This is a genomic window from Priestia sp. TRN 1309 (genome assembly GCF_050846875.1).
Taxonomy (GTDB): domain Bacteria; phylum Bacillota; class Bacilli; order Bacillales; family Bacillaceae_H; genus Priestia; species Priestia zanthoxyli.
In genome coordinates, this window is the sequence record NZ_JBOZGM010000003.1 from 346,029 (window position 1) to 403,699 (window position 57,671).

Annotated in this window: 56 protein-coding genes (1 of these 56 only partly in view); 7 read left to right on the forward strand and 49 right to left on the reverse strand. The window is 38.1% G+C overall.

Annotation, left to right across the window (positions count from 1 at the left end):
* The 9 genes from ACRPLQ_RS13960 to ACRPLQ_RS14000 all read right to left on the reverse strand — a co-directional run.
* Positions 1-1,884: the 5' portion of an EAL domain-containing protein gene (locus ACRPLQ_RS13960; RefSeq protein WP_432236110.1), read on the reverse strand. The gene continues 648 nt to the left of window position 1, outside the view; only the first 1,884 of its 2,532 coding nucleotides appear in the window; it begins with the start codon at positions 1,882-1,884; the stop codon falls past the left edge of the window.
* Between the two features lie 330 nt (positions 1,885-2,214).
* Positions 2,215-2,574, reverse strand: a complete 360-nt coding sequence (locus ACRPLQ_RS13965; RefSeq protein WP_432236111.1) for a helix-turn-helix domain-containing protein — start codon at positions 2,572-2,574, stop codon at positions 2,215-2,217.
* A gap of 139 nt (positions 2,575-2,713) precedes the next feature.
* The gene (locus ACRPLQ_RS13970) at positions 2,714-4,501 is read right to left on the reverse strand and encodes an ABC transporter ATP-binding protein (RefSeq protein ID WP_432236112.1); all 1,788 of its coding nucleotides are present in this window, start codon (positions 4,499-4,501) and stop codon (positions 2,714-2,716) included.
* Between the two features lie 94 nt (positions 4,502-4,595).
* The gene (locus tag ACRPLQ_RS13975) at positions 4,596-5,768 is read right to left on the reverse strand and encodes a nucleotidyltransferase domain-containing protein (protein ID WP_432236113.1); all 1,173 of its coding nucleotides are present in this window, start codon (positions 5,766-5,768) and stop codon (positions 4,596-4,598) included.
* Positions 5,765-6,244, reverse strand: a complete 480-nt coding sequence (locus ACRPLQ_RS13980) for a lasso peptide biosynthesis B2 protein (RefSeq protein WP_432236114.1) — start codon at positions 6,242-6,244, stop codon at positions 5,765-5,767. Before ACRPLQ_RS13980 ends, ACRPLQ_RS13975 begins: the two co-directional genes overlap by 4 nt.
* A gap of 43 nt (positions 6,245-6,287) precedes the next feature.
* Positions 6,288-6,587, reverse strand: a complete 300-nt coding sequence (locus ACRPLQ_RS13985) for a lasso peptide biosynthesis PqqD family chaperone (protein ID WP_432236115.1) — start codon at positions 6,585-6,587, stop codon at positions 6,288-6,290.
* The gene (locus ACRPLQ_RS13990; RefSeq protein ID WP_432236116.1) at positions 6,580-7,503 is read right to left on the reverse strand and encodes an aldolase; all 924 of its coding nucleotides are present in this window, start codon (positions 7,501-7,503) and stop codon (positions 6,580-6,582) included. Before ACRPLQ_RS13990 ends, ACRPLQ_RS13985 begins: the two co-directional genes overlap by 8 nt.
* 90 nt (positions 7,504-7,593) lie before the next feature.
* Positions 7,594-7,719, reverse strand: coding sequence for a paeninodin family lasso peptide (locus ACRPLQ_RS13995; protein ID WP_141559328.1), 126 nt, complete (start codon positions 7,717-7,719; stop codon positions 7,594-7,596).
* Between the two features lie 14 nt (positions 7,720-7,733).
* A complete protein-coding gene (locus ACRPLQ_RS14000; protein ID WP_432236117.1) occupies positions 7,734-9,671 on the reverse strand; it encodes an asparagine synthase-related protein in 1,938 nt (645 codons plus the stop codon).
* Between the two features lie 435 nt (positions 9,672-10,106).
* Between ACRPLQ_RS14000 and ACRPLQ_RS14005 the strand changes: the two genes are divergently transcribed.
* A complete protein-coding gene (locus ACRPLQ_RS14005; RefSeq protein WP_335708486.1) occupies positions 10,107-11,099 on the forward strand; it encodes a DUF3231 family protein in 993 nt (330 codons plus the stop codon).
* Between the two features lie 149 nt (positions 11,100-11,248).
* Here the strand turns inward: ACRPLQ_RS14005 and ACRPLQ_RS14010 are convergent, their stop codons facing one another.
* The 9 genes from ACRPLQ_RS14010 to ACRPLQ_RS14050 all read right to left on the reverse strand — a co-directional run bounded on the left by ACRPLQ_RS14010 (position 11,249) and on the right by ACRPLQ_RS14050 (position 21,910).
* Positions 11,249-11,887 (reverse strand): SdpI family protein, encoded by a 639-nt coding sequence (locus ACRPLQ_RS14010; protein WP_432236118.1) that lies wholly within the window; start codon positions 11,885-11,887, stop codon positions 11,249-11,251.
* Positions 11,888-12,151 (reverse strand): autorepressor SdpR family transcription factor, encoded by a 264-nt coding sequence (locus ACRPLQ_RS14015; protein ID WP_013082079.1) that lies wholly within the window; start codon positions 12,149-12,151, stop codon positions 11,888-11,890.
* 105 nt (positions 12,152-12,256) lie between these two features.
* Complete coding sequence (locus ACRPLQ_RS14020) at positions 12,257-12,430, reverse strand: Fe3+ hydroxamate ABC transporter substrate-binding protein (RefSeq protein ID WP_406901782.1); 174 nt, start codon at positions 12,428-12,430, stop codon at positions 12,257-12,259.
* A 92-nt stretch (positions 12,431-12,522) separates the two neighbouring features.
* Entirely contained in the window at positions 12,523-12,696 is a 174-nt protein-coding gene (locus tag ACRPLQ_RS14025; RefSeq protein WP_182028386.1) for a hypothetical protein, read from the reverse strand.
* Between the two features lie 166 nt (positions 12,697-12,862).
* On the reverse strand, positions 12,863-15,892 hold the full coding sequence (locus ACRPLQ_RS14030; protein ID WP_432236119.1) for an efflux RND transporter permease subunit: 3,030 nt from the start codon (positions 15,890-15,892) through the stop codon (positions 12,863-12,865).
* Positions 15,893-16,211: 319 nt separating this feature from the next.
* Positions 16,212-17,549, reverse strand: coding sequence for an MFS transporter (locus ACRPLQ_RS14035; RefSeq protein ID WP_432236120.1), 1,338 nt, complete (start codon positions 17,547-17,549; stop codon positions 16,212-16,214).
* Positions 17,550-17,679: 130 nt separating this feature from the next.
* Positions 17,680-19,086 (reverse strand): sodium:solute symporter, encoded by a 1,407-nt coding sequence (locus ACRPLQ_RS14040; RefSeq protein WP_034269962.1) that lies wholly within the window; start codon positions 19,084-19,086, stop codon positions 17,680-17,682.
* A 63-nt stretch (positions 19,087-19,149) separates the two neighbouring features.
* Positions 19,150-20,466, reverse strand: coding sequence for an aspartate aminotransferase family protein (locus tag ACRPLQ_RS14045; RefSeq protein ID WP_432236121.1), 1,317 nt, complete (start codon positions 20,464-20,466; stop codon positions 19,150-19,152).
* Positions 20,467-20,539: 73 nt separating this feature from the next.
* Positions 20,540-21,910 carry a sigma-54 interaction domain-containing protein gene (locus ACRPLQ_RS14050; RefSeq protein ID WP_028407737.1) on the reverse strand — a complete coding sequence of 457 codons (1,371 nt, stop codon included), beginning with the start codon at positions 21,908-21,910 and terminating at the stop codon, positions 20,540-20,542.
* A 190-nt stretch (positions 21,911-22,100) separates the two neighbouring features.
* Between ACRPLQ_RS14050 and ACRPLQ_RS14055 the strand changes: the two genes are divergently transcribed.
* The 4 genes from ACRPLQ_RS14055 to ACRPLQ_RS14070 all read left to right on the forward strand — a co-directional run bounded on the left by ACRPLQ_RS14055 (position 22,101) and on the right by ACRPLQ_RS14070 (position 26,661).
* Positions 22,101-22,907, forward strand: a complete 807-nt coding sequence (locus ACRPLQ_RS14055) for a MurR/RpiR family transcriptional regulator (RefSeq protein ID WP_099330665.1) — start codon at positions 22,101-22,103, stop codon at positions 22,905-22,907.
* 26 nt (positions 22,908-22,933) lie between these two features.
* Positions 22,934-23,761 (forward strand): GNAT family N-acetyltransferase, encoded by an 828-nt coding sequence (locus ACRPLQ_RS14060; protein WP_432236122.1) that lies wholly within the window; start codon positions 22,934-22,936, stop codon positions 23,759-23,761.
* Positions 23,758-24,867 (forward strand): o-succinylbenzoate synthase, encoded by a 1,110-nt coding sequence (gene menC, locus ACRPLQ_RS14065; RefSeq protein WP_432236123.1) that lies wholly within the window; start codon positions 23,758-23,760, stop codon positions 24,865-24,867. The genes ACRPLQ_RS14060 and menC overlap by 4 nt, the downstream gene beginning before the upstream one ends.
* A gap of 438 nt (positions 24,868-25,305) precedes the next feature.
* A complete protein-coding gene (locus tag ACRPLQ_RS14070; protein ID WP_033578244.1) occupies positions 25,306-26,661 on the forward strand; it encodes an arsenic transporter in 1,356 nt (451 codons plus the stop codon).
* 528 nt (positions 26,662-27,189) lie between these two features.
* On the opposite strand, the gene ACRPLQ_RS14075 is transcribed toward ACRPLQ_RS14070, so the two are convergent.
* From ACRPLQ_RS14075 to ACRPLQ_RS14145, 15 genes are all read right to left on the reverse strand, one after another.
* The gene (locus ACRPLQ_RS14075; protein WP_432236124.1) at positions 27,190-27,393 is read right to left on the reverse strand and encodes an IDEAL domain-containing protein; all 204 of its coding nucleotides are present in this window, start codon (positions 27,391-27,393) and stop codon (positions 27,190-27,192) included.
* Positions 27,394-27,442: 49 nt separating this feature from the next.
* On the reverse strand, positions 27,443-27,610 hold the full coding sequence (locus tag ACRPLQ_RS14080; protein WP_016766442.1) for a Fur-regulated basic protein FbpA: 168 nt from the start codon (positions 27,608-27,610) through the stop codon (positions 27,443-27,445).
* Between the two features lie 160 nt (positions 27,611-27,770).
* Positions 27,771-27,983, reverse strand: a complete 213-nt coding sequence (locus ACRPLQ_RS14085) for a hypothetical protein (RefSeq protein WP_432236125.1) — start codon at positions 27,981-27,983, stop codon at positions 27,771-27,773.
* A 93-nt stretch (positions 27,984-28,076) separates the two neighbouring features.
* Complete coding sequence (locus tag ACRPLQ_RS14090) at positions 28,077-28,919, reverse strand: aldo/keto reductase (RefSeq protein WP_432236126.1); 843 nt, start codon at positions 28,917-28,919, stop codon at positions 28,077-28,079.
* Between the two features lie 182 nt (positions 28,920-29,101).
* Positions 29,102-32,914: an Ig-like domain-containing protein gene (locus ACRPLQ_RS14095; protein WP_432236127.1), complete on the reverse strand. Its 3,813-nt coding sequence runs from the start codon at positions 32,912-32,914 to the stop codon at positions 29,102-29,104.
* Positions 32,915-33,131: 217 nt separating this feature from the next.
* Positions 33,132-34,007, reverse strand: a complete 876-nt coding sequence (locus ACRPLQ_RS14100; RefSeq protein WP_432236128.1) for an N-acetylmuramoyl-L-alanine amidase family protein — start codon at positions 34,005-34,007, stop codon at positions 33,132-33,134.
* A gap of 195 nt (positions 34,008-34,202) precedes the next feature.
* Positions 34,203-34,667, reverse strand: a complete 465-nt coding sequence (locus ACRPLQ_RS14105; RefSeq protein WP_013055770.1) for a C40 family peptidase — start codon at positions 34,665-34,667, stop codon at positions 34,203-34,205.
* A gap of 280 nt (positions 34,668-34,947) precedes the next feature.
* Entirely contained in the window at positions 34,948-35,115 is a 168-nt protein-coding gene (locus tag ACRPLQ_RS14110) for a hypothetical protein (protein ID WP_275211536.1), read from the reverse strand.
* Positions 35,116-35,166: 51 nt separating this feature from the next.
* Complete coding sequence (locus tag ACRPLQ_RS14115; RefSeq protein WP_013055768.1) at positions 35,167-35,346, reverse strand: YfhD family protein; 180 nt, start codon at positions 35,344-35,346, stop codon at positions 35,167-35,169.
* Between the two features lie 133 nt (positions 35,347-35,479).
* On the reverse strand, positions 35,480-36,751 hold the full coding sequence (locus ACRPLQ_RS14120) for a cation:dicarboxylate symporter family transporter (RefSeq protein ID WP_028407730.1): 1,272 nt from the start codon (positions 36,749-36,751) through the stop codon (positions 35,480-35,482).
* 217 nt (positions 36,752-36,968) lie between these two features.
* Positions 36,969-37,892: a response regulator gene (locus ACRPLQ_RS14125; RefSeq protein WP_088567766.1), complete on the reverse strand. Its 924-nt coding sequence runs from the start codon at positions 37,890-37,892 to the stop codon at positions 36,969-36,971.
* Between the two features lies 1 nt (position 37,893).
* Positions 37,894-39,201, reverse strand: a complete 1,308-nt coding sequence (locus tag ACRPLQ_RS14130) for a sensor histidine kinase (protein WP_033578240.1) — start codon at positions 39,199-39,201, stop codon at positions 37,894-37,896.
* Positions 39,202-39,795: 594 nt separating this feature from the next.
* Positions 39,796-39,975 (reverse strand): hypothetical protein, encoded by a 180-nt coding sequence (locus ACRPLQ_RS14135; protein ID WP_080754383.1) that lies wholly within the window; start codon positions 39,973-39,975, stop codon positions 39,796-39,798.
* Positions 39,976-40,060: 85 nt separating this feature from the next.
* Positions 40,061-41,524, reverse strand: a complete 1,464-nt coding sequence (locus ACRPLQ_RS14140; protein ID WP_432236129.1) for a sodium:solute symporter family protein — start codon at positions 41,522-41,524, stop codon at positions 40,061-40,063.
* On the reverse strand, positions 41,521-41,721 hold the full coding sequence (locus tag ACRPLQ_RS14145; protein WP_013055761.1) for a DUF3311 domain-containing protein: 201 nt from the start codon (positions 41,719-41,721) through the stop codon (positions 41,521-41,523). Before ACRPLQ_RS14145 ends, ACRPLQ_RS14140 begins: the two co-directional genes overlap by 4 nt.
* A 201-nt stretch (positions 41,722-41,922) precedes the next feature.
* On the opposite strand from ACRPLQ_RS14145, the gene ACRPLQ_RS14150 reads away from it, so the two are divergent.
* Complete coding sequence (locus ACRPLQ_RS14150; protein ID WP_013055760.1) at positions 41,923-42,885, forward strand: bile acid:sodium symporter family protein; 963 nt, start codon at positions 41,923-41,925, stop codon at positions 42,883-42,885.
* Between the two features lie 195 nt (positions 42,886-43,080).
* Here the strand turns inward: ACRPLQ_RS14150 and gdh are convergent, their stop codons facing one another.
* Positions 43,081-43,866 carry a glucose 1-dehydrogenase gene (gdh, locus tag ACRPLQ_RS14155; RefSeq protein ID WP_014461262.1) on the reverse strand — a complete coding sequence of 262 codons (786 nt, stop codon included), beginning with the start codon at positions 43,864-43,866 and terminating at the stop codon, positions 43,081-43,083.
* Between the two features lie 62 nt (positions 43,867-43,928).
* Positions 43,929-44,780 (reverse strand): RhaT/GlcU family sugar-proton symporter, encoded by an 852-nt coding sequence (locus tag ACRPLQ_RS14160; protein ID WP_034269910.1) that lies wholly within the window; start codon positions 44,778-44,780, stop codon positions 43,929-43,931.
* A 289-nt stretch (positions 44,781-45,069) separates the two neighbouring features.
* Between ACRPLQ_RS14160 and ACRPLQ_RS14165 the strand changes: the two genes are divergently transcribed.
* Positions 45,070-45,384: a winged helix-turn-helix transcriptional regulator gene (locus tag ACRPLQ_RS14165; protein WP_013055757.1), complete on the forward strand. Its 315-nt coding sequence runs from the start codon at positions 45,070-45,072 to the stop codon at positions 45,382-45,384.
* A gap of 23 nt (positions 45,385-45,407) precedes the next feature.
* Here the strand turns inward: ACRPLQ_RS14165 and ACRPLQ_RS14170 are convergent, their stop codons facing one another.
* The 14 genes from ACRPLQ_RS14170 to ACRPLQ_RS14235 form a co-directional block, all read right to left on the reverse strand.
* Positions 45,408-47,381 (reverse strand): sensor domain-containing diguanylate cyclase, encoded by a 1,974-nt coding sequence (locus tag ACRPLQ_RS14170; protein ID WP_028412282.1) that lies wholly within the window; start codon positions 47,379-47,381, stop codon positions 45,408-45,410.
* Between the two features lie 224 nt (positions 47,382-47,605).
* The gene (locus ACRPLQ_RS14175) at positions 47,606-48,379 is read right to left on the reverse strand and encodes an EAL domain-containing protein (protein WP_028412281.1); all 774 of its coding nucleotides are present in this window, start codon (positions 48,377-48,379) and stop codon (positions 47,606-47,608) included.
* A gap of 266 nt (positions 48,380-48,645) precedes the next feature.
* Positions 48,646-48,810, reverse strand: a complete 165-nt coding sequence (locus ACRPLQ_RS14180) for a hypothetical protein (RefSeq protein ID WP_223546335.1) — start codon at positions 48,808-48,810, stop codon at positions 48,646-48,648.
* A 236-nt stretch (positions 48,811-49,046) separates the two neighbouring features.
* A complete protein-coding gene (locus ACRPLQ_RS14185; protein WP_098999731.1) occupies positions 49,047-49,724 on the reverse strand; it encodes a hypothetical protein in 678 nt (225 codons plus the stop codon).
* A gap of 110 nt (positions 49,725-49,834) precedes the next feature.
* Positions 49,835-50,512, reverse strand: a complete 678-nt coding sequence (locus ACRPLQ_RS14190; protein WP_367077506.1) for a hypothetical protein — start codon at positions 50,510-50,512, stop codon at positions 49,835-49,837.
* 256 nt (positions 50,513-50,768) lie between these two features.
* A complete protein-coding gene (locus ACRPLQ_RS14195) occupies positions 50,769-51,455 on the reverse strand; it encodes a hypothetical protein (protein ID WP_367077507.1) in 687 nt (228 codons plus the stop codon).
* Positions 51,452-52,150, reverse strand: a complete 699-nt coding sequence (locus ACRPLQ_RS14200) for a hypothetical protein (protein ID WP_367077508.1) — start codon at positions 52,148-52,150, stop codon at positions 51,452-51,454. The genes ACRPLQ_RS14195 and ACRPLQ_RS14200 overlap by 4 nt, the downstream gene beginning before the upstream one ends.
* A gap of 92 nt (positions 52,151-52,242) precedes the next feature.
* Positions 52,243-52,929, reverse strand: coding sequence for a hypothetical protein (locus ACRPLQ_RS14205; protein WP_367077509.1), 687 nt, complete (start codon positions 52,927-52,929; stop codon positions 52,243-52,245).
* Positions 52,930-53,035: 106 nt separating this feature from the next.
* Positions 53,036-53,695, reverse strand: a complete 660-nt coding sequence (locus ACRPLQ_RS14210; protein ID WP_099330654.1) for a hypothetical protein — start codon at positions 53,693-53,695, stop codon at positions 53,036-53,038.
* Positions 53,696-53,801: 106 nt separating this feature from the next.
* Complete coding sequence (locus tag ACRPLQ_RS14215) at positions 53,802-54,164, reverse strand: hypothetical protein (protein ID WP_098999737.1); 363 nt, start codon at positions 54,162-54,164, stop codon at positions 53,802-53,804.
* Complete coding sequence (locus ACRPLQ_RS14220) at positions 54,165-55,766, reverse strand: DUF6792 domain-containing protein (protein WP_432236130.1); 1,602 nt, start codon at positions 55,764-55,766, stop codon at positions 54,165-54,167. It abuts the gene before it with no gap.
* Entirely contained in the window at positions 55,759-56,448 is a 690-nt protein-coding gene (locus ACRPLQ_RS14225; RefSeq protein ID WP_432236131.1) for a hypothetical protein, read from the reverse strand. The genes ACRPLQ_RS14220 and ACRPLQ_RS14225 overlap by 8 nt, the downstream gene beginning before the upstream one ends.
* Before the next feature lie 258 nt (positions 56,449-56,706).
* A complete protein-coding gene (locus ACRPLQ_RS14230; protein ID WP_432236132.1) occupies positions 56,707-57,096 on the reverse strand; it encodes a PepSY domain-containing protein in 390 nt (129 codons plus the stop codon).
* Positions 57,097-57,301: 205 nt separating this feature from the next.
* Positions 57,302-57,484: a DUF3973 domain-containing protein gene (locus ACRPLQ_RS14235; RefSeq protein WP_013055747.1), complete on the reverse strand. Its 183-nt coding sequence runs from the start codon at positions 57,482-57,484 to the stop codon at positions 57,302-57,304.
* Positions 57,485-57,671: the final 187 nt, after the last annotated feature.

Below are 57,671 nucleotides of genomic sequence, written 5' to 3' on the forward strand. Positions count from 1 at the left end.
GCGAACTAATGCTTCTACGCCCGTGATTACATTGCGCTTTGCTTCTATTTTCGGCTGATAGTAAACGTCAATGTCACCTTTTTGAATTGCTTTTCGCAAGCGCGTTTCGATGTGAACTTTTTCAGCTTGTTTTTGATTTAACGAATCATGATAAATACTTACTTTACTGCCGCCCTGTCTTTTTGAAGCATACATGGCGACATCTGCATACGTAATAAGCGTGTCCAAATTCGTAGAGTGCTCCGGATAAAAGCTTAACCCGCTGCTGATACTGACGAAAACTTCATCATTGTCAATGTAGCAGGGCTGTTGAACATATGCAATGATCTTCTCGGTGATACCTTTAACTTCTTCCGGTGTAAAATCACTGAATAAAATGACAAACTCGTCTCCTCCTTGCCTTGTAAGAAAGCTGTTAGCAGGAGGCAGACATTCTTTAATACGGTTGGCTATCAGCTGTATAAGCTGATCTCCTTTTGAATGCCCTAGCGTATCATTAATATCTTTAAACCGGTCTATATCCATAAATAACACGGCTACGTGACGAATGGATTTTTCCTTCGACTCAACTAAGCGCCTGTTTAATTCTTCTTTAAAATATCTTCTGTTCGGCAATCCTGTCAAAAAGTCGTGGTACGCATGGTACTCACTTTCTTCCTGACTTTTCTTTAAATCGGCCACATATGTTTTTAAAAAATGAGAAAGGTGGTTGATATTTGCTACAAGTCCTCCCAGCTCATCTTTTCTTCTTACATTCAGCACCTTGCCAAAATTGCCTTTGGCGATTTGATTTACGTGCTCCATAATATGTTTAATCGGCCGCGTAATGGATGTAGAGAAAACAAAGCTGATAATAAGGACAATAAAGATAAACGGAAGAGACAGCAGTAAATGTTTGATTAATTCTTGCTGCAGCTCTTTTTCAATAACTCCGTAGTCATACACTACGCCTATTACGTAAGCCGGAGTGTTTTTTTCTTTAATCGGTACCAATGTCTTTAATACTGTTTTATGGCTAATTTCAGCAGTATAGCTTTGTGATTTCCCCGTTTTTAATGCCTTTTGAATAGATTTTTTATCACGTTCGGTATTTCGATACGTGTACGTTCCGTACCAAATCGGCTGATCTTTTATTTTAATATATTTATTGCCGTTTAAATATACGTTTTGATTTCTTTTCCCGAAATTCTTTGGATTAAAAACGGTTAGTTCAAGAACGCCTTCAAGATTTTCCGTAAAACGGTCCATCACGTTCGTAGGACCAAACCTTTTTTCAAAATCGAGGACGTGCTGATCTCGAAAATAAGGATCAATAATGTAATTAGTAGACCCGTCGTAATAATAACCCCATTTGTCAATGTGATTAGGGTTGCTAGAAGCTACTTCAATCGGCCCGCTCCAATAGTGAGGTAAAGTCAATCCTTTTGTTGTGGTGACCGGCTGCTGAGAAAGCAGCTGCTGAAAAGATGTATACCAATAGCCCCACTCTTTTGTGGACATATTGATTTCCTTAGGATCAGAAGATTTCACGCCTATAATATCACCTTCTACAGGTGCTAATAGTGTAATATGAGATACCATCAGTTTTTTAGCCAATTGTTTTAACTGGTCATTGGTAACGTCTCGGTAATCAGCAGGCAAAGACTGTTGGATTGCAATTGAAGCCGTTCGTAATTCTTGTGCCATTCGATCTTCCATATAGGAAGCACTATTTTTAGAATTTTCGACTTCGTACGCAATTTCTTCTGTGACCAGCGTGATTTCTCTTTGGTTAAACTCTGTTAATCTATTTTTCGATCGAATGTAGTGCAAGGTGTTATTCGCTAGTAGAATACACAATACCAGCAAAGTAAAGAATACGGACAACTTTTTCTTTATCGACACTAGTGATGGCCTCCTGTTTAAAGAACTGATCCGACAGTTTTAAAACCTGCCTGCATGCTCTAGCTTTACATCGGATACTATTCTTCAATTTCCACAAAAAAAATGAACTCATACAAAAAACCAACCGCTTTGGTTGGTTAATTTTTAAATTTTTATATGTAAAATAATTGAATATAAAAACTTTTATTTACACAGATAGAATAATTTTATATCCCTCTAATATTCTATCTGTTTTTAAAAAAATATCAACATCTAAAATATGTCTTTTTCTTAAAATAGATCTTCTCTGAAAGGGCGAAAATGCCTTGAAACCATCCTTTTCTAACACATTTATATTAAATTACCTAAGTCGCTTAAAGGAATTTTTTCTCTTTTCCAGACGATAACATCAATTGAATCTCTTAGTTCTTTAAGCTGTATGCTGTCTAAAGTATTAATCCGGTTTTTTATACAGCTGAAAGAATCCTCCACGCTCTCAGAACCCAGCTCTTTTATTTCCCAGTTTAAAAGAACAGCCGGGTGCACTTTAAGGCTCTTAGCCAATTTTTCAACTACATCAATTGTTGGATTAATACAAATATCACGTTCTATATTGCTTAAGTAAGACTTAGCAATTTCAGCACGTTCTGCAAGCTGTGAAAGCGACAGTTTTTTCTTCACTCTTATTTCTTTCACACGACGACCAATCATTATTGTTAAGCACTCTCCTTATTAAAATGTAAACCTGCCTTAAAGAACAACGCTACTAGCTATAAATAATACTGCACCTTTATTTTGTTATGAGTAAAAAACCAAATAGACTATGCTGATAAATTGATAACGCTTACCTTTATTGAACAGTTTGAAATTGACCTTCTAATAATTTATGAAAAGCTCCTTCTTTTTCATAAGCCAGATGATTAAAGCTCCCTTTTTGAATTACTTTTCCTTCTTCTAACACAAGAACCTGATCTGCTGATTGTATAGTAGACAACCTGTGAGCCACAACAACAATCGTTACTTTTCCTTTTAATCGGTCAATTGACTCTTTAATCTTATTCTCATTATTAGTATCTAAGGCACTTGTAGCCTCATCTAAAATCAAGAGCGCTGGTTTTTTTAAAATGGCTCTTGCCAAAACAAGCCTCTGACGTTCTCCGCCGGATATTTTCATCCCTCTATCTCCAATAACAGTATCTAGACCCTGAGGCAAATTCTCTACAAATTGATCTGCCATTGCAAATTCTAATGCTTCCCATAATTCTCTTTCACTAGCCTGTGCATTCACCGTCAGCAGATTCTCTCTTACGCTAGTATTAAATAAAAACGCGTCTTGAGGTACATAGCTGATGGATTGTCTTAAAGACAGTAGAAATTCATCTTTAAGCGGCTGACTATTTACAAATACCTCTCCTCGTTCAGGAGAGTTCAGTCCCATTAATAAGTCAATAAGCGTACTTTTCCCAGCTCCAGAAGGACCTACAATAGCTGTCATTTGATTATGAGGAATAGTCAAGTTAATATCTTTTAAAACATAATTACAACTGTCTTTTTTGTAGCGGAAATAAACGTCTTTGCACTCTATTTGAGGCTTTACAATTAAGGGAAGTTCATCTACTTGTTTAAATTCTTGTTCCTTAGAACATTCTTCTATGAGCTTCGTAACAGCCTGACAAGCAGGAAGAGTCGCTGCTATTTGTTCGAAGTTAGATTGAATAGTAATAAATCTCGGCCATAACCTAGAAAAAATAAGAATAATTAATAAAAGCTGCTCACCTTCAGCATGAAAAACTTTTACGGATATAAATATAAACACTGTAACTAAAATAGCCGCACTCACTTTATATACTAGCTGAGAGCTTGACTTAAGTCTTACATATTCAATTTGTTCTGCATTCATTCCAGAAGTTAAGGAACGCAGCCAATCAATATAGCTGTTTTCTAACTTATTACTTTTGATATCTTTAATACCATTGAGCTGGTCTGTTATTCCAGCCATGTAGTCTTCTCCTAATTGTGATGTTCTGCGTCCTAAGCTTCTAGATTTTTTTACGAACTTTTTTGAAAGATATCCTAGTATCAAACCGAACAGCACGATAAAAAGAGTCATTTTAACAGACAGCCAAAGTGCAATAGCCAGTTGTATGACCATAAAAATAGTATTAGACAGTAGCTGAAGGAAAAAATTAATACCTCCTATAACACGCGCTAACTCTGCAGTTAATAGATTGATAAGAGTTGATTTTCTCTTTCTTAAAAACAACTCCCATTTCGAATGAAGAAGTAAGCTGTAAATTTCAATTCTTAAATCTCTGCTGAATTTTTCTCTAGCTTTAACATCTCGAATAGCTAAGCTTCTCTGAAGAAGATTTTGCCCAACAATAATTAATAGATAGACACATAAAATTAAGGGTAAATACAGGGACGGTGGGAGTAAGGCAAGAAAGCCAAACAGCTGCCCGAGTTTGCTAGATGCAGCATTTGTCTCTACCACCCCTCCGATGCTTAACAACGGAATAATTAGTAAAATTCCAACTCCCTCCATTAAACTCACCATTGCCATCCCAAAAATATTAAAATATATAACCTTCCCTGTGAAGTGATGTAATTTCTTTATATAATATAATAATGGTTTCAATATACGTTCTTCTGCCTCCTATCAATTTGACCTATGATTTATTCACCTTGCTCCACACTTAGTTCTTATATGCTAACTGTTTAGAAAGAAAAGTCTAAAATAACACTGATTTCTTTAGTTTTCTCCATGACCATAAAAATGGCCGCAGTAAGAAATATAAAAAATATAAGCTTTTCGGTAGCCTAAAGGTACGTTCATCTGCAGAACTTGGGTAAAATGAAATAATTAAAAATTTACATTTTTGCCGTTTAGTTTTCATCGAGAATAAGTAGTTTTTATAGGATTTTTCTAAGCTTTTCGTTTGAGAATGCACATGTAATTGAACCATTTCTTTTATAAAAGGAATTGCTTTTTCCGCTAATTGATTAGCTGCCTTTGTATTTATAATACCCTGAAGCTCTTCATGTACTGGTGTTTGAAAAAACAGATGTGCTAATTGAAACGCTTGCCCTACTAAGTTCTTCTGCTGATGTTTAATTGCCAATTTCTTAAAATGTACATAGTTGATATCTTTGTTTCTTACCATTTGATCAATATCTTTTAACCATCGCAGACGAAACCATCCATGACGAGCGCCATGAGAAATTAAATACAGAAGCAAGTCCTCTTTTCCCATAAAAGATATTGGATGCTTGGTTACTTGACTTTCTCTTTTTCTGCTCCAAAGTTCTTCGAAACTAGCTCTTTTTATCGGACGCGGATGCAGTCGCCAATGAACTTCAACTTGAACCTTCTTGTTCGGATGATAATAGACAATATGGTGACTGCGCCATTTTTTCTCATTTAACACAGTTGATATTTCTTCTTTTTCATAACCTAGACTGAAAAGAGTACTTTCTGTTCTTTCTAACTCTTCCTCTCTCACCAGAATGTCGAGATCTTTAGACATTCTAAGAGAAATATCCCCAAAGAGATCATAAGCAACCGGCGGCCCTTTTAAACACAGAGTTTCAATATCATTTTCCTGAAACACCTTATCTAGTGATTCCATTTCTCCAGTTAGCTGAAGCATCTTAAACGTATTTTTTTTATATTCTTGAAACAGCGCTTCTATAACATTTGATGGAACAGCATCAGGTGTATCTTTTAACCTTAAATAAACTAATGGACAAACTCGATGGTGTTTTACTAGCTCAAGAAAATAACTCCAGTTAATTTCTTTTGATGGTATTATTTCTTCAGATTTGTTCTCTTCTCTTAACAGCGTTAATAAAAAATCAAGCTCTTTAGACTGACTTATATCAATGATTGGTTGTTTGTCTATCATCGCTTTTCCTTTCGCTTTCCTTTATTATGTAAGGATTTAGAGAAGTTCCCTACAACAGTAAACCTTTCCATTCCTTCTGATCCCGTTACGTATGTTGAACCGCTTCGCAGCCAGGCATGTGCAATGAAATTTCCGCTTTCATCTTTTCCTGTACCTAAATACAGCGTACTTTCAATACAGCGTCTTTCTAGCATCTTCATACCTGCAAAAGCTTTTACGAGACATTGACTTTCCCAAAAAGTATATTTGCTCATTGTATAGATAGCTTTTGAAATATGCGCTAATGTTTTAGTTTCATATCTATCTTCATCCATACTGCTTTCTTTCATATGCTCGCCTAACATAGGTGTAACCTTAGAAAATGGCAAAGCTTTAAGGATTCTTCCGTAAGCAAGATAATAAAATGCTTCTATTAACAAAAGCTTTTGATTCGTATCTAACCATAAAAAATGTTTAGCTTTTTTTATTAATTTCATCACAGCTACTCCGGTATTATTAATATAAGATACAAATAAAAAGTTACTCTTCCACAACCAGCTTAATTAAACTTTCTTGATACAGGTTCTCTAAAAATGAGATAACTTCTTCTTCGCATTTATCCGTTTGAACATCGTACTTTTTTACAATATGATTAACTAAATTGTTTACTTCTGTTGGTTTACTAATGCTTTCCCAGATCTCTCCTCCGATTTCACCTAGGTTGTAATACTTACCGTTTTTAATATTTAGCATAACTTTTTCATTTCCCATATCACTTACGATATTTCCCTCACTCTGTATAACAACATGCTTAGGTAGGATTTGGCCTGATTTAATCAATTGCATTCCCTTCTTTCACTGTATTTAGTATTTTGGATACGGACTCATATGGCGTAAAGTTCGAAGAAGATCGAGTTACTTGAAAGGTATTTACGCTTTTAAGAATCTCTGAAGAATAAATAAAGTGCCATTCCTTTAACCCCAGCCTTTGTAAGAGTGAACCTCGAAACGTATGGTGAAGTAAAATACGAAAGCCCTCTAAGCCATTGGTTTGACGGATTTCTACAGATTCCCCGCTTCCTTTTACGAGCTCAAAGATTCCCCCTAAAGGAATGGGCTGAGTATGAAAGCTGTTTTTTACCGGTACTGAATATTTTGTTTCTCTTTCAAATAAAGGATTATATTTTCTGGAATCAATCCCGAACTCGTTTAAGCTTTCTTCCCATAGCTTTTGCTGCGGGTACGTTGGTTGAACCATTGGAGTACGGTCATTCGAAAAGGTGACAGGAATGACGTCATCGCTTATAAGCTTATATCCTTTCTGAATAAAAGCTGACGCTAGGGTAGACTTTCCAGCTCCAGAGTTCCCAACAATAGCATATGCCTTTTCATCTATAGCTATCGCACTGCCGTGCAAAGGCAAGGTTTTTTGCTGCATTAAAATTACTCCCATGCAAGTTCCCAGTATGTATAGCCTCGCCTTAGCTTCATCAAAGTCTTTAAGGGGTGCTACTGCAATTTCTTTTCCATTCTTTATAGAAAAAATGGCTAGATTGGGAACTTCAAACGCTACGTAATTGCTGAGAACCGTAAAACCCTTTTTCTGTTCTAGTTCTATTTTGTCTTTTGATAATTTAATAGAAACGTCTATATAATCACCTGGAGAAATTAGAGAATTTAATTCTGGTAAAGGCAGCTCACTCAAAATATGCAGCCCGAAAGCATCGTAAATATATTTTTTTTTGATACTAATCATTGATTTCACTCCAGATGTTATTAATTTTTTGAAAAACCCTCATACAACTTAATCTGTATAAGGGCAATCTTCTATAGTGATTTATTTAAATTAGCTGTAGTGAACTGTTTCGTCTGGATCTGACTGTACGGCATCAGGAATACTAAGTCCAGGGCCCGCCATAGTCATATTTACGTCAAGTACTTCTAGTACTGGCTTCTTCCACTCTTTTTTCATAGGTACACCCCCTTTCAAAGAAACTTGTTTACAAATCTATATACTATTAAGCTGCGCATCAAAACTTTGAAGTCCGTACTAAATATAGATTCTGGCTTTGGATTATCTTTTAAATTTTCCACAGCAGCTTTTATTAAGTTAATATCAAAATGTTCAGCTATAAAGTCAGATTTTTTTACTTTTTCCATTTCGTTCATAAACAGATTCCAATCCGATATCATACGCTGAATACCGTCTGCTCCTTGCAAGCCTCTTATCTTTTGGTTAAGCCTTATGTCATCTGGAAGGTGATTCTTAGTTGCCCTTCTAATCAGAGATCTATCTTGACCATTTTGTACAAACTGCGTTTCAGGAACTGATAAACAAAAACGAATAACTCTTAAATCGTTTGTCGGATCACGATCCCATAAAGAATGATATAAAGACAGCTTTGTTGTATATGTACCGTTAATACTCCAATAATATGGCTGTAAAAATTGAGTTTTCCTTATTTCATAAGCGCTTTTAGTAAGTAAACCGTTCGTATTTATGTCGTGTTCTTTTAATCTCGCATATACATCAAATCTCTGGGCAAAATCAGGATTAATAATAGGGGGATAGGGCGTTTCTTGCCTTGATGAGATGAGTGAATGCAATCTCGGAAAAGCTTTTTTGGCTACTACGGGAAGAACACGAGATCTTCCAACTCCCAAATTCCTGCTATACAAGCGCAGCTCTCGCAAGAATTTAGCTAGATTTCCTTTTTTTAAAAGCTGTGCCTGATAATCTAGCGCCGGCCCCCAAGAGATTGTCCAATTTCCCCTCTGCCCATTTAATAAAACTCCTATCCCTTTTTTAGAGGCTTGTTCATAAATACCTCTAAGCCAAAAGCTGTTTTCAAAAAATTTATAAGGTGTTTCTAGTATTTCCAGCCATTCATCAATTTCGGAAAAAGGGCTTCTTTCTTCAAAATCAAAGTAATTATCTTCTATATTGCCTATGTAATTAGCAGTTGATTTGATAAAGGGCTTTTCATTTGCCACTCTGCTTTTAGGGGACCAATCTTCAAACTCATTTATTGGTATATAGCTAAATGTATGTAATTTTTTACTTTCTTTATAAAGAGATTTAGATGCAAAACTAGCTACTGATCCTGAATCTAATCCTCCGCTTAAATGAGCGCCGACCTGCAATCTCGTTCTTAGCTTAGAATCTACGGCTTGCTGAAACACTTCGCGAAACGCTTCTTCGTACTCTTCGTTTGACTTTAGCTTCAGCTTTTTCTCTTTTTGCACTATACAATACCTTTTCACTTCAAGCCGATTATGACAAACGGTTATTGAATGAGAAGGCGGTATTTGTTGAATTTCTTTATAAACAGTTGAAGCGGCATCCGTTGACTCAAATGTTATTGGAATGGCTAAAAATTCTGCAAGCCACTCTTCATTTAAAGATTTTTTTATATAAGGTAACGAAAATAACGGATTAATAGCGGTGCAAAAAGCCATGCTCGCTGCATTTTTGAAAAAATATAGAGTTCGGTTTCCCGAAAAATCCCTTGCTCCAAATAACTTTTGCTTTTTCTCATCCCAAATGACAAAAGCAAAGTCTCCCACTAAAAATTTCGGGGCTTCCTCTCCCCATTTATGATACGCAAGCAAGATCAGTTCACTATCTGTAATTTGCGCTTTATAGATATCCTTGATCTGCAACCGATCTACCAATTCTTCACGGTTATCAATAATCGCATCTGCCGTAATAGCTAACTGCTTCTCATAGTCATAATAAGGTAATTTTTCTCCAACAGATTCTGAAGTGATCCATTGTGTATGACTTAAAAGTGCAACATTTCCTTTTTTCCATACCTGTATGTCATCGGCTGGATATTTGGATAAAGCTTGAAGAACGTTAGCTACCTCTTCGTGAGATACGGGATTGTTATTAAAATGATAAATTCCAGCTATTGCACTCATATTTTCTCCTCTCACGATTCTAATGTTCTTTATTAAGAACGAAAATAACCACTATGACCTGTTATTTGTCATACATGTTTAATTGATTTTAGTTTTTAATTCTTTTTTCCCAACAAACTACCAATTAACGACTATTATAAAGAACATTAACTAAAAAGTAAACCTCAATAAAGAACAATTTTCGATAAATATCCACTAAATAGTACAAATGTCGTGTTCAGTCAGTTATTGATCTTAATTGAGAACAATCTCTTTTTTTATGTTCTTGCATTGCCTGGAAAAATAATTTGCCTATTTAGCAATCAGTGAGCACCTTTGTTAATTCTTCATTAATGAGCGTTTTCCCCATGGAATAATTTAACACACCCTTGTCCACACTATACTTATCTGTTTTTTATAAATACATACCATTTTTATAGATAGGAGGAAAGCTCATTGAACGCAGAAAGCAAGCGTTTGACTTCGCCTGAAATAACGAGTCTATGCGCGCAGTATCAGCAGGATACGCTGGCGGTTTGTGTAGCAAAACACGTTCTTGCAACGGTCACGGATGCAGAGATTCGGTCGCTGTTTGCCTTTTCGCTAGAGCTATCGAAAAAGCATATTGAGCTGCTGACTGCCATTTTTCATGCTGAACATTTTCCGCTGCCAAAAGGTTTTACAGATGAAGATGTGGACTTGCACGCACCTCCGCTTTTTACAGACTCGTTTTGGCTCAAGTATCTTCACGACATGACGATTCACGGCTTGGCAGGATACGGCATTTCATTTAGCGTGTCCGTTCGCCGAGATCTTCGAGATTATTATCATCAGTGTAATTTGGACGTGATGGAAGTATATAATCGGTCTCTCGACCTACTTTTAGCAAAAAATCTTTATGTGCCGGCTCCTTATTTTTTAAATCCCAAACAACAAGAGCACATCACAGATTTGACTTACGCTCTTGATTTTGTAGGAAAGCAGCGCCTTTTAAACGCAACGGAAGCCGGAAATATTTATTTTAATTTGCGCAAAAGCATGGCAACCAAAGCGCTTTTAATTGCCTTTAAACAAGTAAGTAAACGAAAAGACGTGCGGAAAGTCATGGAGACGGGGCTTGATGTGGCGCATAAGCATATCGAGCTTTATTCTTCCATTATGCACGAAGAAAACCTTCATACGCCTCCGCTTTTGGATAATGAAATCACAACGTCTACGCACGCGCCTTTTTCAGAAAAGCTGATGACGTTTCACGCAGGCGCAATGTTTAAAGTAGCCATTACTTATTACGCAACGGCAATGACTACCAGCATGAGACTTGATATTGTCGGTCACTGTGAAGCGTGTATTTTACGGGACTTAAAAGTAGCGGGGCGCTGCAGCGAAGTGATGATTAAAAACGGGTGGATTGAAAAGCCCCCTGAAGCAAGCGATCGTAAAGAAATGTAAGTTTTTTTATAGCAGCTCTTGACCTGAAACGCGTTTCATACTTTATGCTTTGTTTATTCCCATCAGCCGGCGTGACACGAACGGTGGCGTTACGGCTGATATGTTATCCATAAAAAAATCCGGTGTGTTCACCGGATTTTTTGGTATGACTACATATTCATTTCTTTTTTATACGCCAAGTACGAATACAGATAAGGAATCGCCACGCACAGAACGATACTCCCCCACATGATAACGGACTTGTATCCATCAGGTAAAAAAGCGCTAATAAGAATTAGCAGTCCGCCAATAAAAAAGAGCTTTCCAGATAAACGATGCGTCTTTTTCCATACGTTTTCATTGCTTAATGTCCACGGTGTACGAATCCCCATAAAATAGTTAGAGCGCACGCGCTGCAAGTAGTTTCCGATAATGATAAAAACGAGTCCAGCCATAATCGGAGCAATGTACGACATCGGCACGTTATAGCCAAGCCCCTGTAAAATAGTGCTCATATTTACAAAAAAGAATAATAGCAGTACGGCGTTTAACAGGATATTGTACGTTTTTGAAAAGTACTTATAATTTTCTTTCCGAGGGTCAATTCGCGGAACAAATGCAATGATAAAATAAATAAGTACCATGATGCCTACTGTTAAGATCATTGCGTTTATCTTCGTTGCAAATCCGTCTGCTTCTCCATTTGCTCCCCAGTGGATGGGCATCGTAGCTGGAAGGTGCGGCAGTGCAATCAGCCATGCAACCAGTGTTAAAAGAGTAATGCCTAAAGGAAATACGTGTTTTTTCATTTAACTCTCTCCTTTCTGAAAGCTGAAAAACCAGCCAATTAAATCTTGAAAAACGGTTGTATTTAATGAATAAATCACAAACTGCCCTCTTTTTTCATCTTGAACGAGGTCCGCTTGCTTCAAGATTTTTAAATGATTTGAGATGCTTGGTTTGGTCATATTAAAATACTCGGAAATTTCTCCTGCGGTTAAATCCCGCTCTTTTAGTAGCTCTAAAATCTTCCTGCGAGTGGGATCCGCTAAGGCTTTAAACGTTTCATTCAATTGAAGTTCATCTCCATCATATTTAAGTATTTAGATAATTATCTAAATATTAAACTATAAAATATACTATGTCAATATTTTGAAAAGAGAACACTTGCATTTGACTCATTTTTTTGTTTTTTCAAAGCAGTCCATGCATACAAACTGCGCTTCTTGATGTAAAAAAGCTTTGATTTCGGTCATTCCTCTTTTACTTGGATACTTCATTCTCATCCATACTTCTTCATTCGGCTGAATTTCTTTTTGACAAACAGAACACTGCTCTTTTATTCGAAACATATTATCCCCTCCATCTCTTTGTCTAACTATACGTTTTACTAGCCAAAAGGTTTCATAAAAAAGAGGCTGGAACGTAACCAAATCAATTCCAGCTAAAGACAAACAAATGAGAGAATGAGCTGAGCCGCTTGTGACACCGCAGTTGATTTCCGTGCAAGGCTTCGCTTTCCGCGGGCGGCCGCTGAGCCTCCTCGTCGCATATGCTCCTGCGGGGTCTCACCTGTTCCGCTTTTCCCGCAGGAGTCTTCGCCTTGCCCTCCAATCAACTGCTAGAAAGACTTACACACATGAAACCTATGTTTACCCTAACAAAAAAACCGAACCACGAATCAAACATCTTGATTAATGGTTCGGTTTTCACTTTGTCTAAAATCCTTTTGTCCCAGCCTCTTCCTTCAACTAAATTACTTATGTCCTAACCTCTTTTAAACATTATAGCGGCGTTACGTCTTCCTGCTGTTTTTGCTGTATTCTTTGCTTTTTCGATTTTCTAAAATGAAGCAGTTCATATACAACTGGAATGACTACAAGCGTAAGAAGAGTTGCAACCGCCAATCCTCCGATTACAACGACTGCTAAACTTTGAGAAACGAGGCTGCCGCTTTCGCTTTGTTTAAATAAAAGCGGCAGCATTGCACAAATCGTAGCAGCAGACGTCATAACAATTGGACGCATACGCGTAGCGGCTGCTTCAACAATGGCATCGCGCATAATCATTTTCTTTTCATTTTGCTTCACGCGGTCTAATAGTACAATGGCGTTGGTTACAACAATACCAATCAGCATTAATGCTCCAAGTAAAGCCGTTACGTCTACTGGGATACGGCTGATTAATAATCCTAAAACGGCACCGATGGCAGCAAGCGGAAGCGAAAATAAAATCGCAAACGGCGTGCGGATCGTTTTAAACGTAATCACCATAATTAAGAACACAATACCGATCGACACGAGCATCGTAATAAACAAGTCAGAGAAATCTTCTCCTTGCTGAGTGCTTGCTCCGCCGATTACAACGTCAACATCTTTTGAAATGGAGAGTCCTTTATTCTTACCGTCTCCAAAAATTGTTGTTTGGATGTTTTTATTAATCTCTGAAAGCTTTTCTGGATTGACATCTGCTGTTACTTGAATATACGGGTCTCCATTTTTATGAAACTGATTTGTTGGCTTTTCAGCTTGCGTTAGTGAAGCCACTTTTGAAACAGGTGACGGTCCTGTCTCTGTCATAATAGAAATATCTTTTAACTCTTTTGGTGATGTTGGATTTAAGACAGATTCAAGAAGCACGTTTGCTTGCTTGCCTTCTAAATCTATCGCTCCAATCGGTGTTTTGTTCAGCATAACGCCAAGCTGCTGCGCTACTTGCTGCGTGTTTGCTTTTGTTGGATCTACATCTAAAGAGTAAATCGTTTTCTTTTCGTCTTGGTTCGTAGAAACTTTGTCTACTCCTTTTATATCGCTGATTTCTTTCTTAATGCTGCTTGCCGTTTTTTCTAACTTGTTCATATCGTTTCCAATTACATCAACGGTAATGGAAGTAGTGGAAGCTCCCATGAGTGAAGCAGCACTGACGCTAAGATCTCCTCCGTCATAGAGTTTCTTTTGATTTTGGATTCGTTTCATTAGCGAATCCGTATTCCCACCGTCTTTTACGATAATCGTATACGTAGCTTCAGTAGGCGAACCAACGTCTCCCCACTTGGCTCCTTCGTCCGTATTACCAAGCTGCATGTATACTTCTTTTACTTCTTTTTGAGCTAAAATATAGCGTTCAAGCTGCAGTGATTTTTCTTCTACGGTTTTAATTGGCGTATTATTTGGATAGCTTAACGTTGTGCCTACAAAGTCGGATGAAGAGTTATCCACCGCTCCTTTAGGCATCATCGTGTACGCGCCAATAGATCCGACAAATAAAAGCAGCGAAAGCAGCAGCACAACCCATTTATGATTAAGCGACCACGTAATAAACTTTGTAAAACGAACCGGCTGCTTGTGCTTGCGAATTTTTTCATTTTTTAATAATCCTGCACTCATTAACGGTACAACCGTAAGTGCCACAATTAATGAAGATAGCAGCGAATACGTCAGCGTTAGAGCAAAAGGAAGCATAAAGTCTTGAAGCCCTCCGTTTACAAGGCCGATTGGTAAAAAGACGGCTACTGTCGTTAACGTAGAAGCGGTAATAGCAGAGCCTACTTCTTTTGTGGCATCAATAATCAGTCCAAGCGAAAACTTTTCTTTTTGCATTTTGCGGAAGATGTTTTCAATGACAACGATGCTATCATCTACCAATCTCCCAATCGCTACGGCTACTCCTCCAAGCGTTAAAATATTGAGCGTTACGCCTGATTTGGATAATAAAAAAAGCGTAAAGCAAAGCGATAGCGGAATGGATACAATTGTGATAAACGTAGAGCGAACGCTGCGTAAAAACAGCATGATGACAACGGTCGCAAAAAGTGCGCCAAGCAACACTTCTTTCATCATGGAATGAACAGAGTTTTGTACGCTGTCCCCTGTTGCAAAAAATACAGAAGCATTCACATTGTTATAGTCTTTGTTAATTTGCTGAGACAGTTTTTTTACTTCTTTTGTAATGCTAACGGCGTTTGAGTGACTGTCTTTTGTAACAATAAGTAAAAGTGCATCTTTTCCGTTAATATGCGTCACGACGCCTTCAGGCTTTTTCACCTCTACTTTTGCAAGGTCGCCTAGCGTTACATCCTGTGCAACCGGCAGCTTTTTCACTTTGTCCAAGCTATCAATTTTACCAGTTACGTTGATATTGCTCGACTTGTTATTAATGACTTTTTCTCCAACTGCAAGGGACGTGTTTTTTCCTTCTAACACGCTGATGACTTTATCAATCGTCACGTTCTTTTGTGACAATTTTTTATTGTCAACTTTAATAGACACGTAGGAATCCGCTGTTCCATACGTTTGAACACTCGCAATGCCTTTAATGTCTTTATATTTAGGGATCAGTTTTTTCTCTGCAAGATCCAGATTATCTCTTGTCAATCCTTCTTTAAATGTGAGTGAAATATCTGCGATGGGAATCATAGAGGTGTTTAATTGAATAACATTAGGCTTTGATACGCTGGCTGGAAGCTGCACCGAAGACAGCGCTTCTTGGACGTTTGTTTTTGCTTCTTTCATATCCGTTTTGGATTCAAATGAAATATCGATTTTGGAATAGCCGTCTCCCGTTGTCGAATACACGTTGCTTTTTCCTTTAACACCGGCTACTGCTTCTTCAATTGGTGACGTAACTTGTTTTTCCATCGAGTCTGCATCCGTTCCTTGCCCCATAACTACTACTGACACTTGAGGCTGATCAGCGGTCGGCAGGAACTCCATCGGAAGTGTAAAATAACTAATGACTCCTAAAGCTAAAATTAAAATAGACATAATGGTAATAGCCGCTTTATTTTTGAACGACCATTTGGTGAGCCATGACATGAAATATCCCCTTTCACTTTTTCGTACAAACTCAGTCAAACATTTCTAAAATATGCTAAATAACCACTAAATTATACCTAATGTTTCTTACCATTTAAAGACTTATTTTTGTAGAAAGTCCCATTATTTGAACGAGATTACTTATGGATAATATAAGCAGCTTCTTTACAGCACAAAAAAAGACGCCGATACCCGGCGTCCCACATGTAGTAAGTGAAAGAAGAAGAAGAATATGCCTACGATTTCTCAGGCAATTCTATGACCTTATTGTGTCTCTTCCCGTTTTTTTACGAAATAAACATATTTAGCATAAATTCCCTCAACTAGCAGCTCGATTGTGCTTTGTTTCCGTATCGTTTTGAATCTTTAACGACGTTAATAACGCCACGATGCTTCCGGCAAAGCCAAATAAAAACAAGTGATGAATGCCTGCCATAAAGCTTCCGCCTGAAGTCAGCAACGCACCCATAATCGTAACGCCGATTGCTGTTCCCATGTTTCGGCAAAACATAAAAAATGACGTTGAAATACCTCTTTCATGTCCTCCTACTAATTGCTGTACACCAATGACTCCAACCGTAGACAGCAGACCAAACGACAGTCCTTGTACAATCATGACGCAAAACACATAAAAGAAGCCGTGACTTTCATTTAACATCATTAGAAGTGTTCCCGAACCAACCAGCAGCACATTCCCGATTAACAACAGCTTTCTGTAGCCGTGTTTTAAAATCCATTTACCTGCAGGCACGGACACAGACATCCATCCAACCGCTGTTCCTAACAGCGCAACTCCGCTCATAAACAGTGACAGATGCGCTACTCGCTGTAAAAATAACGGAATGTAGCTTGACGTTCCGAATAAAGCCACCGTTCCAATAAACGCATTGATATTAATCCATGACAGCGTTTTGTTTTGGAACATTGACAACGGTACAATCGGAGAAACATGTTTTCGTTCATGGAGATAAAAAATGACCAATAAAATAAGTCCAGCGACTGCATACACAATTCGGTTCTGTTCCACTACCGTCACAAGCAGCAGTGACGTAACGCCCGCTCCAAACAAAATAGCGCCGATGTAATCGACTTTTGCTCGTTTCGGCTCATAGCTTTCTTGATACGGCATTAACGTCAGAAACGAGACGATACATACCGGTAAATTAATAAAGAAAATCCATCTCCACGTTAAATAATCCACAAAAAAAGCGCCTAAAAGCGGTGCTAACACAGCTGATAATCCCCACATCGTTGTAAAGAGCGCCTGAATTTTCCCTCGTTTCTCCACTGGAAATAAGTCTCCGGCAATAATAGCGGGAAAGGCCACCATAAACCCAGCTCCTATTCCTTGAACCGCACGGAAAAGAACAAGCTGAATCATCGTATTTGCCACGCCGCAAAGCATTGAACCAATTAAAAAAGCAATAATTCCAAACCCAAATACTTTTTTGCGGCCAAATAAATCCGATAATCTTCCCGCTACCGGAGATAAAATCGTACTTGCAATCATGTACGAAGCAAACGACCACGCGTACAAATCAAATCTTCCAAGCTCTTTTGCAATAACGGGCATCGTCGTATTCATAATCGTTGAATCAAGCGAAGCCACTAGCATTGCCAGCACAATACTAACCATTACGGACGTTCTGCTTTTCATGTACCAATCTCCTTATCTCTATAATCTGAGCGTCTAGTGTACTCCTCCTTGCCGTTTGTTGTCTATACTTATGCATACAAAATGCTAAAAAGCTTCTCACTTTACTATGAGAAGCTTTTTACCCCCTTATTCACATATCTTCTTGAACCTTTTCTTGATCAGACAGTTCTTTGTTTCGAGCCATAACCGCAAATCCAGCCATTACAATGATACTGCTTGAAATGCCGTATAGAATTGGCGTAGTAGAAGAAAGTCCTTCAATCAATAGACCTCCAAGTACTACTAGCGTACTAACAACAATCGCTGAAACTCCGGCTTTTGGATGAATGTCTTTCCAAAACAGCGAGACAACAAACGGAACAAAGATCGCTCCTGATAAAATGGCATACGCAACGTCTAAAGCAACAAGCACGTCTTGAATCCAAAGAGCAAAAATAATAGCAAGCACGCCGACAATAAGTGTATTCACACGGGTTAAAATTAAATAATTTTTCTCTGAAATATTTTTAAGCCACACTTTTTTAATGATATCGTTGCTAATGAGCGTAGAAGACGCAAGCAGTGTTCCTGAAGCAGTTGACATCAGCGCCGAACAAACGCCTGCCAGCACGAGACCTAATAACCCTTGAGGCAGAATTTGAATCGCAAGCGTCGCAAAAATGCTTTGACTGCTTTCTGCGTTTGGCAGCAGCAAATATGCACACATTCCAATTACACTTCCCGCAATTGCGTAGGCAATGCTGTACACCCCTGCAAAAATAGAGCCGTTTCGCGCAATTTTTTCTGTTCGCGCCGTAAATACCCGCTGCCAAATATCTTGAGAAACTGCCATACCAAGCGTATACAAGAGGAAATACTGAAAAATTTGACCGTATCCAATCGATGAAAAATCAAAATACGATGATGGTAAATCTCCGGTAAGAGCTTTGAAACCTCCTGCTTCTGATACACTCATCGGAAGCATAAATCCAAAAATCGCCACCGTCATCACAACAAATTGAATAATATCAGTAACCGTTACGCTCCACATTCCGCCTAAAATCGTATAGAACAAAACAATCGAACCGCCAATTAGCATCGAGGCCGTCATGTTCCATCCAAGCAACGCATGAATGATCGTTCCCATTCCAATCACTTGAGTGACCGATACCATGAGTGTATAAATAGCGGCAACAACGGCGCTGATAATTTGCGCTTGAGCGTTATATCTTTTTCCTAGCAGCTCACTAATAGTAGTCACTTTCAACGACGAAATCCGCTTAATAAAAATCGTGCCAAGCGTAATGATTCCAAGTCCAATCATCGTCACAAACCAAATGCCAGACAGCCCGTGCTCGTAGCCAAGCTGAGCGGTTCCAATCGTTGACGCCCCGCCTAAAATAACGGCAGACAAACATCCTAAATACATAAACATCCCCAAGTTTCGCCCGGCTAAAATAAAATCTTCTGATGACTTTGCTTTTAATGAGCCAATGATACCCGCTACAACCAATACGCCAAAATAGACAAACATAACCGTCATATCCAGTCCGTTCATAACAGATTCCTCCTTATTATGGGTCAATCTATCTTTCGTTGAAACAAAGAGCTTCTTAAAGCTTTAGATCACGTGAAGACTTGTGATTTCTGTCAATGCTTCGTCTAACACGCGAAGCCCGGCGTCAATTTCTTCTTTTGTAATCGTTAAAGGAGGAATCATTCGAATCACTTCTCCGCTATTTCCGCAAAGGTAAAACAGCACCCCTTTTTCCAAACATTTGTCTAAAATCTCAAGAAGAAGATTTCCGTCACCTTGCTTTGTTTTTGGATTAATAATTTCAATTCCAATCATTAGTCCTACTGAACGAATGCTTCCGATCACTTCATGCTTCGCTTTCAAATGCTGAAGCTGAGCCGCTGCATATTTCCCCATTGCTTTTGAGTTTTCAATTAGCTTTTCTTCTTTTAGTACGTCTAGCGTCGCAAGTGCTGCTGAACAAGCAATGGGATTACCTCCAAAAGTTGTTCCATGTGTACCAATCGGCCACTTTTCCATGAGCTGTTTAGAAGCTACAGTAGCACTTAACGGAAGTCCTGATGCTATGCCTTTTGCGATTGCCATAATGTCAGGCGTCACGTCAAACGTTTGAGCTGCAAACCACTCGCCGGTGCGTCCAAAGCCGGTTTGCACTTCGTCAAAAATAAGCAGAATGCCGTGTCTGTCACATACTTCTCTTATTTTTTGCAGCCACGCTTTCGGCGGGATCACGTAGCCGCCTTCTCCAAGAACCGGCTCTACAATCATGCACGCCACTTCTTCCGGCGTTACTTGATGCTTAAACAACGTGTCAAAATCTTTTTCCAGCTTTTCCACGCAGTAGATTTCCGGATCTTCTCCTTTTGGACACTGAGTCACGTCTGCATAAGGCACTTGATACGTTAAGCCCGATGGCTGAAGAAATTTCCGGTATTTGCTTTTTGATGTTGTCACGCTAAGCGCTCCGAGAGAACGGCCGTGAAAGCAGCCCATAAACGAAACCGTATAAGGTCTTTGCGTCACGTATTTTGCTAGCTTTAACGCTCCTTCTATTGCTTCAGTTCCGCTATTGGCAAAGAAAAAGCAGTCCAGGCCTCTTGGCAATACTGTTTTTAATTCTTCCGCCAGCTGTAAAATAGATTTGTACATAATCACACCTGACGGGCCGTGCATAAGATGATCAACGCTTTCTTTAATCGCTTGTACAACTTTAGGGTGACGATGACCTGTATTCGCTGTTGCAATACCTGATGTAAAATCTAAATACGTTTTTCCGTCCGCTCCGTAGTAGTAGCAGCCCTCTGCTTTTACCACCGGTAAATTAGGATGATCTTTCGCCATGCTTGGTGCTAGTAAATCCGGTAAACTGTTCATTAACTGTGTAAGTGATGCCTGTGTCATCTGACTTCCTCCTCGCAATCTATCAAGTAATGTGTTTGTACTTGTTTTACATGCAAAGAGCGTGCCAAAGACGTTAAAAAACGGAATGTTTTTTTAATTTTCTAACAACTGAAGGCTGACTGATTCCGAGTGCTTCGCCTATTTCTGTTGTCGTTTTATACTGTTTTTTTGCTCTTACTAATATCTCTTTTTCCAGCTCGTTTAACGCGTCATTAAGCTTCATTTCCCCATGTTCTTCAACGTGTTGAATCCGTTTTTTCCTATGCAGAGAATGCGGCAAATGCTCCATTGTAATCAGCGTTTGTGAAGACACAACCACCGCGTGTTCAATCACATTGATTAACTCTCGTACGTTTCCTTTCCACTCATGTGCAAGCAGTGCGTGAATAACCGCATTATCAAACGTTCTTTTTCGGTTGTATTTCTTTTCAAACTGCTCGGCAAAATGTGTGAGCAGCGGAAAAATATCTTCAGGACGCTCGTTCAAAGATGGAATGGTAATCGGTACAACGCTTAAACGAAAATACAAATCTTCTCGAAATTCTTTTTCAGCAACGGCTTTTTCTAAATCTTTGTTCGTCGCTGCAATTAAGCGAAAGTCCACGGTTTTGGGCTTTCTTCCTCCAACGGAATAAAACTGTTTTTCTTGAATGAGCTTTAAAATTTTCACTTGATGCGCCGGTGACAGCTCTCCCACTTCATCTAAAAAAAGCGTGCCCCCGTCTGCTAATTCGACCAGTCCTACCTTTCCATTTTTAGATGCACCGGTAAAAGCCCCTGCTTCATATCCAAACAGTTCAGCCTCAAATAAATGGTCTGGAATCGCCCCGCAGTTCACTTCAATAAACGGCCCTTTGCTTCTTGTACTTTTGTTATGTATCAGCTTGGCTAAATGCGTTTTTCCTACTCCGGACTGCCCTAAAAGCAAAATATTTACGTCTACGTTCGAAACGTGAACGGCCGTACGAAGAACGTGCTGCATCTTATCGCTGTTGCATACAATTCCTTCTGTTGATAGATTTTGGTTCCGCAGCAGCATAAGCTCGCTCTTTACGCGCTGCATTTCGCCTTCCATCGCATCAAGATATGTTTTCATTTCCATCAGCTCCGTCACATCGTGGGAATAGCTGACGATTCTTTTAATCTCACCTTTTTCATCTTTGACCGGAATGCCCGTAACGAGCACTTGCTTGCCTTGTTTAGTTGTTTGTACAAGCGTAATTTTCTTCTTTGTTTCAAGCACAATTGGGGTAACGATTGGGGTAAACAACCCTTGTTTTTCAAGTTCATACACAGACTTTCCGAGCAGTTTTTCAGCTTTTACATCGTAAATGTTTCCCGTTCCTTCATGTATTCGGACAATGATGCCTTTTTCATCCGTCACAAGCAAATCATCTTTTAATGAATGAAGGATCCACTGATTTTCATTCCATTCTGAATTCATGTATGCTCCCCGCTTTCTATTCACTTTTGAATAAAATACAATTCGTTTTTGAATAACGGCATTTATTTTTGAATAATCAATTTATTATATCACGAAGGCTTCTTTTTATTTTGAAACAGTAATTGAAATGAAGTTAAAAATGCATTAATATATTTTTATGAAGTTATAACTTCTTTTTTTAGGAGGCTATATGAATCCATCATTTCAAGAATTAATTAAACATAAATTCCCTGACCTTTCTCGCGGTCAAAAAAAAGTGGCGGAGTTTCTCGTCAATTTTATGGAAAAAGGCTCGCTGTACACGGCTGGACAAATTGGAAAAGAAGCAGGTGTCAGTGAAACAACCGTTATTCGTCTAGCTTACGCACTTGGGTTAAATGGCTTTTCAGATCTGCAGGAGCTAATGCGAAAAGAATGGCTTTCTTCTGCCGAATCAAAAGAATCGGCTAGCAAGCCTGCAGCTGATTCTGCAGCGGAAGAAAAGAAACCTTTTAGTGAATGGCTTTCCCCTGTTGACGAAAAGGAATTATCTCAAGCTGTAGATGCGCTTATCAAAAGTGATCAAGTGTATATTGCGGGTTTCCGTGAATCTCATACGGCAGCGTACTGGCTGTATTATAAAATGAATCAACTTCGCAATCATGTTCTTTTATCTTTTCCAACTGGATTTTTGCTTGAAACGCTATGCAATCTCACAAGCGCATCAACGGTTGTTGTATTTTCACTGCCGCGCTATACAAAAGAAGCGCTCGAAGTAGCTCAGCAGGCTAAAAAACAAGGAGCGAAAGTCATTGCCATTACAGACCGCCGTCTATCTCCGGTAGGTCAAATCGCTGATATCACGCTTTTAGCCGGAACAACCGAACATATTTTATCGCTTCTTGCCCTGTCTCAAATTGTCATTAGCAGCATGCAAAAAAGAGATGAAAAAACGGCTGGAAAAAGACAAGAACACTTGGAAAAGCTCTATACCGAGCAAGGCATCTTTTTAGAATAAATGATTAAAAGAAAGGAAGTAAACATATGACTGAAGCTTTAACGATTCGTTCACTTACAACAACCAATGAACTAGAAGACGTACGCGCATTAGAAAGCCGCGTCTGGGGAGAAGAAGAAGCAACGCCCGTTCATCAAACTTTGACCGCTGTTAAAAACGGAGGTCTTGTTCTCGGTGCGTTTTTAGATGAAAAACTGATTGGCTTTCAATATAGTTTCCCCGGGTTTGACGGAACGTGCGTCTACTTATGTTCTCATATATTAGCAGTTGACCCTGCCTATCGCAGCATGGGTATCGGTGCCAAACTTAAGCATGCGCAGAGACAGGAAAGTAAAAAAAAGGGCTATTCATATATCAGCTGGACGTATGATCCGTTAGAAAGCGCCAACGGGTATTTAAATATTGGAAAGCTTGGAGCCGTTTGTTCTACATATATTGAAAACTGCTACGGAGATATGAATGATCCGTTAAATGCTGACTTGCCTTCTGATCGATTCGTTGTAGAATGGGCATCCGCAGAAGATACAACACGAGCTCAGCCTCCCTATACGCCAGATCAAATAATGGAGGCATCGCTTACTCAATGGACGTTAACGGATGAAGGGTTTCCTTCTGTTACAGATATTGATGAAAAATGGTTGGATCGTGACGTCGTGTCTGTAGCTATTCCGTCTGCGTTTCAGCAAATGAAAGAAGTCTCTCCTTCTCTCGCATTGGACTGGCGGATGCGTACAAGATACGTATTTCAAACGTGTTTTGCAAAAGGATTCCAAGTAACAGATTTTATGAAGCATCCAGAAAGCAGCGCGCCCGTTCATTTTTACATTTTAACGAAAAAAGAGGTGCAAAAATGAAGATCAAACGCGTCATTTTACGCCATTTAAAAATGGATTTACTTCATCCGTTTACGACAAGTCTTGGAAAAGAAGTGGATCGAGATTTTATTTTAGTAGAAATTCAAGACGAAGACGGACGATCCGGCTGGGCTGAATCCGTAGCGTGCGCAGATCCTTTTTATAAAGAAGAAACGCTCAAAACAAACTGGCACATTATGGAGGATTTTTTAATTCCTTTGCTTCAACAGAAAGAAATTCAGCATCCTGATGAAGTATCCCAACGCTTTGCTCATATTCGAGGCAATTACATGGCAAAAGCGGCGTTAGAAGGCTCAGTTTGGGATTTGTATGCGCGCAGGCAAAACCTCGCTCTATCTAAAGCGCTAGGAGGCAGTAAAAATCAAATTGAAGTTGGGCTTAGCGTTGGCATTCAGCCTACGATTGACGAAACGCTTCGCAAAATTGAAGCCGGCTTGAATGAAGGATATAAGCGGATCAAAATTAAGATTAAGCCGAGCTGGGATCTTAACTTGACGCGCGCGGTTCGAAACGCGTTCCCTTCTATTCCGCTGATGGTTGATGCGAACTCTGCTTATACGCTTGCAGATGCTGATCACCTTGCTCAGCTTGACGAGTTTGATTTAATGATGATTGAACAGCCGTTAGCTCATGATGATTTAATTGATCACGCTGAACTGCAGGCCCGCATGAGCACCCCTATTTGCTTAGATGAAAGCATTCATTCAGCTGAAGACGTTCGAAAAGCTATTAAACTTGGAAGCACGCAAATTATTAATATTAAAATTGGACGCGTAGGCGGACTAACCGAAGCAAAAAAAATTCATGACCTTTGTCAAACTCACGGTGTGCCCGTATGGTGCGGCGGTATGCTCGAATCAGGTGTAGGGCGAGCACATAATATTGCCATTACCACACTTGCTAATTTTACACTTCCCGGAGATACGGCCGCATCCTCTAAATACTGGCCGCGTGATATTGTTCATCCGGAAATCACGGTCGACAACGGCATTATTTCCGTTCCCGATACACCAGGCATTGGCTATGAACCTGATCACGATCAGATAAAAGCGCTAACTTTACACGAAAAAACCTATACTTGCTAATCTTAAACAGGCTGGAACAAAAGTATGTTAGTTGAAGGACAATCCGAACGGTACACCGTTCGGATCTTTTCATTGTGATGATAAACGTGAACGTAGGTTTCATGTATGTAGTGGCTTCTAGCTGTGGATTGGAGGACCAGGCTCTACCGCCCGCGGAAAGCGAGGTCTTGCACGCAAATCAACAGCGGTGTAAAAAGCAACGCATACTAGCTGCTTTATTCAATTGATTTCTTTTTAGATTGGATGGATTTAGTTATGTCCCAGCCTCTTTTTTATAGGCTCCTCTCCCGAGATGATACGTGCCTTGGCAAGATAAACAAACATATTAGCAAAAATGGTCTTATGCACAATCCTTCTAGTAATAAATGAATATAAATAGAGTGTAAGGGACATGCAAGGGTATATTCATTACAAATTTTAGAAGAAAGGAGCATACTGATGAATATTGAAATTGGAATTGCCATTTTCGTGTTTACAATGACAATGCTCGTCATTTTTTGGAGGCCAAACGGCATCAACGAAGCATGGCCGGCAGCCATAGGAGCAGCCATTATCCTGCTTACAGGGATTGTATCCAAATCAGACATTGTTGATATTTTTGCAAAGATAAGCGGCGCTTCTATCACCATTATTGCCACCATTGTCATGGCCGTCATATTAGAAAGTTTTGGATTCTTCCACTGGGCAGCTGCACGACTAGTGAGTTTATCCAAAGGCTCAGGGTACCGATTATATTGGTACATTCAACTGCTTTGCTTTTTAATGACTTTACTATTTAATAATGACGGCAGTATTTTAATTACCACTCCAATTTTAATTCTACTTTTGAAAAACCTTCAGCTAAAACCCCACCAGCAGATCCCCTACCTTTTAAGTGGAGCGCTTATTGCTACCGCTTCCAGCGCGCCTATAGGTGTAAGTAATATTGTCAATTTGATTGCCTTAAAAATTGTTCATATGTCGCTTTATATGCACACGGCGATGATGTTTGTACCGGCGACACTTGGTTTATTATTTATGTCTTGGCTCATGTATACGGTCGTAAAACGCCATTTGCCAAAAAAACTGCCGCATGCTTCAAAAGATATAGAAGAAAGTTTCTTTACGAAACAGTTTCACCCCTTAAAAGGAAGCATTTCTGTTGAAACAAAACGTAAACGCACACAATTTATGCTGAAAGTTTTATTATTTGTGTTTGTTATGCGCTGTCTCCTATTTGTCGCCTCTTATTTCGGCATACCAATCGAATTGGTTGCTGTACTAGGCTCACTGATCTTGCTTGTTTGGAGATGGTATCACTTACGTACAAACCCGATTGATATTTTAAAGAAAACGCCGTGGCACATTTTCGTTTTTGCCTTTTCGATGTACGTTATTATTTACGGACTGCATAACGTAGGGTTAACGGAGCTGCTTGTAAAAGTTTGCGAACCAATCGTAAATCGAGGACTTTTTGAAGCAAGCTTTATCATGGGAGGACTTGTTTCTATTCTCTCTAACTTGTTTAACAATCACCCTGCCCTGATGGTTGGAACCATCACCCTGACTGAAATGGGGCTCGATCCTATTACTCTTAAAACCATTTATCTTGCTAATATTATTGGAAGTGATATGGGCTCGCTTTTATTGCCGATTGGAACACTGGCTTCTCTTATTTGGATGCATATTTTAAAAGAAAATCATATCAAGGTAAAATGGAAAGATTATTTAAAAGTATCACTTATTGTTATCCCGCTTACCACGATCGTTACTCTTTTCCTCCTATTCTACTGGGTTCAGCTCATTTTTTCTTAATACTGATTTACAGGACGGATTGTACTCTTTTGAAGCTTACAGTCCGTCAGAAATAAACAAATGTCTCCCATAAAAACTCACTAGATTTTTCTATTGTTTTTTCATAGATACACATTCACCCAATAAAAACAATTTTTTACATTCACTAATTATTTAGAACAATTTAAAAAGAAAATCAATAAATATATTGAATCGAATTTCCTTCATGTGATAAGATATGGTTATATTGTTACTTTAACAATACATAGAGCGAATGAAGTAGAAAATATGCAGATGCATAGAACTTTCTAAACCCCACACGCAACATTTAGAGAGTGACATTCATTTTCTCAGTAACACCCATACCTTTCTGAAAAGAGTGAGTACATTAGACTTGCTCTTTTTGTCTGTTTACTAGCAAGGTGCACTTCTTATATCAGGCCTTGTTTTACAATAAAACGACAAAAAAACAGGTAACTAAGCATGCCGCTTCTTACCTGTTTTTATATGCTAAAATGATAAAATCAAATTCTATCGCGCGAACGCTCTTTACGAAATTGATTTTAATTCTTCAATTAATTGAAAAAATTTCTCTTTGTTTCTTTCTTCTAATGTTTGATCGACTTCACGTAAAATTTGATCTCTTCTAAAATCTCGGATAGCCTTATTTAATACCATTTTAGCAAATATAGAATCGAGGATATCCATACGGATGGGCTGCGAGTCTGTCCGGTGCTTTTCGATATAAATCAACTCCTATCCTTTCCTCTATTATAACAAATTCTAGCAATGTATCAAAATTTCATTGAGATATGCGCTGCTGTGCAACAGCTTCGTATTCTGATTCTAGTTCTTGAAGCGTAAGCTCGTATAGCTGCTTATTTCCTTTTTTATAAACCCCTGCATCCAGCAATAAATCAATCATTGATGTTTTTTTACATTGTATGTGAGAGTAAGCTTGTTTTGTCATCGTTACACCGCCTATTTTACACTTAAAAATGAAATGATTTCTCTATCTTTCACGACCTTTCTTTATGATACTGCCCGTCCTTTAGCTCACTGTGAAGAAAATGTTAAATTTATGTAATAATGCATAAAAAGAGGCCGAGACATAACTAACTGAATCCAACCTAAAGACGAACAAATGAGATATATGAGCTGAACCGCTTATGACACCGCCGTTGATTTCCATGCAAGGCTTCGCTTTCCGCGGGCGGGCGCTGAGCCTCCTCGTCGCTTGACTCCTGCGGGGTCTCATCTGTCCCGCTTTTCCCGCAGGAGTCTTTGCCTTTCCCTTCAATCAACTGCTGGAAAGACGAAACAGATGAAGCTGTATTCACCATAAAAAAAAACGAACCACTAATCAAACTTGTTGATCAATGGTTCGTTTTTCACTTGGGCTAAAATACGTTTCTCCCAGCCTCTTAGTTCTTCTATTAAAAATCAAAGTTGTCCGGATCTGGACCTACTCGGTGATTTTGGTTTAATTCATTAATTTTACTTACGTCTTCAGCATCCAATTCAAAATCAAATACCGATGAATTTTCAACAATACGATGTTCTTTTGTCGATTTTGGAATCGTTATAACTCCGTTTTGCAGATCCCATCGCAGAATAATTTGAGCAACTGATTTGCCGTGTTTTTCAGCAATTTCTTTTAACACATCGTTATCTAGCAATTCTCCTTGCATAAGCGGAGACCATGCTTCTAGCTGAATATCGTGCTTTTGACAAAAAGCATGCAGCTCTTTTTGCGCCAAACGAGGATGATACTCAACTTGGTTAATAACAGGCTTAACGTCTGTATCTTTCATTAAGTCTTCTAAATGATGAATTTGAAAATTACTTACGCCCACAGCTCTTACTTTTTCTTCTTTATAAAGCGTTTCTAATGCTTTCCACGCTGCTTTATATTTACCTTCTACAGGCCAGTGAATTAAGTATAGATCTAAATATTCTAAGCCAAGCTTTTGTAAGCTTGTTTCGTAAGCAGCCAGCGTCTCTTCATAGCCTAAATCTGCGTTCCAAACTTTTGATGTAACAAAAATGTCTTCGCGTGAAAGACCTGCTTCTTTCAGACCTTGGCGAATTCCTTCTCCTACACCTTCTTCATTTTCATAAATAGCTGCCGTATCGATGCTGCGATAGCCTTTGACGATAGCTGTTTTCACGGCGTTCACTAATTCAGGCCCTTCTTCTACTTTAAATACACCTAATCCAAGCCAAGGCATTTTGACTCCGTTGTGAAGTGTTACTGTATCTTGCAAATGATTACTCATTATAAAAAACCCCCTGCTAATTTCTTTACATTTGTTATTATGAAACAGAAAAAAAGAAAAAGATAGAACCCACTTTAAAGTAAGTTAGGCACTTCAAAGTTCTAAGGTAACCTTTTAGTAACCTTCTATCCCTCTTAAAAATCACTAAAAAAGAATCCTCCGCAGAGAATTCTTTTTTGTTTTTATTTAACATTTATATTGACTGCTGAACTTGTATTTCCAGCGGCATCTTTTGCCGTCACAGCCAGTTTTACGCCTGCTTTTTGTTTTGGGATCGTTACTTTAAACTGTCCTTTGCTATCTGCTTTGCCTGATCCGATTACTTTTGTACCGCTTTTAATCGTAATCACAGCATTTGCTTCCGTTTTTCCAGAGAGAAACGTGGACAAAGACGTAACGGCATTCACTGCCGGAGGTGCCGGCGGGGTTGTGTCTTGTACTTTTACAATTTTATACGGACTGTATCCTACTTTATTTTGCAGAACTGCCGTCACTTCCGTTCCTGCTTTTTGAGCAGGAATTTTTACGCTGAACTTGCCGTTTCCATCAATTTTCCCACTCGCAATAATCTTTCCGCCTACTTTAATATAAATAGACGCATTTTTTTCTCCTGTTCCCGTTACTGCTGTACTTTTTTCAGTAAGCGTAGCAACGGTTGGAAGCGCTGGTTTTGTCTGTACGGCACTAACCGTTACAAACGTATTGGAGCTGTAGTTATTGGCTGCATCTTTTGCTGTAACAGCCAGCTTTACGCCTGCTGTTTGTTTTGGAATCGTTACTTTAAATTGCCCTTTAGTATCTGCTTTGCCTGACGCGATTAGCTTTGTACCGCTTTTAATCGTAATCACGGCATTTGCTTCTGTTTTTCCCGAGATAAATGTGGACAAAGACGTAACGGCATCAACTGCCGGAGGTGCCGGCGGCGTTGTATCTTGCACTTTTACAATTTTATACGGACTGTATCCTACTTTATTTTGCAGTACCGCCGTCACTTCTGTTCCTGCTTTTTGAGCAGGAATTTTCACGCTGAACTTGCCGTTTCCATCAATTTTCCCACTTGCAATAATTTTTCCGCCTACTTTAATATAAATGGACGCATTTTTTTCTCCTGTTCCCGTTACTGCTGTACTTTTTTCAGTAAGCGTATTAACGGTTGGAAGCGCTGGTTTTGTCTGTACGGCACTAACCGTTACAAACGCATTGGAGCTATAGTTATTAGCTGCATCTTTTGCAATAACAGCTAATTTTGTAGCAGCAGGCTGCTTTGGAATGGTGATGCTGAACGTTCCATCCGATTTCGCATTTCCTTTGCCAATTACTTTTTTATCAATTTTCACATGCACTTCCGCGCCCGCTTCTGTGCTTCCCGTTACGACTATATCTTGATTGCTTACAGCGTTCACTTTTGGTGTAACGGGTGCTGTTTTATCCTGCACGGTTACAGTTACAGCTGGACTCACGCCCGCTGTGTTTCCAGCCGTTACAGACAGGGTGCTTCCTGCTTTTTGTTTCGCAATCGAGATGCTGTAATTTCCTTTAGCATCTGCTTTACCAGCTGCAAGCTGAAGACTTCCGTTTTTAATGACAACCGTTGCATTTGCTTCTGCGGTACCCGTAACGGCTGTGCTTCGATCACTCACTTCATTCACTGTCGGTTTGAGCGGAGCTTTTTGCTTTGCCGTAACAGTTACAGTCGATACAGTACTGCTATTTCCTGCTGCATCTTTTGCTTGTACGCTTAGCTTTGTATTCGCTTTTTGATGAGAAATGGAAACAGAAAACGCTCCATTTGCACCTGCTTTAGCCGTTCCTACAGTTGTAGTTCCTACTTTTACCGTAACTGTAGAATTTGCTTCTGCTGCACCTGTAACTTTTGTATCTTGATCATTTACTGCGTTTACTTTTGGCGTAGCTGGTGCCGTTTTATCCTGTACGGTCACCGCAGCGGCTGAACTTGTTCCACCTGCATTTTGAACCGTCACGTACAGCGTGCTTCCTGCTTTTTGTTTCGCAATCGAGATGCTGTAATTTCCTCTGGCATCTGCGTTGCCTGCTGCAAGCTGAAGACTTCCGTTTTTAACGATGACCGTCGCATTTGCTTCAGCCGTTCCTTTGATCATTGTGTCTTGATCACTTACTTCATTTACTTTGGGTGCAAGCGGTGCTTTTAACGTAGATTTAACCGCAAAAGAAGGCGCTTGGCTTTCGTTTCCTGCTTTATCTTTTGCACTTACCGCTATTGTTGTTCCGCCTATTTGTACTGGAATTGAAACAGTAAATGTACCGTTACCATCCGCTACTGCAGAGAACGTTGCATCGCCTGCTTTTACCGTCACGACGGCGTTTGCTTCTGTTACGCCTGTTACGGTCGTATCTTGGTCACTTACTTCATTTACAATTGGAACAGAAGGCGGCGTTTGATCCGTTACGCTCACTACTGTAGCCGTGCTTTCATTTTCAGCTGCATCTTTAGACGTTACAGACACTTTTGTATCTGCTGGCTGCTTGGCAATCGTAATTGCAAATTTTCCAGCTTCGTCAGCAAGACCCGTTCCAATTACTTCATTTTCCACTTTTGCAATAACAGAAGCATTTGGTTCTGTCACGCCCGTAAGCGATGTTTGGTTATCTCCTAATGCATTAACTGAAGGTGCATCAGGTGCAACCGTATCTTTCGGTGCTTCTTGCTCCTCCTCTTTTCGCGGATATTTTGTTGTATAAAAACTTAAAAGAGTAGTCGTTGGATAATAAAAATCTAAAATTTCACGATAGTCTTTGCCTAGGCTTGCCATTTTTTGAGCACCGTATTGACTCATTCCAACACCGTGTCCATTTCCTTTACCATTAAAAGTTGTTGATGTGCTTGTTTCATTTGTTTCCGTTACAAGCAGACTAAGCATCGCACGGCTGTTTAACATTGATTTTAGCTTCGTCGATGTTAAATCTTTTAATTCCAAATGATGAACCACTAGTTTTTGCGAACTGTCTACATCTCCTTTAACGAGGTAGTCCACTGTAATTGCACCTTTAGTCACACGACCTCCTGATGAAGGAGCATAAAAACTCACCTTTGGAATAGACGTAATTTTAATCGTTTTACCAGGATGCTTATTGGCTACTAACCATGACTTCAAATTATCTGTAACGGTTTTATCTTTTTCAGAAACCGTATTCCACCAAGCGCTATAGTTAGCTAAATCTTTTCCTGTTAAATCAATTTGCGTTTTTTGAATAGCTAACGTCCACGGCGTCTGCTTATCGTATGGATCTTCTTTCACCGGGAAATAAGAGAGCTGAGTACCTCCCCAAGCGTTGCTGTTTGATTCGGTTCTTCCCCCGTTGCTTGATGAGAAAACGGCGTTGATTAATTTATTGTTGTAGGTAACTACTTGTCCGAATGTCTGATCTACTGCTTGGTTTGTACTGTCATACCACGTATAGCCACCGTATACTTGATAGCTTACCGTATCATTGATTACTTTTCCTGCATAGCTCATTGCGTATGTTCTTGCTGCTACCGCCTGAGTTTTTAAAGCTTGCAGATTCCAAGATGTATAGACTTCATTTGGCACAACGCCTTTTAAATAGTCTTCAATCGGGAGCGTATTAACAGGTCTGACATACGTTCCCTTTTCATTTGTAAACGCCACGTCACCTAAGTACTGTCTGCCGTTAATAGATACGGGATTTTTATAAAGAGACGGTGTAATTTCAAAGCTTGTAAATTCACCTAAGACAGTGCTTCCTTGTTTTAAAGTGACACCTTGAGTTGTTGCGGTTACCGTATACTCTGTATTTGCATTTAAGACCAAATCCGAGTTTTTAATAGTGTATAAATAAGACGGCTTAATTGTAATTGCATGCTGATCTCCTAAATAGTTTACTAATTTTACAGACACAACTGGTTCTACCGTTTCAGCTTTCACGCTAGCAAGCGGCGTGAATTGAAACAGCAGTACGCTTAGTACTAAAGCTAATGCCGTTAACTTTCTCATCTTGTTCCCCCATTTTCATGTACTGTCTAACGCATTTTAATATCTCTCGTTATATCGACACAGTTCTATAAAAATTAAAGCATTTTACCTAGTTTTCTTTTCTGCTCGTCCATTTTTTTGTCGAAAAAACGCTTTTTTATATCATATGAACGGCAAAAAAAACGTGTGACATAAATCAATTGATTTAGTCACACGCTTTTATAGGTCTTTCCACCTTTTATTTTGTCATTCCTTCATATGCCACGATACCGTCTGCAACATGATTCATCAGCTTTGTAAGGTAAGCCTGATCAGACAGGTTCCGGTCTTCTTCTGAATTCGTCATATACCCCAGTTCAACTAGCGTTACAGGTACAATCGACCAGTTAAATCCTGAAAGATCACTGCGATAGCGAATGCCGTCCACTTCGACAAACTGATCTTTTTCCACCTCTGTCAGAATAGCTTGAGATGCTTGTAAACTGCTTTGATAAATAGACTTTGTATAGGAATTATCTTCTGCAGGAGTGAGCACAGAAAATCCTTTTACAGAAGTATTTTCAGAACCATCTGCATGGATACGTACGTGTAAGTCAGCTTTTGAATTATTCGCAAGCTCCGCTCGTTCCCGGTTGCTGATATTCACATCGTGAGAACTGCGAGTAAGCTTTACGGTTATGCCTTTTTCTTCGAGAAGCTGTTTTAATATCATAGAGGCTTCCAACGTCAGCTTGTATTCCGGCTTCTTGGTCACCACACCTGATGTACCTCCGGAAACTTTTATTTTTGTTTCTGCTGCTCCCGGCCCGATTGGCTCTTTCTCTAGGTTAGCCTGAGCTTGATGACCAGGGTCAATGTAGACTAAAAACGGAGGAGGATCGGCTTTTTCAGGCATGTTGTTTTTTACATTTTTTACTTCATTACCTGCTTCATGAGGCTGTACTGCTCGGAACTGTGAGATGGGCTGCTTCCCTCTTTCTCCCTGCGCATGAGCTTTTGGTACATCTCCGCTAACGATGGCTTTCTCTGTTTGACCTTTCATCATAAAGAAAAATGAGAGTACTGCTACTATTGCAACAATACCTATTCCATAACTCCATACTAAGCGCTTCATCTTCGCTCACCAAACTTTCGAATAGAGTGGGATATTCCTTATGTTAAAGTACAAAATGTGTTAACGTTATTATCTCACAGAATATGGTTTTTTTTGTATAAAACGTTAAAAATAATATCGGCAATATGTTATGTATATGCAAACAAAAACAACACTACACAATGTAGTGTTGTTTTCCAAAAAAATGACGGATGGTTAAATCCGTTTTGCACCAATATAACGTGCTTTCCAGTAGCTGTTGCTAAGAGATGTAATTGTCACGCCTTTAGACGTAGAAGCTTGAAGAAACTGATTGTTCCCTAAGTATACGCCTACATGTGAAGGACCTTTTTTATACGTTTGAAAGAAAACTAAATCTCCTTTTTGAAGCTTTGCTTTTGAAACGCTTGTCCCTACTCGATACATTTGTTCCGTTGTGCGCGGAAGTGTTTTTCCAGCCTTTTTAAAAATGTATTGAATAAATCCCGAGCAGTCAAAACCTTTTGTTGTTGTGCCTCCCCATTTATAAGGAACACCTATTAATTTTTTACCAGTAGCAATAGCCGTATCTTTGTATGAATATGACGCTGCTTCTACTGTTTGAGCAGGTGCAATAAACGGACTGGCTCCGCTAAATAAAACTGCAGCTGCCGTTATAGACCCAATGATGGCTTTTTTCATTTTTTTCCTCCATTATGTAACCGAACGTTACGTTTCTATGAACCTATTTTTCAATGTGTTCGGTTTAATTATAATGAAAAAAGCCTCAAAAACTATTACGCTATGATTAAATAATGTTACAAAATGGTTACTTAGGAATTTTTATCTTTAGTTGTTTATCAAAAAGAGGATGGGACAAAAGCATTTTTCACTTAGGGAAAAACGAACCACTAATCAGCATGTCTGATTAGTGGTTCGTTTTTTTGTGATTGTGAACATAGTATTATTTGTTTCGTTCCTTCTAGCAGTTGATTGGAGGATAAGGCGAAGACTCCTGCGGGAAAAGCGGAGCAGGTGAGACCCCGCAGGAGCGCAAGCGACGAGAAGGCTCAGCGCCCGCCCGCGGAAAGCGAAGCCTTGCACGGAAATCAACTGCGGTGTCACAAGCAGTCCAGGTCATGTATCTCATTTATTCGTCTTTAGGCTGGATTCATTTCATTATGTCTCAGCTTTTTTTCTTTTACTTTTCTTTTTGCTGTTTCAAAATTAAGTCCTGTTTCGCTTTAGCATCATGATGCTGCGCTAACTCGCGTGAAAATTCTTCATTTGCTTGATCCGGAGCAATTTTTAACTCTTTTGGTGTTTGAGGCAGTGACCCTTTGTTGTTATGTGATGATTTGTGATTATTTGCTCTTCCCATGTTGTGACCTCCTTGTATCAATCATTTGTTTGTCATCTTTAGTTACTATTCCCAACTTTTCAAAGCAAATTCAAACGAAAAAATCCGAACGATTACTCGTTCGGATCTTCCTTCAACTAAAATACGTTTGTAATTACGATACTTTTTTCGTTACTTCGTTAATATAAGCTTCCTTGTCTTTATCGTTAAATTGACCTTCCCACTTTGAAATGACGATTGCACCAAGTGAGTTTCCAATTACGTTTACCGCTGTACGTCCCATATCTAACAAACGGTCGATTCCAGCGATAAAAGCAAGGCCTTCTACTGGAAGTCCTACAGATCCAAGCGTTGCAAGCAGTACAACAAACGATACGCCCGGAACTCCTGCAATTCCTTTAGATGTAACCATTAAAATTAATATCAGTGAAATTTGCTGTGTGATGCTCATATCAATACCGTACATTTGCGCAATAAATATCGCAGCAAGCGCTTGATAAAGAGTAGATCCATCTAAGTTAAACGAATACCCCGTCGGAATAACAAAAGATGTAATTGCTTTAGGACATCCGAACTTTTCCATTTTCGCAATAATACGCGGTAATACTGTTTCTGAACTTGCAGTTGAAAATGCTAGCAGCAGTTCATCTTTTAGCACTTTTAATAAATGGAAGATGTTAACGCCTGCCCATTTAGCTACAAGTCCTAGTACCACTAATACAAAGAAAATCATTGTGCCGTAAGCAACAATTACAAGCTTACTAAGCGGAATCAGAGACGCTAGTCCAAATTTTGATACGGTTACACCGATTAATGCAAATACGCCAAACGGTGCAAACTTCATAACTAAATTCGTTACCCAAAACATCGCTTCTGCCGTGCCTTCAAAAAATCTTAGAACCGGCTTTCCTTTTTCACCGATTGATGCAATTCCAAGTCCAAATAGGACCGAGAAGAAAATAATTGGCAGCATGTCGCCTGCAGCAATTGATTCAAATACATTCGTTGGAACGATGTGAACAAATGTTTCTACAAATCCTTTTTGCTCTGTAGCTTCTGCCGTTGATGTGTAGCTGCTGATATCTGATTTTTCAAGACCGCTGCGGTCCACACCAGTACCAGGGTGAAGCAAGTTAGCTGCCAATAAGCCTACAACAATGGCAACCGTTGTAATGATTTCAAAGTAAAGAATTGTTTTTCCGCCTAATTTACCAAGCTTCTTAATATCACCAACACCCGCAACGCCCACAATGATACTAGATATAACAATCGGCACCACGATCATTTTAATTAAATGAATGAATACGTCTCCAATTGGCTGCAGTACTTCAACTGCTTTAGGATTTCCGTAAAAAATGGCCCCTACAATAATACCTGCAATCAAACCAATTAGAATTTGTCCTGCTAATCCAAGCTTTTTGAACATATCTTTGCACCTTCCTTCTTTTTTCTAACAGCTCGAAGCTGTTTATTTGCACTTACTGTATTCAACAGATACAATTCCATTAAGAACTGTTTATTAAGTAGTTCTTTTATTCATAAGATTACATTATCATAGGCATCACAAAATCTAACACAAACCTACTGAAACTAACAAAAAAGTTTTTAGAAAATTACAAAATGAAAACGCTGTAGTTTTTTTACTACAGCGTTTGTTTGACTTCATAATAGAGCATTTGGATAAATTTCTTTACATTTATACGGCTCGGAGTACTGCTTTTTCCCGTTCCTTTTTCTATATCTCTCATGCGCTGATGCACCATTGAAAAATCGAAAAACTTAGAAGCGTAATTTTCAAATTTAGGATTAAAGAAGTCAACCATCCCAAGAGAGGTCAAATGATTTAAAGACTGATAAATGGCTCTTCTTACTCGCTGCTCAGCTGCTTTCATTTCTTTTTGCAGCACGTCTTCTGTAAAAGATGAACCAAGCTTTCTAACGGTAATTTTCTCAAAAATTTCTTTGAGAGAAGGAAAATGCTGTTCATACATCGTGCTCTTTTCCGTTTGATGCAGGTAATTGATGATTTCGATTAAATCTTTACTTCCGCTTTCTCCTAAAATCCCAAGTTCTCTTAAAAGAAACCTGCACGCTTCTGCCGGATCGCTTTCTTTTTTATCAACGGAAGGCGTTTTTTGCTGGTTTCCTATATTAAGTACGGTATTTAACGATTCTTGAATTTTCTCCATTGATTGTTGAACATGAATTCGTTCAATTACTTTTTGAATGACCATGAGCACTTCCATACGATTAAGCGGCTTCGTGATATAGTATTCAATGCCAAGCGAGTAGGCTTTTCCAATCAAATCTTTTGTTTCTACCTGTGACATCATAATAATTTTGCCTTTAAAAGTATCCTTTATTTTGCGCACGGTTTCGATTCCGTCTTGAATAGGCATCAACAAATCAATAAATAAAATATCGATCTGCTGCAATAGAGAAGATTGATCATTTAAGACAATTCCGTCTTCTGCCTCCCCTATAACCTCTCCTAAATCATTATCTTCAATAATTTCAGCTAACATTGAACGAAAGACTTCGTCATCATCTATGATATAAAATCGCATATTAGTCCTTATCCCCCATTAACGTAGAAATAGGTAAATCTATAGTAAATTGAACACCGGGGCTTGGAGACAGATTAATAAATTGAATACTCCCGCCCAGCTGCTCGGTCATTTGCTTAACGTAGACAAGCCCAAGACCTGTAGAAGGCGTCCCGTCCTTTGCGTATTTGGATGTAAATCCCGCTTTAAAAATGAGACGTTCATGCCTTTTTTTTACACCGGGACCGCTGTCTCTTACATATAGTAAAATGCGGTCTTCTTCTCGGCAGACGTCGATAATAATCGCGCCTTCTTTTTCAATCGCTTCGACTGCATTCGTTACTAAGTTATTAATTAATGACAAAAACAAGTACACGTGATAGCGAGGATGCTCTCCTAGAACCGAATATGAAAAATGAATATCTTTTGCTAACATCGCCGCATACTTTTCATTGCTGCGCATGACGATTTGAAGCAGACTTTCGATTTCCATATACTCAGAAAATTCCTCTTTTGTAATGACCTTGGACAACCCTGCTGATATCCGCTGGTTGTCTTTTTTAATATCATGTACTTCTCCTGCAATTTGTAATGCTTTTTGGCTAAATTCGTGCAGCGAAGTAAGCTGGTGGATATCTGCTTCGTGTAGTTCTTCATATAAATCATACGACTTTTTCGTAATTCTCTCAGCGTCTTGCAGCGTTTTTTTCAAATGAATGGATTCTTCATACAAATTTGAAAGCACAACAAGCAGCTGATCATTTTTTTGAGAGATTTGCCGTTCTCTCAGCTGCCCTTCGTAAAGCTTGATCATGCTAAACAGACATAAAACAAAGAAACTTCGAAAGACGCCTACAATAAAAATTTGCATGAACTCCGGAAACACAATATGATGGTGAACCATCACATACATACAAAGCAGTTCCATGCCACCTGAAACCGTTTCGATGATGATGCTCCATATGCCAATAATCCACGGCTTTGAATGAAAATCGTTAATCTTAAACCAAGAAAAAGCAATGGCATAAACAAGATAATAAATCCCTGCTGAGCATCGAATCTGCAAAGAATGCAGAAAATCAAATGATTCGTAATTATACCAATCAAGGTACATTCGAAAGCCCACTATAGCACTCGCAACTAAAATACCTGGTATTACAGGAGATACCTTTCTTAAAAGCAGCAGTGAAAAGAAAAAAATGGGCACAGCAAAGCTGACTCTATACGTATCATGAAAAGGATAATATTTAAGCTCTCCTGCTAGCGGCACAACAACTATCATCACCAAAATGAGTAAAACATCTTTTTTTACTACCGTATCAACTTTCATCGTTCACGTCCTGCACTTTTTGAACATAAGTATATAGTTTAGCAATCTAAAAGACAATCGCTCTTCCTATATTTTTTGCACTCCCACTTCCATTTATAAATATAGCCCATATATAAACGGTTATTTATTCTCTTTCATTATTCTTTGTAGTTTTTTAGATTTTCTTGTTTTATTTTGTAATTTTTGTTGTATAGTAGAAGTACCTTTTAAAATGTGAGGCTGTATCACAACTATTCAATTATTATTACATCACCTGATAGCTACACTAAAAAGGAAAACTATTATTTTACAGGGGGAGCTTATTTTACAATGTGGATCATTACCGTTTACTCGAAAAACCAAAGTCCGACTATGTTTGAATTTGAATCAGAGGTAGAGGCGAAAAAGACATTTCAGGAGATTAAAGGGTGTAAGATCCTATCGGAAGTTATTTACTATAACGACCGAGTTCCCGCTTTAGCGTAAATCAGTTGATGTAGGAAATTTTACAAATTATCGGTTAAAAGCCACGTAAAGAGCCAAAGGATGATCCTATTCCTTTGGCTCTTTGCTGTTTGATTAGAAAAGACAAGGCTGAGACATAATGAGATGAATCTAATCTAAAGACGAACAAACGGTAGACATGAGCTGAACCGCTTGTGACACCGCAGTTGATTTCCGTGCAAGACGTCGCTTTCCGCGGGCGGCCGCTGAGCCTCCTCGTCGCTTGCGCTCCTGTGGGGTCTCACCTGTTCCGCTTTTCCCGCAGGAGTCTTCGTCTTGCCCTCCAATCAACTGCTAGAAGGGTCTACCGTTGACCCTAACAAAAAAACGAACCACTAATCAAACGTGTTGATCAATGGTTCGTTTTTCACTTCGTCTAATATACTTTTGTCTCAGCTTCGTTTTGCTTTGTGAGCATACTGACTGCCCACATTACGATAAAGTTGATAAGCAGCGCAATAAATCCGACGTTGATATCTTTCATTTGCTGAGGCAGGGATGGAAATAACGTACCAATCGTAGAGCCGCTGATTGTAATATAGGCCACTACAATAATTCCAGCAACAATCCCCCACGCTGCTCCTTGTTTCGTTACAAAGTTATTTTTCTTCAAACTGAAAAGCAGAGATGGAAACAGCTGTGTCATTAGACTATAGCCCATTAAAATAATTGTTGACAGCGTCGTTCCTCCGTTTAGTGTAAAGTAAACGGAAATAAGAGCCACAACCGGTACAAAGCTTTTCGCTAAACGAGCAATATGCGCTTCGCTTGCTTGAGGCGCAAACGGTTTATAAATATTTTTCGCCAGCAGCGTTGACGCACTCATTAACAGCATCGATCCCGGCACAAGCGCTGTCAGCAAACCCGCTCCTCCTACAATTCCAATAAACCAAGGATCAAACGTTTGGATTGAGATCCGTAATAGCGCAAGATCCACGTCTCCTCCGCTTAAACCAGGAACTTTTAAAATAGCTGCAAATCCAACAAAAAATACAAAGAGCAGCATCAGCGTATAAAGAGGACTAATAATTGCATTTTTACGAAATACCTTTGCATTTTTCGCTGTATAGCTTGAACTAAACACCTGCGGCCACATATAAAACCCAAGTACTAGCAAAATAACCGTCGAAATAAACCACGAGACGCTTAATCCTTGCTCAGGAAACTTTAAAAATCCTGGCTTCGCTGTATTCACAGCTTCAAACATTGGACCGTATCCTCCGTAATAATGAAAAGGTAAATAAATACCTAAAAATCCAATCACAGCAAGCATCATAATGTCTTTAATAACGGCCGTCCATGCAGAACCGTGGATACCGGATATCATCACATACAGCGTTAAACTGATAGCTCCCATCCAAATGGCTGCCGGCATTGAAATGGCACCGTATGATGCTTGTGATACAATAATCCCCAATCCTTTTAACTGCACAACAATAACAGGAATGACCGCAATCACTCCTACAGCAGCTACAAGCACACCAAGGTAAGGGCTTTTATATTTGCTTACAAAAAAATCAGGCTGCGAGACGAGCTTATGATCTCTTGCATACTTCCAAATAACAGGAAGAAGCCAGTATGATAAGACATATGATAAGCTAATATAAATTAAGACATAAAGTGCAGGAGCTCCTTTTCCATAAGCCCATCCGCTTCCGCCTAGAAACGAAAACGTTGTATAGATTTCTCCGGCCATCAGCACAAACACTAAAATAGCCCCGAAACCGCGTCCGCCTACCGTCCACTGCTCCAAGTTCATATCCTTGCCTTTGGTTGATCGTATGCCAAGAAAAATAGCTGCCACTAAAAATAGTAAAATAATAACAAGTGCACTATTCATTCTTCTTCCCCTTCCCGATTTCTGGGATCAAGCTTATACATAACCCCTAAAATAATGGACGTAAGCACCACCCATATCACCATCCAAAACATATTGAACGGCATACCGAGAACAAACGGAGTCACTCGATTAACAAAAGGGAGAAAACCTAATATGCCTACGAACGGAAGGACAGACAAAATATAGATAAATTTCATGACTAAACTCCTCCGACTTTCTAAAACTAACTTCTTTATATTACCACATATTCTGTGTATTCAATGAAGGAATGCTTGCATATAAGCTGAAATAATCTCCAAAAGATAAAATATTCTGTACTATTTTACAAAAATACTGTTTTCATTTTTCTGAATAAATAGTATAATTTCTTCTTATAGTTCGCAGGAGGTATCGTACAGATGAAAACAATAGAGAAAATCAGTACATTTGCAGGAAAAACATTTACGCTTTGGGTTATTTTAATTTCCGTTATTGCCTATTCATTCCCGGAGCACTTTGTATGGATTGGAAAGTATATCGTTCCGCTTTTAGGAATTGTCATGTTTGGAATGGGATTAACGCTGTCAGCGTCTGATTTCAGCGAAGTATTTCGAAGACCGAAAGAAGTAGCACTAGGCGTGGTGGGGCATTTTATCATTATGCCGCTTCTCGCATTCGGTTTGGCGATTGGCTTAGATTTACCAAAAGAAATAGCAGTGGGCGTTATTTTAGTAGGCTGCTGTCCAAGCGGCACATCATCAAACGTAATGGTCTTTTTGGCTCGAGGAAACGTTGCGCTCGCAGTTGCCATCGCTTCTGTTTCAACCATTTTAGCACCGATTGTTACACCGCTTCTCATTTTATTATTTGCAAGCAAGTGGGTCGATATTGATATCATGTCTCTTATTATTTCCATTATACAAGTTGTCATCATTCCGCTTGCTCTTGGATTTACGATCAAAAAGTTTTTTGGAAAAGCTGCAGAAGCGAGTTCCAAAGCTCTTCCCCTTGTTTCAGTAGTCGCAATTGTTTTGATTGTATCTGCCGTTGTGGCAGGAAGCCAAGCGCAGCTTGCTAAAACAGGCGGTATCATTTTTGCCGTAGTCGTGCTTCACAACATTCTTGGTTTCACAATTGGCTTCTTCTTTGCCCGCTTATGCGGAATGGATTTAGCCAAACAAAAAGCGGTCGCAATGGAAGTGGGCATGCAAAACTCAGGGCTCGGCGTTACCATTGCTTCCACTCACTTTTCGCCGCTAGCCGCTGTCCCAAGCGCCATCTTCAGCGTCTGGCACAACATCTCAGGCTCAGTGCTAGCCTTTATCTTCAGCAAACTAAAAGACAAAAACCAGCCATCGTCTAACAAAAAAATGGCTGGCTAATACAATAAACTTATAAGGGAAGCACAAAAAGCTCCCTTGAACCTTCCCAAAAAGGTTTTAAAAAGTTCTTAAAAGCTTTTACCTAGGAGAATTTCACCAACCCCGAAAGGGGGGTGAAATTCTCTTAGGTATAGAAAAAAAAAGACATGGCGCTTTTTGCCATGTCTCTTTTTTCTACATCGATTCTAAACTATATTAGCCTCTTCCTGCTTGGAAAGAAGGATATTTCGTCATACCACCATCAGCAAATAATGTAATACCTGTTACATAGCTGGCTTGTGATGATGCTAAGAATGCTGCAACTGATGCTACTTCTTCTGGTTTACCGATGTAACCCATTGGAATCATGCTTTCTACGTCTGCACGTTGTACAGGATCTGCGAATTTTTCAGCGTTGATTGGTGTGTTCATCGCACCTGGTCCAATGTTATTTACGCGGATACCTTTTGGCGCATATTCAAGAGCCAATGTTTCCGTCATTAGTTTCATACCGCCTTTACTTGCTGCGTAGTGAACAAATAATGGCCAAGGAATCATTTCGTGAACACTAGACATGTTAATAACGTTTCCTTTAATGTCGTTTTCAACGAAATATTTAATTGCTTCACGGCTTCCTAAGAATGCACCTGTTAAGTTTGTATCAATAACTTTGTTCCAGTTATCTAAAGATAGCTCATGAGAAGGAACTGGGTTTTCAACACCAGCGTTGTTAATCATAACGTCTAATGTACCGAATTCTTTAATAGCTGTTTGAACAAGATTTACAACGTCTTCTTCTTTTGTTACGTCGCCTTGAACGATGATTGCTTGTCCGCCTGCTTCTTCTACTTCTTTTTTCGCATCTAAAGCTTCTTCTTCATTGTTGTAATAGTTAATAACAACTTTTGCTTCTTCTTGACCGAAACGAACAGCCATTGCGCGACCTAAACCTGTTGATCCACCTGTAATTACAACTACTTTATCTTTTAAATCTGTATACATAATAAAATCCTCCTAGTGTTTTCATTTATTCATACATACTATCATTAACTTTTACGTAAACGTTAACTTTTAGCCATTCCGAGGAATACGCCACCTAAAATGATGAGCACAATACCAATCGTAATTGAAATAAGCTGACGCTTTGTTTTCTTTTCTCCAAGTAAGAAGATACCGCCAAGCGTTGAAATAACGATTCCCATTTGTGATAATGAGAAGCTTGTTGCAACCCCTACTTTAGGTTGAGAAATAAATAAGAACATGTTACCAGCTGCCCAAATGAGGCCTGGAATAATGTTGCGAATTGCGTATTTATTAAACGGTTTGTGTTTATAAGTAAGTATAAGTCCACCAATTAACATACCAATTGCTTGTGGGAATAGTGCCGACCAGCCGTCTACATTAAATAAACGAGCGACAACTACATACACTAAGTATCCAATTGTTGAAACAATAAGGGTAATGATCCCTTTTTTGAATTGTCCAGATTGCTCTGCATTTTTTTCGCTTTCTAGTGATGTTAGCACGATACCAATAACAATAAAAATAAGAGCTAACACGCCTAAAATAACGGTTGTTGTTGTTGACCACTCGTGAAACACGATAACACCAAACAGTGATGTTGTCACAAGCTGCATACCAGTTGAAATTGGCATGGTTTTTGAAACACCAATATAATCAATCGTTTTCAACTGATTACTTTGCCCAACTGCCCAAAATAATCCTGAAACGATTCCGACAATAAAAATAAGCGGCGTCAACACTGGATGAACTACGAAATAAATAACGGCTGAAAAGATCAGCGCACCAATTGTAGTTCCAAGCGTTTGACTGTAAGGACCTCCGCCCAATTTAACGTTGAACAGGACAATACTTCCCCAGAAAATCGCAGGAAGAATAGCCAAAAGGATATCCATTTGATACTAACCTTCTTTCTCAAACTCTTGATGTAATTGTAAATTTAAAGTACCTTTTATTTAACTAGGTAACTTTATGTAACCAATCTTAGACCTTTTTTCTTGATACGTCAATAATAATATGTCGATTCTGTGACTTTTTTTTAAAACTTTACAATACAGCGTTTCCAAGCTACTGAAAGTTTTGAAAATAAAAAAAGATAGCCTTTTCATTATCCAAATGCTAGTATATAATAACATTATAAGGGTTACTTTTAATATCCTATATACAATAAAGTAGGTGGCATGAATGAATGAATTTGATGAGTTATGTCCAAAAGTGTGGAAAACGTTTGATATAATAGGGAAAAGATGGAATGGATTAATTATTTATGTCCTGATGAGCGGTCCTAAACGCTTTAGTGAAATTCACAGCAGCATTCCCTCTTTAAGTAAACGAATGTTAACCGAACGAATGAAAGAGTTAGAAGAAGAAGGAATTGTAATCCGGCACGTTATTCCTGAACGTCCGGTTCGTATTGAATATATCTTAACTAAAAAAGGATCAGAGCTTGGTATGATCTTAGGACCCGTCAGCAAGTGGGCAAAAACATGGATAAAATAAAAAAGCCTCTTTGGAGGCTTTTTTTACGTTTGATAGAGGATATAATTATTTTTCCCTTCTCTTTTTCCTTGATATAACGCATCATCTGCACTTTTTAATAATGAAGCCGCCGATTCCCCGTCTTCTGGATAAATAGAGACGCCGATGGTAGTTGTGGTGCGCAAACAATAGCCCCGTACATTCCAGCTTTGCTGAAGAGATACGTGAATTCGCCTAGCAATTTGTTCAATTTCTCGTCCATTTGTTACGTTTAAAATAATGATAAACTCGTCTCCGCCCAAACGATAAATGCGATCGCCTTTCCGTACACAGCTTTTTAATCTCTTCGTGTATGCTTTTAGAAATTCGTCGCCTATATGATGGCCATATTCATCGTTAATCTGCTTAAAATTATCACAGTCAAGAAACAAAAGCGCAAAAAACTCATCGCTTTTTTGCTGCCCTTTTTCAATTACTTTGTTTAACTCTTTTAATAACATTGCCCGGTTGGGAAGACCTGTTAAACTATCGTGAGTGGCTTCAAAATGAAGTTTATTTTCTAGCGCTTTTTGTTCAGTAATATCATTATGAATGGATACATAATGAGTAATATTTCCGTCTATATCTTTTAACGGCACAATTGTTTTCGATACCCAGTATGACTGATGATGCTTCGTCCCCATTTCAAGCTGTCCTCGCCATACTTTTCCGCTTTTTATTGTTTCAATCAGCACATGATGGTCATGATTAAGCCCTGCATCTCGATAATACTTCCCTACTAAATCTTCTTTTTCGTAACCTGAATACTGTACATACATATCATTTACATAGGTAATAGTCCCACTTGCATTTATAATCATAACGCTAGCTGATTCATCAAGCGCATATTTTATATTTTCAAGTTCTTTCAGCGTATACGCCAGCTGTTCTTCTGCTTCTTTTTGAGGCGTAATATCGTGTAAGATTGCATAGGCGCCAACCGTTTGATTATTTACTTTAACAGGAATCGTTGTAATATACACATGTTGTATAGAATGTTGGCTTCTTCGGAATGTTATCTCTGTACTATAACTAATTTCTTCATATACATTCCAACGTTTGTAATTACAGGCTCCCAGTCTTTTAGCAATGTCTCGGTAATTTTGGTGCAGCACATCGCTTGCAGAAAGCTGCAGCGTTTCTAAGAATGCGCTGTTAATATTTAAAATCGTACCGTCCAAATTCAGCATACAAACTGCGTGGTGGTGGTTTGTAAATAGCGATTTGTACCACTGTTTGCTTTTTATGAGCTCTAATTCTAATCTTTTAATAGCTGTGATATCTCGGTAAATCACTGAATAGGCGACCAGTTGATTTTGATGGTCATAAATCGGTGAACAGCTGACAGATACACACACGCTTTCGCCGCTTTTTTTGTACCTGACTGTTTCATAAGGAGACAGCGTCTTACCATTTTTTAATTCTTCGATTAATTTAAGGTTTTCTTGTTCCTCTTTCTTTGACACGATGTTCATCTCTTGACGGCTTTTTCCTATAGCTTCTTCTTTTCTCCACTGAAATAGCTTTTCAAATGCTCCATTGACTGTTAAGACCTTCTCATCACAATCAGCAATTAGAATGGCGTCTACCGTGTTTTCTAGAAACGCATCGAGTAAACGCGTGCTCTCTTCCTGTGTTTTTTTATAATGAATTTCTTGAGCCATGACAAGGACATGTGAAGGGTTTGTCGCTTGATTAAAAAGAGGAGTAAAAGTTACTTCATATGCATGCCGGTCGGGCTGAAAAAGCTGTATGTGCTGATATTGAATCGGTTCTTTCGTGGCAATGGCTTTTTCACAAAGTGTGTAAAAAAGCAGATTTTCTTCTTTGTTGATTATCTTGTCTTCCATTTTGTCAAAGAATTGCTGAGCTGCTTTGTTACATTCTTTATAATATAGCTGATGTTTTTCTTGCTGAATTAAAATAACAGGCTGCGGCATATTCATAAAATAAAATTGGAATACCCCTTCACTATACATACTAAATATCCTCCATCTGCCTTTGGAATTTCACTAAACGTCTTGTTTTGATATGCCATTCACTCATTCTCCCAAACCAACACGTCTTCTTTATCCTTTAAAATATTTTAACAATCGTACAAAATCACATAATTTTATAAAAATTCAAGGCATCTATGTTTCATATAGATCTAATTACTCGCTTTTATATCACGATAAATTATCTATTGAGTGAAGTGTAGAGTTTAAGAATTCAGCAGCCTTTCTCGTCTGAATAAACTGCGGTACTTATTATAAGTTAAGTAGGAAGAGATCGACTGCGGCATGCCCAGCAAATAGCCTTGAGCAGCATGTAGGTTTAACGAAATCGCTGCGGCTAAATCTTTATCTCGTTCAACGCCTTCTAAAATGAGATTCGTATGCGGATAATAGTTAACAAGCAAATCAATCAGATCTTTCTTTTGCTTGCAGTCGGCTAGTCCTTCCGCATAGCTTCGGTCCAATTTCATATAGTGAGGCTCATACATGCTTACCTGTCTCATCGCCGCGGCTCCTGCTCCAAAATCATCAATCGCAATTTTGAAACCGGCCTCTTTCAAACTCATTACTCGGGCAAAAAGAGCAGGTGATTCCCATAAAATCTTTTCATGAAGCGTTTCATTTAACTCCCATACAATACGATGTTTCGCATTTTTATAGGTGTTCAACAGATATGTTAAAAACCGTTGGAAATGCGGGTGGAGAAGAGTAGAGGGAAACACATTGATAAATAAATCCTCAGATTTCAATACCTCAAACGGAAAGTTCTTTATAGCCCCTTCAATTGCCATCGTATCAAGCTTGTACAAATAATTATGGCGTCTTGCCAGTGAAAACAACTCTTCAATTTGCCCTTTTGCGAAAGCCGTGCGCAGCAAAGCCTCAAAACCCAGCGTCTCCCACGAATCCAGCGCATAAATAGGCTGATATACAAACTGAAAGTCTTCATACGTCAGTTCCTTTAAAACATGAGCATCCATTCTTTCGTTTAATCACCTTTCGTTTTCAATATACTATTTCTTCCATAACCTAAACTTATAAAAATATATCCTAAAAACAGATAATTGTCCATTAAAAGTAAGATATTCCATTAGGCGATTTAGTATTTTGGGACTTGCTGGAGGCTTATGATAGCAACAAAGAAGTGTTTTAGAGACTTTTATGCTTTTGATAGATAGGCTGTAAAGGATGTTTCAAACAAGAGATTGAGACATAAGCAGCTCAGCCCCATCTAAAGATGAGCAAATTAGATAAAGGGACTAGTATAGATTGCTTGTGACACCGCGGTTGATTTCCGTGCATGGCTTCGCTTTCCGCGGGCGGCCGCTGAGCCTCCTCGTCGCTTGCGCTCCTGCGGGGTCCCACCTGTTCCGCTTTTCCCGCAGGAGTCTTCGCCTTGCCCTCCAATCAACCGCTAGAAACACCTAATATGTGAAGTTTACGTTTATCATATACTTAGCGCAATAACCTCTTATCGTTAGTTTGTAATCATAGACAAGTTGCTCATGTTGATAAATAGATGCTAGTTGGAAAACCAAGGATAACAGCCCATTCAAGACATTACAAAAAATATTGCACCTACAGCTAAGCAAATCCTATAACTTTCTTCATCTAACTTGTTACCTCTTCTTCTCTATAAATTCTCTACTATTTCCCCTCATTAAAACGAATATTTTTCAGCATTTTTAAAAACCATTCTTGTCTTTTGTCTTCATCACCGCTTTTATATTTATCGCTGCTATCGAAGGAAATCTGTACTATTTTATTAGAATGCTTATCTGCTACATATGCCAAGTATGTATTAGGAATATGTTTCTTCTTATCTACTATTACACGCTTTTCTGTTCCTTTGAAATAAATATAAGCTGATTGGTAGTAAATCCTCGTCTGTGAGTTTTCAATCTTATTAGGAACACTTAATCCAAATCTTCTTTTAAATAAAGCCTCAACGTGAATACTCTCATCTGCAGGATTACTGGTTAAAAACTCAGTTTTTATATAATTCGCTTGTGTTTTACCTTCAACTTCTTCATTGTAGACAGCCCACCAGCTCTCGTAAGAATCATTATTGATAGCATAATCCTCTCTATTTTTATGTAAAACTTGATACTCCTCTGGAAACCACATCGTATACTGCCCGGTCTTTGACTTAAACTCATAAAACCCATCATCCGCTTTTTCATCTTTGTTTAAGAACTTACGTGTAAAGTGGTCATCAAAAGCTTGGACGTTTGGGTAGCTGCTTTCGTTTATCAGCCATATGGCTCCTATTAAAATAGCGGCTCCTGTGATAACTATCATGATAACTTTCGAACGTTTTTTCATCGGCGTCCCCTCTACTTTATCGTTTGGAACAAACTTTAATCCTTATATATTGAATAGTCTTTAGCATTTTGATTTGTTGCCCTTATGCTAAAAAAAGCTTTTGCTTATAATTAATTTCCCTTAACAAATTTAATACTTTGCAACATTTTTAAAAACCATTTCTTTCTATCCATTTTATTTGTTTCTGTATTTTCCCCTACACTATCATATATTAATTTGATTACCTTATCAGAGCTTTTATCTGCTACATATGCTACATAAAGGTTGGGCGGATTTTCTTTACTGTCATGTACTATATGTTGGTTAGTACCACGAAAATATGTATAGGCATAATCATAATAAATTCTTGTATGAGAGGTTTCTAACTGTTTAGGTTTTTTACTGTCTAATTGTTCTTTAAATAAACTCTCTACATAAATTAATTCTGATTTCATGTCGTTCTCGGAAAATTCAGCCTTGATAGCGTACGTTTGTTGATCATTTTCGTAGGGTTTAATATAAGAGGCTGACCAATTTTCATATGATTCGCCATTTCTAGTGTAATCTTCGCGATATTTATGTAAAACTTGATACTCCTCTGGAAACCACATCGTATACTGACCTGTCTTTGACTCAAACTCATAAAATCCGTCATCTACTTTTTTATCTTTGTTCAAAAACTTACGTGTAAAGTGATCATCAAAAGCTTGAACGTTGGGGTAGCGGCTTTCGTTTATTAGCCATACGGCTCCTATTAAAATAGCTGTTCCTACAATAACTGCAATAATGGTCTTGGTACGTTTTTTCATTGTTACACACTCCCTTCATTGCTTGAAATAAACCACATTTAATATTATTTGAATAGTTTTATTTAAATCTACTGCTCTGCTATGTATGCTACATACTGCTTACTCATCTATTTGTAGTTATTAAACATTTAAAAATCGCTCAAATCATTGTCTGAGCAATAGCTGCATCTCTTATGTTCATTCACTTTCATCCCTATAATCCACTGTACTCAAGCAGAGTTATTTTGTTTCTTATATCGTTACTTAATAAAGGTTTTCACTCACGACTTTTATCCTGGCTAAAATTAATACTTTTTAATATTGTCAAAAACCATAACTTCCTTTTTTCTTGGCTAGTTTCTGTACCTTCACCTATACTGTCGTATGAGAATTCTATAACCTTATTAGAATTTTTATCTGCTACATAAGCTGTATAGGTATTAGGTAAATGAACTTTACTGTTATGTACTACATGCCTTTCAGTTCCCTTGAAATATGCATAAGCGTAGTCATAATATATGCGAGTACGTGAAGTTTCTATTTCTTTAGGATTACTATCTTTTAATTGCTCTTGGAACAATTCCTTCACATAAATAGGCTCAAATTTCTTATCATTCTTTAAAAATTCAGCTTTTATATAGTATATTGACTTGTTTTTTCCAGCCATCTTCCTATATGAAGCAGACCAATTTTCATATGATTTTCCATTTACAGAGTAATACTCTGAAGCATCATGCAGCATTTGATACTCCTCTGGAAACCACATCGTATACTGACCTGTCTTCGACTTAAACTCATAAAACCCGTCGTCTACTTTTTTATCTTTGTTCAAGAACTTACGTGTAAAGTGGTCATCAAAAGCTGGGGCGTTAGGATAGCGACTTTCGTTCACGCCCCATGTGCCACCTATTAAAATAGCGGCTCCTACAATGACTAGAATAATAGTCTTCGTATGTTTTTTCATCCTCTTACATCTCCATTGTTTGGCTCATTAAAATTAATACTTTTACAAAGTTTTATAAACCACTCTTCTTTTATAGGCTCAGAGTTACCTGAACGCTCACCAATACTATTAAAAGACAGCTGAATAACTTTTTTAGAGTTTTTATTAGCTACATATGCCACATATGTATTAGGGGCATGCTTACTTTTATCATTTATAACGTATTTTTCTGCCCCTCTAAAGTAGATGTAAGCTGATTGATAGTAGATTCGAACTTCATCTGTTTCTAACTTTTCCATTCTACTGACATTAAAGCGTCTCTTTAATAAACTTTCTGCACTAAATTCTTCATTTTCTTGTTTTCTTGCTTCTGAAAATGTAGCTTGTATATTGTTTATTTGGTTTTCACCTTTATACTTTTTAATAGATGAAGCTCTCCATCTTTCGTAGAAATTACCGTCTCTTACATACTGTTGATTATTTTCATGCAACAGCTGGTACTCCTTTGGAAACCAAATTGTATACTGCCCTGTCTTCGACTTAAACTCATAAAACCCATCGTCCACTTTTTTATCCTTGTTCAAGAACTTACGCGTGAAGTGATCATTAAAAGCTGGGACATTTGGATAGCGGCTTTCGTTTATTAGCCATATTCCTCCTGTTAAAATAACTGTTCCTGCAAGGACTGCAATAATGGTCTTCGTCCTTTTTTTCATAGCTGCACATCCTCTTTATTTCTACTAGATAGGTTTTGGTATTTAAGTTAAAATTGATTTATTTCTTAAATTATCGTTCAACATGAGCTTTATTAAGCCTCATTTCCCTCACGGAACTTAATATTTTTTAATATTGTTAGGAACCATTTTTTCTCTGCTACTTCATCATTCTTTCTGCTTTTTTCACTTTTATCAAACCACAGTTCAATTGCATTGTTAGAATGTTTATCCGCTACATATGCTATATATGTATTTGAAGCATGTTCTTTATTAGGATGCATACTTACCTCTTGTGTTCCTTTAAAATATGTATAAGCTGAATCATAGTAGATTCTTGTACTAGAAGTTTCAAACGTATTAGGCTTAGTAATATTTAGCTGTTCTTTAAACATATTTTCTACAGTAAAGGATTCATTTTCAGCCTTTCTTGCGTTTAAAAATGTCATTTCGATATAACTTCCCCCAGCATTTTCAGCTTTGTTATTTACCTCTTTCGCTATCCACCTTTCATAAGAATTACCGTTTATTACGTAATCTTCTCCGTTCTCCTTTATAAGCTGATAGCCTTTAGGAAACCACATCGTATACTGTCCTGTCCTTGATTTAAACTCATAAAACCCATCGTCTACTTTTTTATCTTTATTCAAAAACTCACGAGTGAAATGATCTTTAAAAGCTGGAACATTTGGGTAGCGGCTTTCATTTATGATCCATATTCCGCCTATTAAAATAGCTACTCCTGCAATCACTACGATAATAGTCTTTGTAAGCTTCTTCATAGCTGCACACCCTTCTTCATTATTTGAAACAAACTTCTTTTCCTATTTATTAAATAGTTTTTACCGAATACTATTACCCGAAATTGCTTCGTGATGTATAGCTAACTTAACCGTAAAATTGAACACTTCTTAAGATTTTCATTAACCATTTTCTCTGTTTCTCTTCCTCAAATTGTTTATTTTTAAATCCGCTCGTTTCAAAAGAAAATTCAATTACTTTGTTAGAAGCTTTATCTATAATATATGCATAAAAGCTATTGGGTTTTTGCTTAATACCTTCTACTACTTGATTCTTTTCATTTATCTCAAAATGAGCACTTGAAAAATAAATTTCAGTTTCACCTGTTTTAATAAGCTTTGGCTGTTCAGAAATTAAATGATCTTTAAAAAAGCTTTCAAGATAATCTTGATGATTTCTCTTATTATCTTTAGCCATCCTGACATATATAGCTCCTCTATACGCCTTGGTTTCACTTGAGGGAATAGCTTCCCATTGTTCAAAATCTTTATTATCTTTAGCGTAATCACCATTTTCACTCAGTAATGTATACTCCTCCGGAAACCACATCGTATACTGCCCTGTCTTGGACTCAAACTCATAAAACCCATCATCCACTTTTTTATCTTTGTTTAAGAATTCACGCGTAAAGTGATCATCAAAAGCAGGGACGTTTGGGTAGCGGCTTTCGTTTATCAGCCATATTCCTCCTATTAAAATAGCGACTCCTGTAATGATTGCGGGAAGGGTCTTCGTACGTTTTTTCATTGTCCTACACTCCCTTTATTACTCTTTTGAAATAAACGGGACTTAATGTAAATTGTTCAACATATAAAAATCCCTCAGACCACTGTCTGAGGAATAGCAGTATCCCTTATGTTAATTCACTTTCATCCATTGATTCTTTATATCGAAGTTCGTACTCTCTCTTATGCATATCTTTAACAGAATGCATAAAACTCATAATATGCTGAAATGCTCCAGTATCATACTGCTGAGCCCTTAGCGTATATCCCCGCTCAGCTGCTTCTAATTTACTTTTAACCGCATCCGCAAACTCACCCGTTTGGTTTTCTAAATAGCTTTTAGCATGCCAAAGCTTTTCATTTACTTCTTGATCCTTTTTGATTAACTCTTTAATCCTTTTTGCCTGCTCGTCTTTGAAGTCATCACTATCAAATTCAAACGTGTATTTACCGCTCGTTGTTCCTGTGTGTGTAAAATCAAAATCAAACAATTAAATCCCCCCTACTACTTCTTTCATGCTTTTAATATCTGAAGCTACCGATTCGTCAGCTTCCATCATCTTCTCGAAATTTTGGAAGAACGCTTCAAGAAACTTTTGATAGTATGTAACTTCCTCTTGAATAGAAGAAATAATCTCTTCAACAGGAGTAAATACACTATCATCTAGCGGGTCAAACGTTTTGTCAAACGTCACTTTTTCAGCCACACGCTTTTGTCCAAACCATGCGAGGGTAGCGCCGTCTTTATCTGCCTTTTCCATAAATGACTGGGGAGAAGCTTCTTCTCTGGATATTTTCATTTTTAACTTTCTCTTCTTAGCTTCGAAGACTTCGTTAATTTCACTATGTAAATACTGCTTTAGTGCATTTAAGTTTGCTTCTTTGTCTTTGATGGCATTAGCACAGTAATAAACAAACTTCTTCATTTGTTCATAATCTAGCAAGATTTCTTCCTGAGATCCTGAATCAAAAACCTGATAATACGTCTTCATAGCATTAGCTTCTGTGTATTTGACAACGTAATTAATTCCGTGGAGTTTTGCTTGATTTCTTTGAGATATTCCTTTAATCCCTTGTACTAAAACTCCAGGACTTTTTATCGCCTGTTTCGTCAAGAAAAATGCACCTTCTGTTCCTAGCACAATCCCAGGAAGATGCTTAAGCGGCTTTTCCTTAACATCATCAACATATGATGGAATATTGAGAAGAACACTGTCGTCTACATGGGCGTTTGCCAAAGATAATCCTCCAATTATATTGGATACTCCAGAGTTATATCTGACTTCGTCAAGTTTTAAAAACAAGTTCCATTTGGCTAACCTTTTCAGAGGGTATTCTCCAATATTAATCATTTCTTCTGTATTCATATTTCCAAGCATGGTTACTTTATTACCTGCATACCAACTGCCAGGGAAAGATTGCGCATGCATAGGTTCACCTTTTACCCAAGTATGGCTAATTGTGGCTTTCTGTTCTTGGTAGTAAGAATTAGCTAATTGAACTAGATCAGAGGAAGAAACATTCTTAATCTTCCCTTTTTCTGTTTGTACATAGTTTTGAAAATCATTATCTACCCTCAACAATTGTTTAACATTTGCTGGTGCATCATTTAACCCTCTTATACTTACAAAATTTTTCTTCAATAACCCCAGTGTTACTATAAGATGTCCACCCAGAGAATGGCCATCTCCGTAGCGTTTAATTTCTATATCCGATTTTTTGATTTTCTTTTCGACTTTATCATACATAGTCAAAGCATCTTCAAGTTGGGTATCTTTTTTTCCGCTACCTATACCTAGCGCATCATATACTACATCTCCGAAATCTTTATTTGGTTCTGTTCCCCTAAAAATATAGTATACTTCATTGATGTGATGCTCCTTATCATAAAAATGAATAGCTGCTCCATCAAAACCAGATTTGTTTCCTACACCCATATCTTTACTAGTATAAACTTTAAAATTAGGAGGGTTTTCTCCCGTAGTATCTTTATATATTTTCTTAATCTCTTTACTTCTACTAGATAAGTCTTTATATTCAAGCTGAGTTAATTTATTTCTTAAATTGTTATCCAATAAAGGTGCTTTAGCCATTTGCTTTTCCCTCGTTAAAATGAATACTTTTTAAGATTTTTAAAATCCATGCATTCTTTCCAAGCTCATTATCTTCCCTAAGATCTCCTACCTGATCTATTGACAATTGAATTACTTTTGTCGAGTTCTTATCAGCCACATACGCTACGTATGTACTAGGGGCATGTTTTTTATTGTCATTTACCACATGCTTTTTAGGTCCTTTGAAATAAATATAAGCAGATTGATAGTATATTCTAGTATTAGAAGTTTCTATTAACCTTGGTTCACTCACATTAAAACGATTTTTCATAAGACTTTCTACACTAAAAGACTCATCTTCTGGATCTCTTCCTTCTGATAATTTTAAACTGATGGAATTGATTTGACTGTCATTTTTATACTTTTTAGTATAAGATGCTACCCATCTTTCGTACATGTTGCCATTAACAACATAGTCTTCTTTATTTTCATGAATCAACTGATACTCCTCCGGAAACCACATCGTATACTGCCCTGTCTTCGACTTAAACTCATAAAACCCGTCATCCACTTTTTTATCTTTGTTTAAGAATTCACGCGTAAAGTGATCATCAAAAGCAGGGACGTTTGGGTATCGGCTTTCGTTTATCATCCATATTCCTCCTATTAAAATAGCAGCTCCTGCAATGACTGCAATAATGGTCTTCGTACGTTTTTTCATTGTCGCACACCCTTTTAGTTATGTTATAACCTATGTTTTATACATGTTCGATACTATCATACTTATAATGGGAGAGTCATAAGCAGAACGAATCAAAGAACCATAATTAGGAAGTGGTTATTTTTTACTATCACTTACCCTTTCTATTAAAGAAATAATCACTTCTTTTTTTATCATTGTTACCTTTATTAATGATTTCTCTCAATAAAGAAAACCCCACTTTCAACAAAGTGAGGTTGATTACATAATATAGGACGTTTACTGAATGTTTCGCTCTCCTTGTGCCAGCACATCCATTTCAGCGTCAATCTTCACGCTATGGGTTTTTCCATCAAGTCCAAGAATCACAATTTCATATTGCTTGTTAGCAAGAACAATCGATTCGATAATACCTTTATGCTGTCTTAACGCGTATGCTTTTGCACGGCTTTTCGTTAAAGGAATCGTTTTTTCTTTCAAAACACTGCCGGTTTGGGCATTAATTTTTACTTTGTGCTCTTCTCCGTTTAACGTAAGGATGTCTACTGTATAAATAGGAAGAGTGAGTATTTTACTCAGCGATATGGATTTGACAATGCCTTTATATTCTTTTAATGCGAGAAGCTTTGCTTGTTCTTTCAACAAAAGTGATTGTTTTTCAGAAATCATTTGACGCCATCCTTTCTAGTTTATAAAACGGACTGCTGTTTCAATTTCTTAACGTACCATATCCTATGTATACGTCTACTAACTAGTATAGCGGGCTTGTCTTAAATTTCTCTTAATATTACATGAAAGATAGCTGAAGAAAGCTGTTATTCACTGAAAAAACTAGACCTGGTTAGATCTAGCTTCTTATTGGTGAATGTGAATTCTACATTTTTTTCGTTTCGAATCGTTCTACGGCTCTCATTTGTTTGATTGATGGGGATTTGTGGACGCACATGCCTAGATGGACTTTTTGAAGCAAATAGGGATCAATGTAAAAACCATTTTGAAAGATGTTTTCTTTTTCCTGTTCGTCATGAAATTTGGAGCATCTTACACAGTAATACATATCATAACCTCCTTGCGTGCTATTTTATAAACCGGGATAGTTGTGAGTGGTATATTTACCTATAGCATATGGAAAAGAATAAAAGTCGTGCTTGTTTAGCGAAAATGTCCAAAAAGAAGAAGGCTTGTTCGTGGGCTAAAACACTGGATTTTAAAAATGATTATTTAGAACATAAATCAACTTAATC

Excerpts from the sequence above, each read along its gene's own strand:
- ACRPLQ_RS14090 (WP_432236126.1), bottom strand. The coding sequence starts at position 28,919 with ATGAGTAATCATTTGCAAGATACAGTAACACTTCACAACGGAGTCAAA.
- ACRPLQ_RS14060 (WP_432236122.1), top strand. The coding sequence starts at position 22,934 with ATGACTGAAGCTTTAACGATTCGTTCACTTACAACAACCAATGAACTA.
- ACRPLQ_RS13980 (WP_432236114.1), bottom strand. The coding sequence starts at position 6,244 with ATGAAATTAATAAAAAAAGCTAAACATTTTTTATGGTTAGATACGAAT.
- ACRPLQ_RS14055 (WP_099330665.1), top strand. The coding sequence starts at position 22,101 with ATGAATCCATCATTTCAAGAATTAATTAAACATAAATTCCCTGACCTT.
- ACRPLQ_RS14145 (WP_013055761.1), bottom strand. The coding sequence starts at position 41,721 with ATGAAATTTATCTATATTTTGTCTGTCCTTCCGTTCGTAGGCATATTA.
- ACRPLQ_RS14210 (WP_099330654.1), bottom strand. The coding sequence starts at position 53,695 with ATGAAAAAACGTACGAAGACCCTTCCCGCAATCATTACAGGAGTCGCT.
- ACRPLQ_RS14095 (WP_432236127.1), bottom strand. The coding sequence starts at position 32,914 with ATGAGAAAGTTAACGGCATTAGCTTTAGTACTAAGCGTACTGCTGTTT.
- ACRPLQ_RS14225 (WP_432236131.1), bottom strand. The coding sequence starts at position 56,448 with ATGAAAAAACGTACGAAGACCATTATTGCAGTCATTGCAGGAGCTGCT.
- ACRPLQ_RS14035 (WP_432236120.1), bottom strand. The coding sequence starts at position 17,549 with ATGAAAAGCAGAACGTCCGTAATGGTTAGTATTGTGCTGGCAATGCTA.
- ACRPLQ_RS14045 (WP_432236121.1), bottom strand. The coding sequence starts at position 20,466 with ATGACACAGGCATCACTTACACAGTTAATGAACAGTTTACCGGATTTA.
- ACRPLQ_RS14220 (WP_432236130.1), bottom strand. The coding sequence starts at position 55,766 with ATGGCTAAAGCACCTTTATTGGATAACAATTTAAGAAATAAATTAACT.
- ACRPLQ_RS14120 (WP_028407730.1), bottom strand. The coding sequence starts at position 36,751 with ATGTTCAAAAAGCTTGGATTAGCAGGACAAATTCTAATTGGTTTGATT.
- ACRPLQ_RS14040 (WP_034269962.1), bottom strand. The coding sequence starts at position 19,086 with ATGAACGGACTGGATATGACGGTTATGTTTGTCTATTTTGGCGTATTG.
- ACRPLQ_RS14160 (WP_034269910.1), bottom strand. The coding sequence starts at position 44,780 with ATGGATATCCTTTTGGCTATTCTTCCTGCGATTTTCTGGGGAAGTATT.
- ACRPLQ_RS14175 (WP_028412281.1), bottom strand. The coding sequence starts at position 48,379 with ATGGATGCTCATGTTTTAAAGGAACTGACGTATGAAGACTTTCAGTTT.
- ACRPLQ_RS14200 (WP_367077508.1), bottom strand. The coding sequence starts at position 52,150 with ATGAAAAAAAGGACGAAGACCATTATTGCAGTCCTTGCAGGAACAGTT.
- ACRPLQ_RS14165 (WP_013055757.1), top strand. The coding sequence starts at position 45,070 with ATGAATGAATTTGATGAGTTATGTCCAAAAGTGTGGAAAACGTTTGAT.
- ACRPLQ_RS14110 (WP_275211536.1), bottom strand. The coding sequence starts at position 35,115 with ATGAGATACATGACCTGGACTGCTTGTGACACCGCAGTTGATTTCCGT.
- ACRPLQ_RS14115 (WP_013055768.1), bottom strand. The coding sequence starts at position 35,346 with ATGGGAAGAGCAAATAATCACAAATCATCACATAACAACAAAGGGTCA.
- menC (WP_432236123.1), top strand. The coding sequence starts at position 23,758 with ATGAAGATCAAACGCGTCATTTTACGCCATTTAAAAATGGATTTACTT.
- ACRPLQ_RS14070 (WP_033578244.1), top strand. The coding sequence starts at position 25,306 with ATGAATATTGAAATTGGAATTGCCATTTTCGTGTTTACAATGACAATG.
- ACRPLQ_RS13990 (WP_432236116.1), bottom strand. The coding sequence starts at position 7,503 with ATGATTAGTATCAAAAAAAAATATATTTACGATGCTTTCGGGCTGCAT.
- ACRPLQ_RS14230 (WP_432236132.1), bottom strand. The coding sequence starts at position 57,096 with ATGATTTCTGAAAAACAATCACTTTTGTTGAAAGAACAAGCAAAGCTT.
- ACRPLQ_RS14010 (WP_432236118.1), bottom strand. The coding sequence starts at position 11,887 with ATGAAAAAACACGTATTTCCTTTAGGCATTACTCTTTTAACACTGGTT.
- ACRPLQ_RS13995 (WP_141559328.1), bottom strand. The coding sequence starts at position 7,719 with ATGAAAAAAGAGTGGAAGAAGCCAGTACTAGAAGTACTTGACGTAAAT.
- ACRPLQ_RS14150 (WP_013055760.1), top strand. The coding sequence starts at position 41,923 with ATGAAAACAATAGAGAAAATCAGTACATTTGCAGGAAAAACATTTACG.
- ACRPLQ_RS14080 (WP_016766442.1), bottom strand. The coding sequence starts at position 27,610 with ATGACAAAACAAGCTTACTCTCACATACAATGTAAAAAAACATCAATG.
- ACRPLQ_RS14020 (WP_406901782.1), bottom strand. The coding sequence starts at position 12,430 with ATGTTTCGAATAAAAGAGCAGTGTTCTGTTTGTCAAAAAGAAATTCAG.
- ACRPLQ_RS14125 (WP_088567766.1), bottom strand. The coding sequence starts at position 37,892 with ATGCGATTTTATATCATAGATGATGACGAAGTCTTTCGTTCAATGTTA.
- ACRPLQ_RS14190 (WP_367077506.1), bottom strand. The coding sequence starts at position 50,512 with ATGAAAAAACGTACCAAGACCATTATTGCAGTTATTGTAGGAACAGCT.
- ACRPLQ_RS14100 (WP_432236128.1), bottom strand. The coding sequence starts at position 34,007 with ATGAAGCGCTTAGTATGGAGTTATGGAATAGGTATTGTTGCAATAGTA.
- ACRPLQ_RS13975 (WP_432236113.1), bottom strand. The coding sequence starts at position 5,768 with ATGATAGACAAACAACCAATCATTGATATAAGTCAGTCTAAAGAGCTT.
- gdh (WP_014461262.1), bottom strand. The coding sequence starts at position 43,866 with ATGTATACAGATTTAAAAGATAAAGTAGTTGTAATTACAGGTGGATCA.
- ACRPLQ_RS14105 (WP_013055770.1), bottom strand. The coding sequence starts at position 34,667 with ATGAAAAAAGCCATCATTGGGTCTATAACGGCAGCTGCAGTTTTATTT.
- ACRPLQ_RS14170 (WP_028412282.1), bottom strand. The coding sequence starts at position 47,381 with ATGTATAGTGAAGGGGTATTCCAATTTTATTTTATGAATATGCCGCAG.
- ACRPLQ_RS13965 (WP_432236111.1), bottom strand. The coding sequence starts at position 2,574 with ATGATTGGTCGTCGTGTGAAAGAAATAAGAGTGAAGAAAAAACTGTCG.
- ACRPLQ_RS14030 (WP_432236119.1), bottom strand. The coding sequence starts at position 15,892 with ATGTCATGGCTCACCAAATGGTCGTTCAAAAATAAAGCGGCTATTACC.
- ACRPLQ_RS14205 (WP_367077509.1), bottom strand. The coding sequence starts at position 52,929 with ATGAAGAAGCTTACAAAGACTATTATCGTAGTGATTGCAGGAGTAGCT.
- ACRPLQ_RS14140 (WP_432236129.1), bottom strand. The coding sequence starts at position 41,524 with ATGAATAGTGCACTTGTTATTATTTTACTATTTTTAGTGGCAGCTATT.
- ACRPLQ_RS14130 (WP_033578240.1), bottom strand. The coding sequence starts at position 39,201 with ATGAAAGTTGATACGGTAGTAAAAAAAGATGTTTTACTCATTTTGGTG.
- ACRPLQ_RS14085 (WP_432236125.1), bottom strand. The coding sequence starts at position 27,983 with ATGGTGAATACAGCTTCATCTGTTTCGTCTTTCCAGCAGTTGATTGAA.
- ACRPLQ_RS14185 (WP_098999731.1), bottom strand. The coding sequence starts at position 49,724 with ATGAAAAAACGTTCGAAAGTTATCATGATAGTTATCACAGGAGCCGCT.
- ACRPLQ_RS14235 (WP_013055747.1), bottom strand. The coding sequence starts at position 57,484 with ATGTATTACTGTGTAAGATGCTCCAAATTTCATGACGAACAGGAAAAA.
- ACRPLQ_RS14195 (WP_367077507.1), bottom strand. The coding sequence starts at position 51,455 with ATGAAAAAACATACGAAGACTATTATTCTAGTCATTGTAGGAGCCGCT.
- ACRPLQ_RS14050 (WP_028407737.1), bottom strand. The coding sequence starts at position 21,910 with ATGAATTCAGAATGGAATGAAAATCAGTGGATCCTTCATTCATTAAAA.
- ACRPLQ_RS14000 (WP_432236117.1), bottom strand. The coding sequence starts at position 9,671 with ATGAGTGCAATAGCTGGAATTTATCATTTTAATAACAATCCCGTATCT.